The organism is Xanthomonas sp. NCPPB 2933 (assembly GCF_056725225.1).
Window position 1 is genome coordinate 173,015 of record NZ_CM161518.1, and the last position, 57,671, is coordinate 230,685.

Here is a 57,671-nt window from a genome sequence, read left to right on the forward strand (position 1 = left end):
CACGCGCATCTCGCGTTCGATCAGGGTCAGCAGATTCTCCACACCGGCCTGGCCACCGGCTGCCAGCGCGTAGACGAACGCACGCCCCAATAGCACCGCATCGGCGCCCAGCGCCAGCATGCGCACCACATCCAGCCCGCTGCGGATGCCCGAGTCGGCGAGGATCTTCAGCTCACCTTTCACCGCATCGGCAATCGCCGGCAACGCCCGCGCGCTGGACAGCACCCCGTCGAGCTGGCGCCCACCATGGTTGGACACCACGATGCCGTCGGCCCCGAAGCGCACCGCATCGCGCGCATCGTCCGGGTCCAGGATGCCCTTGATCACCATCGGCCCGGTCCAGAACTCGCGGATCCATTCCAGGTCCTTCCACGAGATCGACGGGTCGAAATTGGCGCCCAGCCAGCCGATGTAATCCTGCAGGCCGGTCGGGCTGCCGCGATACGCCGAGATATTGCCCAGATCGTGCGGCTTGCCGAGCAAGCCCACATCCCAGGCCCAGCGCGGATGCGTCACCGCCTGCAGCATGCGCCGCAGCGCTGCGTTGGGCCCGCTCATGCCCGAGTGCGCATCGCGGTAACGCGCGCCCGGCGTGGGCATGTCCACGGTGAACACCAGCGTGGTGACGCCAGCTGCCTTGGCGCGCTCCAGCGCATTGCGCATGAAGCCACGGTCCTTGAGCACGTAGAGCTGGAACCACATCGGCCGCTCGATCGCCGGCGCCACCTCTTCGATCGGGCACACCGACACCGTGGACAACGTAAACGGGATCCCGCGCGCCGCCGCCGCACGTGCCGCCTGTACTTCACCACGCCGCGCGTACATGCCGGTCAGCCCCACCGGCGCCAACGCCACCGGCATCGCCAGGGTCTCGCCGAACAGCTCGGTGCTCAGGCTCAGGTCGGACATATTGCGCAGCACCCGTTGGCGCAGCGCGACATCGGCCAGATCGGCGACATTGCGCCGCAAGGTGTGCTCGGCATACGCGCCGCCATCGATGTAGTGAAACAGGAACGGCGGCAAGCGCGCCTGCGCGGCGGCGCGGTAATCGGAAGCGGCAGAAATGATCATCGAAGACGCACGGCAGCTGCGGGGTAGCCGCTGAGTGTAAGACCATCGGTGTGGTGGGTGGACCGCGCTACAGCGTGCCTGGCGCAGCGGCAGGCCGATGCCGGGTGACTGGCGAGATGGACGAATGCGGCAAGTCGGCGTACTGCGCCAGCAGTGCACGCATTGCGGCTGCGGGCAAAGCGATAACAGGCGCCAGCTCAGTTCGCCGCATCACGGAAAACGGCGCACCGACTCACCCGGTAGCGGCAAAGTGCCCGTGAAATCCCAGCGGCACCGCATACGGCAACCAGGCCTGTGCGATCGGCCCGGCATCCACGTGGCCTGCATCCAGCACCATCAGGCCGGTGCGCGCACGGGTGGTGTCCAGCACGGTGCCGACCAGCCAACCGTCGTCGGGACGCTCGCTGCCGGGGCGCGGCACGAACACGTGTTCTTCGGCCAGCATGTCCGGCCCGTAACGGTGCACCTGGCGGCGGTCGCGGTCCAGATCGTAACTGGCCACCGCGTTGAGAAACGGCGATGCGTTCGGCCCGTCGATGCACGGCGCATACAGCCGCGCGCCGCGCGTACCCGGCGTGCGCGCATCGAAGGTCGGCAGCTCCAGGTTGTCCACCGCATGCGCCTGCCAGTGCGCGCGGCCGTTGCGTAGATCCAGGTGCAGGCTGCGCAGCTGCACCGGTGAGGGCGTGGCCGCCGGGTCGCCGTGCATTGCCGCCCGCAATGGCGAGCGCGCCTCCTCCGGGTCGGTGTGGACCAGCGCGCGCGCCACGATACGGTTGCGGTGTTCGTAGGCATCGGCGAAGTGATAGGCCACCGCGAAGTCGGCTTCGAACCAGCGCGGTTGGTCCAGCGCATCCTTGGGCACCACCGCAATCCGGCACGCGGCGTCAGGGGTGAAGCGCATCTGCTCGAAGAACGGGCCCTCGCCATCCAGCCGGCGGTAGGGCGCCAGCACGAAGATCAGATGCCGCTGCGTCATCGCAAAGCTGTGCAGGTAGCCAGGCGTGTCGGTCTGCAGCAGTTGCGCGCTGCGCAGCACCGCATCGGCGCCGATGTGCCAGATCAGCACGCCGGTGGCGCCGATCACGCCGATCGAGCCGAAGTTCCAGGCGCTGCCATCGCGGTCGACCAGCGGATGCGCCGAGAACGGCATCGCGGCCAGGTCGTCGCGCCAGGTCACCGGGCCGAGCGTGCCCAGCGCATCCGGATCCAGCTCGATCGCCGAGCCTGCCTCCCACAACGCGAACAGGCGGCCGTTGAGCATCGCCACCGAGGTGTTGGCGGTGTTGACGTCGTCGTTGTTGCGCGCCGGCTGCTGGTCCGGCACCGCGGTGCCGGCCGCACGGTAGAGGAAGCGGCCGGCCTGCTGTTCCTGGGTGAATTTGTGGGTGCCCACCATGCGCGCGTGGTGCTGCACCTGGCGGCCATCCAGTCGCCAGCGGTGCACCATGCCGTCGCCGTCGAACCAGTGGTCGTAACGGAAGCCGGCGCGCTCGGTCCAGGCCGGGCCGTTGCGATACAAGCTGCCGGCCAGACCCTCGGGCAGCGTTCCCTGCAACGCCACGCGGGTGGGGCCCAGGCGCGCCTGGGTGACGCTGCGCCAGCCCAGCAACCACGGCGTGCGTTGCAGTTGCTCATGAAACAGCGCCGCTTCGGCGGCCTGCGCCGGCAAGCTGCGCAGCGCCCAACCGCCAAGCGCAGCACTGCCGGTGGCTGTCAGCAAGGACTGCAGAAAACGACGGCGATGCATGCACGGCTCCTTGAGGAAACGTGGAAAGGTCAGCGCATCTGCACGCTGATACGTTTGCCGGCAGCGGGCAGATCGAACACGATCTCGTCAAAGCTGGGCTTGCGCATGCCGGTAGGGTTGTTGCTGAAGCCGTAGCCTTCCACCGGCATGCCGATCAAATTGGTGTCCAGCTTGCCATTGCTATTTTCGTCGTGATTGATCATCACCGCGTAGCGGCCGGGGGCCAGGTTCTTGAACTGAATGTGCGGCGTAGCGCTGGTGATCGGCACCGTTTGCGCCTGCACCGGCGGCTGTGCGCTCTCCAGCTGCGCGGGTGAGGCGATCACCGCAATGCGCAACTTGCCTTGTTGCGAACGCAGGCCGCTCACGCCCACGTCCAGATCGGCGGCCTGGATGCCGGCGCTGCCGAGCAGGCCGGCGAGTGCGACAACGACGTAGGTGCGGGCAAGCATGCAAGTCTCCTGACACGGGTGGGGATGCGACGCGTTGGGGGCGATGGTACGCAGCGCCTCGACCCGGCGGCGGTGGCCGTCGCAGATCGCCCCACGCGTGGCTGACCACAGTGCGGCAACACGTCTGCATGCATGCCACGTGGGCCGAACCCGTGTGCAAGCAGGCGAAGCGCTCCTCATCGCAGGCGCCAGACTGCTGCCTTCTCAACCCTCACCACACCAGCGGCAGCAGGCGCCGGCTCTGCGCCGCATACGCCGGGTACGCAACCGGAAACGCGCGCCGCAAGGCGGCTTCTTCGATCCGGATGCGGTGCAGGAAGACCCAGGTCACCGGCACCACGATCGCCGCCACCGACAACGCATTGCCCATGCCCAGCGCCAGCCCGTAAAAGGCCAGCAGCGCGCCGGTGTAGGAGGGATGGCGTAGCCAGCGATACGGGCCGCTGCGTACCAGCTGATGATCGGGCTGGATGGTCACATCCACCGTGAACCAGCGTGCCAGCACCTGGATGGCCCACACGCGCAACGCCAGCCCGCTGCCGATCAAGGCGCAGCCGGCCCACTGCAGCGGCGCGGCCCAGCCCTGCGGCCAATGGGCCAGGCCGCTGTAGGCCAGCACCACCGCCACCGCCACCGCTGCAGACAGCACGCGCCACAGGTGTTGCAGCGTGCCTTGATCGTGCGCGCCCCCATCGCTGGCGCGGCGGCGACGGCTGAGCAGCAGTTCGTAGCCGCCCCAGATCAGATTGAGCGCAAGAAACAGACTGGAAGCAGACATGGCGTGACTCCGTGGCGATGGGGTGGGTGGTTGGTCATGCCAGTGTGCGCACGCACCGCCACGACGACAGGGGCCGCAGGTCATCGATCCCACCTGCCGGAAGTCACTTTCTGCATGCGCACCATTGCCGAGTGGCCGCGCGGCCGTCAGCATCGCCGCATGAACTCATCCCTGCCGCATCTTTTGCATCCCCTGCGCCTGGCCGGCGCGTTCACCATTGCGGCGGTGGCGTTGTCGTTTATGCCCGATGCGTCAGCGCACGGCGCCTGGCGCTGGGGCGTGCTGGCCGGCTTCACCGCGTTATTTCTGCTGCACACCGTGTTGCCGTCGCTGCATGCGTTGCGCACTGCCGCAACGCTGCTGCAAGCGGTCATGGCGTTGCTGCTGGTCTGGATGGAGCCGCGCGCCGGCACTGCCCCGGTGCTGCTGGTCATGTTGGTGGCGCAGGCGGGGATGACCTGGCCGCCGTTGCGCGTGCTGCTGTTGGCGCTGGCGTTGAACGCCGGCATGTATGCGCTGCTAGTGCAGGCCGGGTTCGATCGCGCCTTGTTGATCGTCAGCATCTACGCCGGCTTCCAGGCCTTCGCCGCGCTCACCGCGCATTACGCGCGCAGTGCCGAGCGTGCCCGCGATGCGCTGGCCTACGTCAATGCCGATCTGCTGGCAACGCGCGCGCTGCTGGCCGACAGCGCGCGCGATGCCGAGCGCCTGCGCCTGGCGCGCGAGTTGCACGACGTGGCCGGGCACAAACTCACCGCGATGAGCATCCATCTGCGCTTGCTGCGTGCCGACCCCATGCTGGCGCCGCGCCAGGAGCTGGCGATGCTGGAAGGCCTTGCGCGTGAGTTGCTGGGCGACATCCGCAGCGTGGTGCAGTCGTTGCGCGACGATGCCGGGCTGGATCTGCACACCGCGCTGCATGCCCTGGCCGCGCCATTTCCCAAACCGGTGCTGCAGGTGCAGATCGACCCGGCCGTACGCGTGAGCGACCCGCAAATCGCCGAAGCCCTGCTGCGGCTGGTACAGGAAGCGCTGACCAATGCCGCGCGCCATGGCGAGGCCGACACCGTGCAGGTGTCGCTGCACACCCATGACGGCCAGCTGCACATCGACATCCAGGACGATGGCCACTGCGCCGAGCAGATCCGCGAGGGCAACGGCATCGCCGGCATGCGCGAGCGGCTGGCGGCCTTGCATGGTCAACTGCAGCTCGGCCGCGCCGCGCACGGCGGTATGCAGTTGACCGCGAGGTTGCCGGCATGAGCACGCGCCGTATCGCATTGGCCGACGACCAGGTGCTGGTCCGCGCCGGATTGCGCGCGCTGTTGCAGCAACAGGGCGTGGAGGTGGTCTGCGAGGCCGACGACGGCCAGGGCCTGCTGGACGCGCTCGTCATCAACACGGTGGACGTGGTGCTCAGCGACATCCGCATGCCCGGCCTGGATGGTATCCAGGCGCTGCAGCAATTGCGCGACCGTGGCGACCGCACGCCGGTGCTGCTGCTCACCACCTTCGACGACAGCGACCTGCTGCTACGCGCGACCGAGGCCGGCGCGCAGGGCTTCCTGCTCAAGGACGCCGCCCCGGAAGACCTGCGCGAGGCGATCGAACGGGTGGCCAACGGCGAGACCCTGCTGCAGCCGGTCAGCACCGACCCGGTGCGCGCGCGCTACCAGTTCCGCGACCAGCAGCCCCCGCGCGAGACCTTCAGCGAGCGCGAGGTGGCGATACTGCGCCTGCTCGCCGGTGGTTACTCCAACAAGGAGATCGCCCGCACCCTGTTCCTGGCCGAGGGCACGGTGAAGAACTACGTCTCCACCATCCTGGAAAAGCTCGGTACCCGCGACCGCACACGCGCGGTGTTGAAGGCGATCACGTTGCGGGTGATTTGAGGATTGGAGAATCGGGATTGGAAATCGGGAATGGGGATTAGGGATTAGGGATTAGGGATTAGGGAGTCGTAAGAGCGGGGCTGGAGCGGGCGCTGGTAAGGTTGAGACCGGCGTCGAAGTCGAGCTGCAAATCGGAAGCCGGAGGCCGGAAGCCCCTCTCCCTCCGGGAGAGGGGTTGGGGTGAGGGTACGGGGCGAAGCCACACGTGGAATGAGATGACACGAGGCTTCGCCCGTACCCTCATCCGCCCCTACGGGGCACCTTCTCCCGGTGGGAGAAGGAACTGCACGTGGTCAGCCGGCTGTGACCAGCCGGGATGGCTTGGCATCTGCCTCCTCGCCTCTAGTCCCCAAGATTCGCCTTCGTCGATGGTGGCGCTAGCCCATTCGCCTCGGCCAAAAGGCGGAGCTCTACGAGACTGTCACCGTCGCACGCAATGGTCAGGTCAATGCTCAGACACACCGCCACCACTTTGCATCACGCTATCCCACCAGATTGCATAACGTTGTTTCATAAAGGATTTCCCAACTTCGGCAGAGTCGGCCAACAACCGTAAGGTTGCCGTCAGGTCGCACCAGCGGCCAGGCGCGAAGGTCGTCTGGCGGCCACCAACGCCGCTCGGGGACGCGCCGCGCTCCGGTCTGCCGCGGAGTCCGTCATGCGCCTGGTCCGATACCTGTTCGTGTTGATCGTCGTGCTGTCCACCAGTGCCTGGACGGCACCTACCCAGCCCGAATTGCCGGGTAGCTGGACCCGTGCTGCGCTGTTGACCCAACCCGCCACGGCCGAGCGTGACCTGCGGGTGGCCGTGGGTCGCTGTGATCTGGCAGTGCAGGGACCCGCGGCCGGAGCATGCGATAGCGCGGCCGCCTACTCCGATCAGCGGGGTTGCGCACAGGGCCTGGCGTGTCTGCAAGGGGCAGGGCGCGGAGCTGGCCGTAACGACCGCGACCGCGACCGCATGCCCAGCGGGCTGGCAATACGCAGCCAGATCAACGTGGCTTTCAGCAATCTTTCTGATCGGGGATGACGGCGCGCAGCTGCCGAAGTCGAATGCGACAGTCGGAATGCGGCACCGCACTGACAGACGCACCGGCAAGCACCCAACCACGGCGGCGTGACTGTCTGGGCTGAGCGCCTGCCGTTATCCAGTCCGCTTGCGACCTGGCGGCCGGCGTCGTCGTGGGGCAAGGCCCAACTGCCTGGTCCAGCACGCTGACTGCCTGGCGGCGAACCGCCAGGCAGATGCCGGCGTGGGATTATTGCGGTGAGATTTGCGGATCGTTGCCGACCTGCGGGTCGCAGCTGAACAAGAGTTTGCGCTTCTCGTCTTCGATGATCACGGTCAAGAAAATCAGCGTCGCCTTGTTATTGCGATTGACGACCGACACGCTGCGCCCATCGTCGGCGATCTTCGGCTCCTCGAGCTGGTCGTGCGCGTCCGAACTCAGCAGACTGCGAATGCGAAACTGATAGGGCACGTCTACATCGAAACGGTAGACCAAGGTCACATCTTGTTGCCCCTTGCCTACCAGCAGCAGGTCCGGCGAGAAGCTGTAGAAATACTCGCCTTTCCCGGTGTTGCCGCCAAAATCCACACGCGCCACGGTGAGAGTGATGATGATGCTCGCGTTCTCATTCGATTCCGTCATGACTTGTCCTGTTCCTTGAATAGCGGGGCATAGAGGGAGACGAATCCCGGGTGGCGGTAGCCCGCGTGATACAGCCATCCGAGCTGTTGCGTAACGGCGCTGCGTTGGCCCAGGTGCACCTGCGCGCGAATCCAGGGGTCGAGCAGGTTCTTGTCGCGGCTGTTGGCGATGTCCCTGCCCAGCACCGCCACCGCGCGTTGCCACGCCGCGCGTGCACCGGCGCTGTCGCCGGCAGCGGCCTGCTGTTCGCCGTGCCAGACCAGCGCCTGGGCCAGGGCCGACAGGCCGAGCAGATCGTCGGGCCTGGCGCGATGCAACGCATCCAGCTGCGCAACGATCGGTGCAAGGTTGTCGGCATTCGTGTCCGAGCGGGCGGTGTGCACCCGCTGCAAGCGCAGCGCGATGATGGCGTCCAGCCATTGCCATTCCGGCAACGGTTGCGCCTGTTTCAGCACATCGGCCATGGTCTGGCGGGCCCGGTCGAGGTGGCGCTCGGCCAGATCGGGATGCCCGTCCAGAGCGGCCATCCAGCCGACCTGTGCGTCGGCGTGGGCCAGATCGCGGCGCCAGGCGACATTGTCCGGTTGCAACGCCACCAGTGCCTGCAGCATGCGCACGCTGTCCTGCGCATCGGCCTGCGCCTGCACCAGATGGCCGCGCGCCAGTGCCAGGTTGGAGGTGCGGATCAGCGATCCGGCCAGACGCCGCCGCCAGGCATGCGCGTCGGGATCTTGTTCGACCAATACGCCCAGCATGGCGATCTGCTCGCGATAGCCCTGCTCGGCAGGTGCCAGCAAACCCTGCATTTCCTGGGTCAGACTGAGCCAGGACAAGCTGTCGACCAGTTCGTAGCGCAGCGATGCGTTGTCCGGCGTGCGTGCCAGCAACTGGCGTTTGAGTGCGATCGAGCGCGCGAAGAAACCGATCGCGGCGTTGGTCTGGCCTTGCTCCTTGGCCAGCGTGCCAAGGTTGTTGAGTGCGTAGGACAGCTCCAGTTGCCAGCGCGGATCCTGCGGCGCGGTGCGCACCAGCCATTCGCAGGCCGCCAGATACTGCGACCAATACCGGTGCGCCAGCGCCAACTGCTTGCCTTTGTAGGCAAGATCCCCCAGCCAATACGCGGTTTGTCCGGTTTCGGCGTGCGCCTCCAACGACGCGGGCGCACGCACACGTGCCTGCTCGGCCGTGGCAGCGGCACGCGTGAATGCCGCATGCGCCTCGTCCAATTTGCCCTGATTCATCAGCACTTCGCCGGTGGTGCGCAGGGCGCGTGCGTGGTTGATCAGATCGCCGGGCTGCATGCTGGCGTTGGGCAGGTCTTCCAGATAGCGCAGCGCGCGGCTGCCCACGCTATCGAGCAGTTTGAGGTTGCCCACGGTGCGCAATTGCTCGGCCAGATCGCCCAGCATGTAGCCCACCAGTTGCTGCGCCTGATCGCGGCGTTGCTCGGCCACTTGTTGCGCCTGCCGCGCTTGCCAGCCCAGCAGCATCGAGGCGCTTGCCAGCACCACCAGCAACGTCGCCGCCGCCGCATACATCCCGCGGCGTTGCCGCTGCGAGCGCTCGCAGGCATGCAGGAACGCGTGATCCACCGCGCCCAACTCCTGCGGCATGCGCCGCGCCGCCTCGCGTGCTTCGCTCAACGGGCGCCCGCTGTTGAGCAGATGATCGGTGCGCCGGCCTTCGGCGGCCCAGCGCTGTGCGGCCAGTTGCAGGCGTTTGTGGGCCTGCAGCAGGCGGCGGTTTTCATGGATCCACTCGGCCGCGCGCGGCCATTGCCGCAGCAAGGCTTCATGCGCAACCGCAAACCCCGGCTCGCCTGCGACCAGTTCGCTGACGAACAACCGCGCATGCACGAAGGCATCCACCAGCACGCGTGCGGCGCTGTTCTGGGGCAATGCCGACCACAACGCACGCCGCGCGGTCACTGCATCGCTGTCGGGATGGATCACGCTCAGCAACGTCAGCACCTCGCCCAGCGCGGCCTGCGCGGTGGGCGGCAAGGCACGAAAGGTCTGTTCGGCATGGTGTGCCAACGCGCCTTCCAGCCCACCCAGTGCGCGGTAGGCCGCAAAGGTCAGCAGCCCATCGTCGCTGCGTTGCGCGTGCAGTGCATGCAACAAGTGCTGCAGCAACGGCAAGGCATCGGGCTGGCGCGCGGTGGCGTCGCGCAGTACATCGTCCAGGCGGCTGACGCTGTCGCGGTCTTCTTCGAAGCGCAGCCCGGCCATCGCCGCGGGCACGCGAATGATCTGGCCGATTTCGCCATCGCGCGGCGGCAGCAGATCCACATGCCCGTCGCCACGTTTGAGCTCCACGATCTGCGGCAAGGCATCGATCAGGCGCGGATAAAAGTCGCTACGGGTGAGCATCAACACCGCCACCTGCGCGCTGCTGCACAGCGACTGCAAGGCGGCAGCCAATGCGGCGCGGTCGGCATCGGTGATACCGGGGGTGGCCACCATCGCTTCGGCATGGTCGATCACCAACAGCAGATGGCGTTGGGTCTGCAGGCTGTCGCGCGCCGGGGCGCTCTGGCGCATCGCCTCGCCGATGGCCGCATGCAGTGGTGCAGGGCGTTGCAACCAATCGGGCAGCAGCGCCATCTGCGCTGGCGAAAACACCGCGCGCCCGCCCGGTGCCCAGTCGCCAAGTGCACGTGCCAGCGTGTCGAGGACATCGCCGCCGCGGCATTGCGCCAGGTTGCAATACGCCACCGCCACCGCTTCCAGACCATCCAGGCCGCCGGGCTGCGACAGCAATGGCACCACGCCCGCCCGCAACAACGAGGTCTTGCCGCAGCCGCTGGCACCGCTCACCAGCACCAGCCCGCGTTGGCTGTGCAATTGCGCGCGCAGCGCGCCCAGCACCTGCGCAATCGCATGGCTACGGCCGAAAAACACCGCGGCGTGCGCGGGGTCGAACGCCTGCAGCCCCACATACGGGTTGCCGTGTCCCCATACTTGCGTGCCGATCACCGCACCGCGGTAATCCTCGGGAAAGATCACCTTCGGCAGCAGCCGGTAACCGCGCTTGCGGATGGTTTCGATGTAGCGCGGCTGGCGGCTGTCGTCGCCGAGCTTGCGGCGCAGTTGGGCGATGGTCTTGTGCACCGGGTTGTCGCCGTAAAAGCTGCCGTGCCACACCTCGATCAGCAACTGCTCGGCGCTGATGACCTCGCCTGCGCGCTCGGCCAACGCGATCAGCACTTCCATCATGCGCGGTTCCAGCGTGATGGTCTGGCCGTCGTCGATCAGCGCAAGCCGTTCCGGCTCCACCAGCAACGGCCCAAGCCGAAACCGTGGGACGGAGCTCAGCTGCGTGACGCGCTCGCTTCGAAGAGACATCGCTCGGATACCGGTCGCACAGCTGGAAGGGACCTCGACGATCGCCAACAGGCGCAGCCAGGCACGGCACGGCAGGCGCAAAAAATAGCACAGGCGGCCCGGCAGGAAATCGATGGTGATCGCTGTTCGTTCGCGCCCGTGCGCTGAAGATGCAGGCGTTGCACGCCACACCGTGTGGCGATACCGGCCTCTTCACGCGCATCCATACAGCAGCGTGTGTTGCGTATCAGTCTGTTTCGCGCGCAGCCCACCGATTAAGATGCCGCCAGCATCTTGCTGACGAGGAGTACACGTTGATCATCCATCCCAAAGTGCGCGGCTTCATCTGCACCACCACGCATCCGCTTGGCTGCGAGCGCAATGTGCTCGAGCAGATCGTCGCCACGCGCGCGCACGGCGTGCGTAGCGACGGCCCGAAGAAGGTGCTGGTGATCGGCGCGTCCAGCGGCTATGGCCTGGCTTCGCGCATCACCGCTGCCTTCGGATTCGGCGCCGACACGCTGGGCGTGTTCTTCGAAAAGCCCGGCACAGCCACCAAGGCCGGTACCGCCGGCTGGTACAACTCGGCCGCCTTCGACAAGCATGCCAAGGCTGCGGGTCTGTACAGCAAGTCGATCAATGGCGATGCGTTCTCCGATGCCGCGCGTGCGCAGGTGATCGAGCTGATCAAAAGCGAGATGGGCGGGCAGGTCGACCTGGTGGTGTATTCGCTGGCCTCGCCGGTGCGCAAGCTGCCTGGCAGCGGCGAAGTGAAGCGCTCGGCGCTCAAGCCGATTGGCCAGACCTACACCGCCACCGCCATCGACACCAACAAGGACGCCATCATCCAGGCCTCGATCGAGCCGGCGACAGAGCAGGAGATCGAAGACACCATCACCGTGATGGGTGGGCAGGATTGGGAACTGTGGATCGACGCGCTGGAAGGTGCCGGCGTGCTCGCCGATGGCGCGCGCAGCGTGGCCTTCAGCTATATCGGCACCGAGATCACCTGGCCGATCTACTGGCACGGCGCGCTGGGCAAGGCCAAGGTGGATCTGGACCACACCGCGCAGCGTTTGAATGCGCGCCTGGGCAAGCACGGCGGCACTGCCAACGTGGCGGTGCTCAAGTCGGTGGTCACCCAGGCCAGCGCGGCGATTCCGGTGATGCCGCTGTACATCTCCATGGTCTACAAGATCATGAAGGAAAAGGGCCTGCACGAAGGCACCATCGACCAGCTGGACCGCCTGTTCCGCGAGCGCCTGTATCGCGAAGACGGCCAGCCTGCCGAGGTGGACGACGAAAATCGCTTGCGCCTGGACGACTGGGAACTGCGCGACGACGTGCAGGACGCCTGCAAAGCGCTGTGGCCGCAGGTCACCACCGAGAATCTGTTCGCCCTCACCGATTACGCCGGCTACAAGCACGAGTTCCTCAAGCTGTTCGGTTTCGAGCGCAGCGATGTGGATTACGACGCCGAGGTGGAGACGGACGTGAGGTTCGATTGCATCGAGTTGGGCTGAGAATCGGGAATCGGGAGTGGGGAATCGGAAAAGCCGTGGCGGCTTGGCACGCTGGTTGTGCAGTACGCAGTGCTTTGACTGTTTCCGACTCCCGACTCCATCCCAATGCCAAATCCCGGCGCTAAAGGTCAAGACGTCGCTATGAATCGCAGGCTTTCATGGCGATCACTGGATCGGCAGGGACGTGGCTTGATTGGTGAACCACATCCACACTGCATGGAGCGCACGACGTCATGGACAAACTGATCGCTATCCTGGTGTTGGCCGTCCTGGTCAGCGTGACCTGTGCCGTGCTGCTGCGCTTCGTCAAGCTGCACGGCGCGCTGAAAGCAATCGTCAATGTGGTGATCACCACCGCCGTCGTCTGCGCCGTGGTCATGCAGCACGGCTCGGCGCCAGACTTGCAGTTCGCATTGATGCTCACGCTGTTTTTCAGCGTACCGGCCTCGCTGTGCGTGGTGCTGCTGAGCGCAGCGCTGAAATGGATCATCAACAAACGCCGCGCACCTGCGCCCGCCTGAAACGCGTGAGTGCAACGAGCAACACCTAGCAAGCATCCGCCTGCCGCCTGCCGCCTGCCGCCTGCCGCCTGCCGCCCGCGGCCGCGCAATCGCGCGTTACGCCTGAGCACATCGCGCGCTGCGAGCAACAAGCCTGCACAGAGCGCCGAAAAGCCAGCGCTCTTACCAATCCCCAATCCCCAATCCCCAATCCCGACTCCCCAATCCCAGCTTTTCACCGCCTCACATCAAACCGCGCATCGCCCACACAGGCCTGCACATCGGCCACCGAGAGTGGATTGAAATCGCCGGGAATCGAGTGCTTCAAACAACCGGCAGCCAGGCCGAAGCGCACCGTGTCCTCCAGCGACCAGCCTGCGATCAGGCCGTGCAGCACGCCGGCCGCAAACGCATCGCCACCGCCGATGCGGTCGATGATCGGGGTCAGTTCTTCGCTGGGCGCACGTGCCACCTCGCCACTGCGCGGCACCAGCATCGCGCCCAGGCTGTGGTGGTCCACGTTGTGCGCCACGCGCTGCGTGCAGGCCATCAACTGCAGTTGCGGGAATGCGGCGAAGGCCTGCTGCGCAGCGGCTTCCACGCGCGCTTCCAGCGTGTCCTGCGGGAACTCGCCACCGAGCACCACACCGATATCGCGGTAGTCGGCAAACACCACATCCGCACAGTCGAACAGCTGGTGCAGGATGCCGCGCGCATCGCCCTGCCAGCGCTGCCATAACTTGGGCCGGTAGTTACCGTCGAACGAGACCTTGACCCCGGCCGCACGTGCGGCGCGTGCGGCCGCCAAGGTGGCCTGCGCCACATCGGCGCCCAGCGCTGGGCTGACCCCGGACAAGTGCAGCCATTGCGCGCCCTCAAGCAGGCGCGGCCAGTCGTAGGCATCGGCCGGCGCCAGCGCAAATGCCGAGTCGGCGCGGTCGTAGACCACTTCGCTGGGGCGATGGATCGCGCCGGTGGTCAAAAAGTACAGACCCATGCGGCCGTCCACGCGTCGCACGTTTCGGGTGTCCACATCGTGCCGGCGCAATTCGCCCAGCACGGCCGCACCCAACGGGTTGTCGGCCACGGTGCTGACCATGGCCACCTCGTGGCCGAAATGTGCCAGCGACACGCCAACGTTGGCCTCCGCCCCACCGCAATGCACATCCAGCCGAGGCTGCTGCAGCAGCAGCTCGTGACCAGGCGCCCCCAGGCGCAACAACAACTCTCCAAAGCACAGGATGCGGGCACGACTCATGCGGCAATTACCTCGTCTGTGTGGTGCGTCACGGGGTGGGGAGACCGGGACGCGTCAGGATGACCATCGGTGTCATTCTAGCCATCGTGATAGACGGCCAATCACAAGAATAATGCGACGTGTAGGGGCTGGTTGCACCCCTTTTGTGCAAATTAGGTGAGGTTTTCTGCTGCGCTGCAAGATGTTGAACGGCGATTCAGCTGGTAACGTCGTTTTGACCAGCGGTGTCATTACCGCCCACACCCCCGCTATTTCACGTTGTTCATGGACCCTTGGGAGGGGAGGACATGCAATTTCGGACCACCAACCGGAAGACACCGGTTACCTTGCTTGCACTGTCGATCGGCCTTGCGCTGAGCGGCCATGCGGCTGCACAGGACGCCGCCCAGGCACCCACCGAGCCAACGGTCGACCTCGACGCTGTCACCGTCACCGGCTATCGCGCCTCGGTGGAAAAGGCCCTGGACATCAAGCGCGGCGAAGCCGGCGTGGTCGATGCCATTGTCGCTGAGGACATTGGCAAGTTCCCCGACCTCAACCTGGCCGAATCGCTGCAGCGCATCCCCGGCGTGGTGATCACCCGCGATGCCGGCGAAGGCCGCAACATCTCCGTGCGCGGCTTAGGCCCTGACTTCACCCGCGTGCGCGTCAACGGCATGGAAGCGCTCACCACGGTGGGCGGTTCGGACCAGTCGGGCGGCTCCAACCGTGGTCGCGGCTTCGACTTCAACGTGTTCGCCTCGGACCTGTTCACCCAGTTGATCGTGCGCAAGACCGCGCAGGCCGATGTGGAAGAAGGCTCGCTGGGCGCCACGGTCGACCTGCGTACCGCGCGCCCGTTCGATTACGAAGGCCTCACCATCGCCGCCAGCGGCCAGGCCGCCTACAACGCGATGTCCGAGAAGGCCAACCCGCGCGTGGCCGGCTTGATCTCCAACACCTGGGCCGACAACACCTTCGGCGCACTGGTGTCGGTGGCCTACACCGAGCGCGAGCTGCTGGAAGAAGGCAGCAACAGCGGTCGCTGGGCCAATGGCCCGAGCAACGGCAACTTTGCCGCCAGCCCGGCGTTCCCGCAGGCGCGCGATGCCAACGTGTTCCATCCGCGCTTCCCGCGCTACACCTTGATGGAGCACAAGCAGGAGCGCATCGGCGTGACCAGCTCGCTGCAATGGGCGCCGAGCGATTCCACCGAGTTCTCGCTGGACGGTCTGTATTCCAAGATCGACGCCAAGCGCAGCGAAAACTATATCGAAGCGATCTCCTTCAGCCGTGGCGCCGCGCAGGGCGGCAAGCCGCAGACCATCGTCAATGATGGCTTCATCGACCCGGCCACCGGTGCGATGCTGTACGGCAACTTCGACAACGTCGACGTGCGCTCGGAAAACCGTTACGACGAATGGAACACCGTCTTCAAGCAGCTCTCGTTGACCGGCGAGCATCGCTTCAGCGACGTGTTCAAGATCAGCGGCATGGTCGGTACCTCGAGCTCCAAGCACGAGAACCCGATCCAGACCACGGTGATCATGGACAAGCTCAACGTCGATGGGTACTCCTACGACTATCGCGGCAACAGCCGCAAGCCGGTGTTCAATTACGGCATCAACCCCACCGACCCCAATGGCTGGACCCTGGCCGAACTGCGCCTGCGTCCGCAACAGGTGCAAAACGACTTCGACACCGGCAGTCTGGATTTCGACTGGAGCGTGAGCCCCGGGTTCCGTCTGAAGGGTGGCGTGCTGGCCAAGAACTACACCTTCTCCACCAAGGAATTCCGCCGCGCTTCCGAAGTGGCGGTGCCCACCTTCGCCGATGGCACCCGCATCGTGCCGGCCGACCTGACCGAGCAAACCGGATTGAGCGCCATCAAGGGCTCGCCCAACACCTGGGTGGTGCCGAATCTGGATGCGGTGGCCGATGCGCTGGGCATCTATAGCGGCACCGGCACCTTTGCGCTGGCCGAGCGTGCGGTGAACACCCGCAGCGTCACGGAGCAGGATCGCGGTGCGTATCTGCAGGGCGATTTCTCCTTCGATATCGGTGCGATCCCGTTCTCCGGCAACCTGGGCGTGCGCTATGTGCGCACCAAGCAGGAGTCCACCGGCTTTGCCACTGTCGGCTCCGCACTCGTGCAGACCACCGCAGAGCGCGAGTACAACAACACGCTGCCCTCGATGAATCTGGTGGCCGAAGTCAGCCCGGATTTTCTGGTGCGCTTCGGTGCGGCCAAGGTGATGTCGCGTCCGGGTTTGGGTAGCCTGACGCCGGGTGTCACGGTCAACGTCAGCGGCGGTGCGCGCACCGTGAGTGGCGGCAATCCGAATCTGGACCCGATTCTGGCCGACACCTACGACCTGGGCTTCGAGTGGTATTTCCAGGAAGGCGCACTGCTGGGCCTTGGGCTGTTCTACAAGGACATCGAAAGCTTCGTGCAGACCGCACGCGAGGTGCGTCCGTACTCCTCCAGCGGCCTGCCGGTGAGCCTGCTCGACGGTACCGGCGCCGGCGTCAACGACGACTTCGTCTTCAGCGTGCCGCTCAATACGCCCGGTGGCGATCTCAAGGGTCTGGAAGCCAATTACACCCAGCCCTTCAGCTGGTTGCCGGGCGTCTGGAGCAATCTGGGTATCCAGCTCAACTACACCTACGTCGATTCGCAGATCCAGTATCTGACCACCAGCGGCGCGGCATCGCTGGAAACCGATCTCACCGGTCTGTCGAAGAATGCGTACAACGCCACGCTGTTCTACGAAGGCGAAAAGTTCGCCGGGCGCGTGTCGGCCACGCATCGCGACGATTATCTGACCCAGGTGCCGGCAACCGAAACCGGCTTCGACGTGCACGGCATGAAGGCCACCACGATGATCGACGCCTCGCTGCGCTACAAGTTCGACGACAAGATCGAGCTGAGCCTGGAAGGCATCAACCTGACCAACGAAGTGGCCGACGAGTGGGTCGGTGCGGCCGCGCAGTTGCCGCTGCAGTACAGCGAAACCGGCCGGCAGTTCCTGTTGGGCGTGCGCTACAAGTTCTAACCGCTGATCGCCCGCTGCGCACGCGCGCAGCGGGCCTTTATTCCAACGCTTGATCGCCTTGTATGCGGTGCACTGGTGCACGCATGCAACGCGGTGGGCGTGATGTTTGAAAGCCTCCAGCAACTCTGTAGTGCGCGGTTGCGCAGCAGATGTGTTGGTCGCTCATTGCGACGCCAGGGCCTTGGGGGGCTGAGCGCGTCATTGCAGCCAGTGCCAGGGAGAGAGCCGCCTCATGCAAGCCCGTTCGTGTCGTCCTGCCCATGCGGCAGGCGCCTGCCTGTCCGCCGCGCGTCTGTCGGTGGCCATCGTCCTGGCATTGCACGGTGCCGGCGCCGCCGCGCAAACCGTCGGCCCGCCGGCCACGCCCACCGATGCGGTGGATCTGGACCGCGTGCAGGTCAAGGCCACCTACCGCGAAAGCCTGCAGCAATCGCTCGATGCCAAGCGCTACAGCGTGGAGCAGGTGGATGCGATCTATGCCGAAGACATCGGCAAGTTTCCCGATCTGAACCTGGCCGAATCGATGCAGCGCATCGCCGGCGTCTCCATCGACCGCGAGGGCGGCGAGGGCAAGCAGATCTCCGTGCGCGGCCTGGGCTCGGACTTCACCCGCGTACGCATCAACGGGCTGGAAGCATTGGCCACCGCCGGCAGCGGCAGCGATGGCGTCAACCGCAGCCGCGGCTTCGACTTCAACACCTTTGCCTCGGAACTCTTCAGCCGCGTCACCATCAGCAAGACCCAGTCGGCGCAGATGGACGAAGGCTCATTGGGTGCAACGGTCGATCTGCGAGGCTCGCGCCCGTTCGACTTCGACGGCTTCGAAGCAGCCGCCTCCACGCAATACGGCTACAACGACCTCTCGCGCGAAAAAGACCCGCGTTTTTCCGGCCTGATCAGCAACATCTGGGCCGATGGCCGCCTTGGCGCACTGATGTCGGTGTCCTACAGCGAGCGCCACTTGCGCGAAGAAGGCTACAACCCGGTGCGCTGGGAGCACGGCAACTACCGCAACTCCAACCAGAGCACCGCCGCCAACAACGGCACCTACGGCTTCTGTTCGCCGGTGGGCTACAACCCGCAGACACCGCGCAACCCGCTCGCCAACGAAACCCCGGCCGGGGTCGGCTCGCAGGCCAACCAGGACCGCAACAACGGCTGGGGCAGCTATGGCATCAGCGCCGCCAATTGCGGCACCGGCATCGCGCGCCCTGCCAACACGCCGGAGAACATCCAGGCCTACGAGACCGCCACCGACGCGTGGATTCCGCGCTACCCGCGCTATATCCGCACCGATCACGAGATCAAACGGCTGGGCGTTACCGGCGCGCTGCAATTCAAGGTCAGCGACGACACCCTGCTGAACTTCGACATGCTGTATTCCAAGCTGGACAAGGACCAGCGCGAAGACTCGGTCGGCGCCAACCTGCACCGCACCGCCAACTTCGGCGGCAAGACCCAGATCGCCGTGCGCGAGGCGCAGGTGGACGACCAGAATCGCCTCACCTACGGCGTGTTCGACAACGTCGACTTCCGCACCGAATCCAGCAACATCGAAGAATCCACCGAGTTCAAGCAATTCAGTCTGGATCTGCAGCACCGTTTCAACGACCAGGTGCGCGTCAATGCATTGGTCGGCCACTCGACCTCGGACTACGAGCGCCCCGAGTTCTCGATGGTGAGTTTCGACAACACCAATCTCGATGGTTTTGTGCTCGACCGGCGCAATGGTGGCGACTACCCCAGCATGAGTTTCCCGTTCGATGCGGGTAACCCCAACAACTGGCAGTGGTTGGGCTATGGCGCAGTGCCGGTCAACAGCAACGGCACCGCGCGCGGTACCAACATCAGCGAGGTGCGGCTCAACCCGCAGTCGGTGAACAACACCTTCGACACCGCCAAGGTGGATCTGGAATTCAACATCAGCCCCACCTTCACCTTTCGCACCGGGCTGGCCTACAAGAACTACGACATGGACACGTCGGAGTCGCGCAACATCTCCTACGGGCGATTGGCGCAGGCATTGCCGGCCGGTGTGGGCGTCAATGAGCTCAGCACCAACCTGGATGGCTTCGGCCGCAGCTTGAACGGCAGCTTCCCCACCACCTGGGTGATTCCGGATTTCCAGAAAGTCGCCGACCTGCTCAACATCAATTGCAACTGCGATACCGGCGTGCCCGGTGGCGACTACCGGTTGGCCGATGTCGGCCATTTCGGCTCGTCCAACAACAATTTCGCCGTCAACGAAAAGAGCCTGGGCACCTACCTGCAGCTCGATTTCAATACCGACCTGTGGGGCCGCGCGTTGCGCGGCAACCTGGGCGTGCGCTATGTGCAGACGCAGATCGCCGCCAGCGGTTATGCGCCGTGCACGGCCACCGCGGCCGGTGCGATTTCGCCTGCGTGCGAATCGTTCTTCGGCGTGGCCAGCGCCACCGCTGCGGCCGGCGAGCGCTTGCTGGTGCCCACCACGGTCAACCACAATTACCGCGACATCCTGCCCTCGTTGAACCTGTCCTGGGATGTCAGCGAGGAGGTGGTGCTGCGCTTCGGTGCGGCCAAGACCATGGCGCGCCCCACGCTGGCGTATCTGTCGCCCAGCGTCAGCGGCGGGCCCACGCAGTTCTTCGACGACGGGCGGTTTTTCTCGATCAATCTGGGCAACCCCAAGCTCGACCCGTTCCGCTCCACCAACTACGACCTCAGCGCCGAGTGGTATTTCCGCGAAGGCTCGCTGTTGTCGGCGGCGGTGTTCTACAAGGACATCGACAGCTACGTGCAACGCACCCGCGTGCTCAGCACCTGGGAGGCGATGGGTTACTCGCTGGATCTGCTGCCCGCCGGCTTTACCCCGGACACCATCTTCAATGTGCAGAGCTACTTCAACACGCCCGGCGGCCCGCTCAAGGGCTTCGAGCTGACCTACCAGCAGGCCTTCGATTTTTTGCCAGGCTTCTGGCGCAACTTTGGTATCCAGCTCAACTACACCCAGGTCGATTCCAAGATCAATTACCTGTTCAGTACCGCAGGCAGCAGCAACACCAGCATCACCACCACCGCCACCGAGCGCGATCTGCTCAACCTCTCGCCGCAGTCCTACAACGCCACCGTCTATTACGACGACGGCCGCTTCAGTGCGCGCGTGTCCACCAGTTATCGCGATGGCTACATCAACAACATCCTCGCCCAGGAGGATGTCTACGACCTCGATGGCAGGCGTCTGGTCACGGCCGATGTGACCGGCAAATACAGCGTGGAAAACGTGGATTTCAACATGTCCTACAAGCTCAACGACCACCTGTCGCTGACGTTTGAGGCCATCAATCTGCTCGACACCCCCGACCGCCGCTACGTCGATTCCACGCTGGAACTGCCCGACAAATACACCGTCACCGGGCGCCAGTACTACATCGGCGCGCGCTACAAGTTCTGACAGGAGCAACGCATGCAACCGCATCGCAGGATCGTGTTACGTACTCTCGCTGCCACAGCATTGCTGGCCGGGCTGTCGCTCGGCAGCACCGCCGCCATCGCCGCCGACCCGGTCTACACCGTGGCCAAGCAGGGCAGTGCCGGCTACCGCACCGTACAGGCCGCCATCGACGCCGCAGTACAAGGCGGCAAACGCGCACAGATCAACATCGGCGCCGGCACCTATCAGGAGCTGATCGTGGTGCCGTCCAACGCACCGGCGCTCAAGCTCACCGGCGCCGGCCCCACCCAGACCATCATCACTTACGACAACTACGCCTCACGCATCAATCCGGCCACCGGCACCGAGTACGGCACCTCCGGCTCGTCCAGCGTCATCATCGCCGGCAACGACTTCACTGCGGAAAAACTCGCCCTCGGCAATCACGCAGGCCCGGTCGGGCAGGCGGTGGCGGTGCGTGTGGATGGCGACCGCGCCGCGTTCCGCAACGTGCGCTTCCTCGGTTATCAAGACACGCTGTACCTGCGCGGCGCAAAGCTGTCGTATTTCCTCGACTGCTACGTCGAAGGCACGGTGGATTTCGTGTTCGGCGCCGGCACCGCGCTGTTCGAAAACGTGCAACTGCACTCCTTGGGCGATGGCTATCTCACCGCCGCCTCCACCCCGCAGGAAAGCGCGCGCGGCTTCGTGTTCCGCAATGCCCGCGTCACCGCCGCCAGCGGTGTCTCGCGCGTGCACCTGGGGCGCCCGTGGCGGCCGTATGCCAGCGTCAGCTTCATCAGCAGCCAACTGGGCGCACACATCCTGCCCGAGGGCTGGAACAACTGGGGCAACACCGCCAACGAGGCCACTGCCCGCTACAGCGAATACCAGAGCAGCGGCAACGGCGCCAACCCGTCGCGCCGCGTGAAGTGGTCGCGCCAGCTCACCGCTGCGCAGGCCGCCGCGCTGGACCGCAACACCATTCTAGGCAGCTGGAGGCCGTTCTGATGACCCGTTCGCACCTGCTCCGTTTCCACACGCTCGCCTTCGCTGGTGCCTTGCTGCTGGCACCGCTGTCGGCCATGGCCGACAAGATCGCCGACAACATGTTGCTGCTGCAGACCGCCTCCGGCGGTTGGTCCAAACAGTACAAGGGCGTGGCGGTGGATTACACGCGCACCTTTACCGCTGCCGAAATCGCCGAGCTGCAACAGCCGGGGCGCAAGGACGACGCCACCATCGACAACAAGGCGACCACGTACGAAATCACGTACCTGTCCACCGCCTTCAAGAACGAAAAGAACGCCAAGTACATCGCCGCCGCACGCCGTGGCGTGGACTACCTGCTCAAGGCGCAGTACGCCAATGGCGGCTGGCCGCAGTTCTATCCGGACCTGTCGTCCTACCACCATCAGATCACCTACAACGACGATGCGATGGTGCGCGTGCTCAACCTGCTGCAGGACATCGGCGAGGGCAAGGGCGACACCGGCGCGCAACTGCGCAGCAGCCACGGCGCACGCGCCGTGCAGGCGGTGGCCAAGGGTCTGGAATGCGTGCTCGCCACCCAGGTCAAGATCGGCGGCACGCTCACCATCTGGGGCGCGCAATACGACGAGGTCACGCTCAAGCCGGCCAAGGCGCGCGCGTATGAACTGGCCTCGTTGTCGTCCAGCGAGTCGGTGAGCATCGTGCGGTTTCTGATGCGCCAGCCCAACCCCTCGGCCAAGATCAAGACCGCGGTGCAAGCGGCCGGTGTCTGGTTCGATACCCATCGCATGCGCGATCTTGCTACCAAGAAAATCGACGACCCCACCCAGGAAACAGGCAAGGACGTGATCCTGGTTGCGCAACCCGGTGCATCGCTATGGGCACGCTTCTACGACCTGCAGAATCAACGCCCCTTGTATGCCAACCGCGACGGCAAGGCCTTGACCGACTATATGCAGGTGCCCAACGAACGCCGCGTGGGCTACGCCTGGCATGGCACCTGGCCGGACAAGTTGTTGAAGGATGAGATTCCCAAGTGGAAGGCCGCAAACGGGCTGTAGTGGACGCAGCCATCGCATCACCGCACGCGGCGCATAGTGGCGCGCGCAGCACGCAGGCACGGCATGTACTCTCGTACGTGCCGGCCCGTTTGCTCGCTGCCCACCGTGCACCGCGTGCCGCGTTGCGGTGGCACGTTGCAGTGTCTGTCGCCCATGCGGTGCGGCAGTGGTTTTGAAACAGACGAGGTGCGTGTGCTGAAGATTTGGATGGGTTTGTTGTGTCTGATCGCGCTGCCGGTGAGTGCGGCCACCCCCACGGCCCCGGAGTTGTTGTTCCGGGTCTCGGCCGATCGCAGCCTGGAGGCCGATGTGGCCCGCGGCGATCGCGTCCCCAACTTCCGCGACAAGATCGCGCTGGTGCCCACCGGCAAGCGCGGCAACGCCATCGAATGGGCCGACGACGGCGTGCTGTCGTGGAATGCGCCCGGCAATCTCTATACCCAACGCGGCACGCTCAGCTTCTTCTGGCGCGCGCGTTATCCCGTGGGCGAAGCGCCGTTCGTGATCTTCCGCGTCGGCTACGCCGACCACACCAGTTGGGACATGGCCTGGCTGCGCATCGACTGGAACGGCCACGGCTTCGATGCCTTCGTCACCGACGCCAACCTGGCGCGCACCCGCGTCTCCTTCAAGCTCGACAAGGCCCCGGCCGCCAGCGATTGGACCCATATCGCCTTCGCCTGGGACGAAACCCGCGGCGTGCGCCTGTATGTCGATGGCAAGGAAGCCGCCCGCGTGGACTGCGGTGCGCCCTGCACCAACGGCGGCGCGCTCGACTTCGACGCCGCGCTGGACCAGTTCGGCCTGGCCGGCCGCGTGATGTCGCCGCACCAGGTGCAGAGCCGCTACAACTTCCTGCGTGGCAGCGACTTCGACGAGATCCGCATCTACGACCGCATGCTCGACGCCAGCGGCGCCGCCGCGCTCGCACGCCTGCAGGAGCCCGCCACCGCCGAGCCGACCACACCGGCATCGCAACACGCCGCCTTCCTGCACCGTTACGGCTGGGACAACGGCCACGCACCACCGCTGCTGGACGCACCCATCACCCGCATCCGCAAGGTGGAGTTCACCGACGCGCGCGACCTCAAGCAATGGATGTGGAAGGCCACCGACGGCATCGCCGAAACCACCTGGCCCGGCGTCTATAACCGCTCGCGCCTGCCCGGGCGCGACGACTACTTCCAGCTACCCGACTGGAACACCTATGTCGAAGGCGGCAAGGCGCTGGACCTCACCCTGCCGGACGAGCCGGTCAACCGCATCGAACTGCGCGGCGCCGCCTACGGCCAGGCCACTTATGCCGCGCCCAACGCACAGGCGCAGCCACTGTTCGCACGCAGCCAGGGCGTCGTACGCAGCGTGGACCAGTTCCCCGAGCGCCGCGGCGGCACGCTGCGCTTTGCCAACACCGCGCAGGAAACCCCCATCCAGGAAATCTGGGCCTACAACGTGCAGCCGGGCGAGGTGCCCAAAGGCAGCGCGCAACTCAGCTACACCGTGCGCAGCGACATCCAGCCCGACTACGACAACCTCGCCCCGCTGCGCGATGTCATCGCCGGCCGCTACCCGCCAGGCGAGCGCCAGACTGTCATCGCGCTGCCTACCAAGGCACCGGCGCGCAAGCGCCCCAGCGACAAGGCCGCAGCAAGCGTGCAGCAACCCATCGTGCACATCCTGGTGCCGTCCAGCCTGGGCAACCCGCCGCCGGACCAGGCGCTGATGCGCAGCTGGTCCTACGGCTGGGAGAACATGCACGACGGCCTGGACGGCATCGCCATCACCCTGCCGGCGCTCAACCTGCCGGCCACCCACAACGGCAGCATCCCGCTCAATATCCGCATCAAGGACCCCATCTGGCCCGCGCGCGACATGATCGATGTCTCGGTCGCGGTCGCCCCCGGCCAGGCCCGCACCCTGTGGCTGGACCTGCGCGACAGAATCCTGAGCAACGACAGCCTGATGCTCAGCATCGCCGCCGCCGCGCCCGGCTTTAACGCCAACGCACTCGACGGCACCCAGCTGCAGCTGGTGTTCAAGCCGCGCGCCGAGGCCCTCAAAGAGCACGTGGCCGACCGCTTCAACCAGGTCAAGGACAACTGGGGCTTTCTGGTGGAAGAGCACACCACCTCCAAGCGCCAGCTGCTCTATAAGCGCCTGGACGCCGACATCACCGACCTGCTGCGCGTAGACCCGGACCACGCCCTCGGCCGCCAGTACTGGAACGACATCAGCTACGCCAACCAGGGCACGCTCCCCGTAGACATGCCGGCCGTGGCCAAGGACGTGCCGGCCTGGGCGTTCTGGCAGCTGCAAGACCTCAGCGCCACCCGCCGCTACATCCGCTGGTGGATCGAGCAGCGCCAGGTGGCCTACGGCGATTTCGGCGGCGGCATCTCCGACGACTCGGACCTGGTGCAGCAATGGCCCGGCGTCGCCCTGATGGGTGTGGACCCGGACATGCTCAACGCCTCCATGCTGGCGCTGTCGGAGGCCAACTACCGCAACGGCATGTTCACCAACGGCCTGTCCACCATCGAAACCGACGAGCTGCATTCGTATGAGGAGGGCATCAACCTCAACAGCGCCCTGCTGTACCTCAACTGGGGCGACCCGCGCACCGTCGAGCGCCTGATGCAAACCGTCAAAGCCTTCGACACCATCATCCAGGTCAACCCGCAAGGGCACCTGCTGTTTGCCAGCAACTGGTTCGGCGGCCGCAAGGTCTACCGCGAGCCCAACTGGCAATGGCAAAAACCGTACTCCTTCCCCATCGTGCACCCGGCCATCCTGCTGGGCGGCTATAACGCCGACCCCAACAGCCGCCGCATCGTCACCGGGTTAGCAGACGGCTATCTCGCCCATGCCTACACCAACGCCAAGGGCAACTGGGCGTTGCCCAACGAGATCAACTGGCAAACCGGCAAAACCCGCGGCGGCGAGCTGTTCGAAGGCAGCGGCGGCGCCGACACCTTGCACACCTTCTGGGCCGCCTACCGCTTCACTGGCGAGCAGCGCTATCTCAAGCCGATCGACTACCGCGTGGCCAACAGCGGGCCCAACGGCCTGTCGCTGCTCAACGAAAACTTTCTCGACGTCATGGGCAAGCGCAGCGACTGGAGCGGCAAGCTCCTCGATGCCGCAAATAAAGACGATGGCAGTGCCCCGGACTTCCCGCACCACGTGGCCTGGGAGCAGACCGGCAACCTCGAGTATCTCGCCGCCATTTACCGCAGCGAGGCAAGAGAGAAACTGCAGAACTTCTACATGAACACCGAAGGCCACTGGTGGAGCGACCGCGTGGAATCCCCCACGGTCAACCTGCAGCGCGCACGCCTAGGCGGCGTGGCCCTCAAGCGCAACCAGACCTACCCCGGCCACACCGTCAGCTGGCGCTTCGCCGACCCGGAGGCCGCAACGCAGGTGGCCATCGCCATCCCCGCACCCCAGCAAGACCGCTTCACCGTCATCGCCTACAACACATCGAACAAGGCCCAGCGCGCCAGCATGACCGGCTGGAACGTCGCCCCGGGCCAATGGCGCATCACCCAAGGCGTGAGCAAAGGCAATGACGGCAAGCTCGACAGCAACGCCAAGACGCAAGAGCGCGCTTTCGAAAAAAGCGCGGCCATCGACATCGATTTCCCCGCAGGCCGCACCACCGTCCTGCAGCTCGAACGCATTGCAGCCACCACCCCGGTCGAACTACGTCCGGATCTGGGGATTGGCCATGGTGATGTGCGAGTGACTGCCGATGCCATCGAAGTGACCGTGCATAGCCTCGGGCATGCCGATGCACCGGCTGGGTTTGTGGTGTTGGAGGATGCGCGTGGCAAGGAGCTGGCAAGAGCCGCGTTCCCGGCACTCGCGGCACCACGCGATCTGCAGCCAATCACCACGCAAATGCGCCTGCCGCTAACCAACGCAGCAAATATAAAAACCGCGCATTTGCGTGTGGTTGCCGAAGGCAAGGTGCCGGAGATTACCGAACTCAACAATAATCTCGCTCTACCCGCGCCGACCAAGCCGGCAACCGCAAAAAAACAGCCAATAACTCGATAAACCAAGCCCTTCTCCCGCGCGCGGGAGAAGGTGCCCGAAGGGCGGATGAGGGCAAAGCCGATAAAGCCAAAGATCAATCGCGCAAGCGCATTGACGCAATCCAAAAACTCGGCGAGGATCAAGGCACGCAGTATCTAATGCAGCCGCAAAGCCACACATTTCTTCAGGGGGAAGAAACAATGTTGAGCAAGGCATGGAGCATCGTGGCACTTAGCGTGGCCGCACTCGGTTTGTTTACCGCATCCGCGCAGGCACGCGTCAGGGCCGCCGGCACGCACCACACCACCAGTCACGGCGGTCACTACAGCGCAGGCCACGGCGCCTCGCACAAGGGTGGCAGCTACCGCAGCACAAGCACCAACAACCACTATCGGCGTCACAAGTCCTAGCAGGCCTCAAGCCAACGCCACTCGGAGGTGCAGCGTAATGCAAGAACTAGGACGCGAAGAATGCGCTATCAAAAACTCCTGAAGCTGCTGGCCGGCCTTGCCGGTGTCATGCTCGCGGCGACAGGCGCACTGCTAGTGGCGCTGGTTGCAGCGGGCCAGGTACGTGAAGGGCAGACGGGCGCATTGATCAGCGGAATTGGATTTCTAGTGATGGCCGCTCCCGCGCTGGCAATGCCGTTTTCCTTACGCGTCGCCAAGCGATTGCTGATGCTGACACTGTGCTGCCTCGCGGCACTCGCGATTTGGCTTTCTTTCTGGCCGAAAGAGGGTGTCACGCCGACGCTCCAGCTGCGAGTCGCTGTCCTCGCATTCCCGGCGCTTTTGATATTACGTCAGCTTCTGGTCGATCACCTGTGCCGGCACGCCGGTGGCCGCTTCGACCTTGCTCAGTTCGGCGCGATGCTCGGCCAGGAACTTGCGGCCGCCATCGATGCGCGCCTGGGTGATGAACATCGGGCGGTATTCGTTCCACGGCTTGACCCGCTCGGCCGGGCGCGACATCGCAGTAACGATGGCGTCCTTGAATTGCGTAGTTGGCAAGCTACCTAATCGATCCATGAAGATGTTCGACCAAACGGAGGTAGCGATTGAGGTTGAGATACCCTTGGTAGATAAGAATTTGTGGGGGCTTTGGTACTTTGCCAGCCAAGTCATTTCACTTCTGGAATCGGCTGAACAGGATCTCTTCATCTCGGCCTCGCTTGCGTCGGCTGACTTTCCCTGCAATGACGCGTGTAACGCTACACTTGATGCCCGAACCATATTCTATCGACCACTTGTTCGAGCCGGTCTAATCAATAATAGGGGGTGGCACTTCTACAAAGGCGCGGTGGCGCCTGCATTGATAGGTCGTGTGCTGTACCGCCAACCCAACGGGTCGTACGCGCCATAATATTTAATTCAAGCTAAGAGAAAGGGCGAGGTCAGGTCAACTTAAAATAAAAACTGACGCGGTTTTTCGAACTTTAAATGTGAGCCTAATTACCGTAGTTGCGAAGCGCGGCATGATTCTATAGTCAGCCAGCGAGAATCTAGAAGGATTGAGGCACATGAGCCGATCAATTATTGCTTTTTTAGCATTTGTTCTCACACTTGCCACAGGGCCATTGTGCGGACAGAACGCCAAAGAAAAAACTGAGCTCACAGAGCTCTCCACCGCGGCGTTACCGCCCGAACTTGATCGAGTACTCCGCGACTATGAGCGCGCATGGCGTAAGGGCGACGCAAGCGCGCTTGCTGCGTTATTTGCGGAAGATGGCTTTTTGCTGCAGAGCGATCATCCTCCAATCCGGGGCAAGACAGCTATCCAAGCGGCCTATGAAGGTAGCAGCGGAGGCCCGCTACGTTTGCGCTCACTCGGTTTTTCCGCTGAAGGTAATATCGCCTACATCATAGGTGCGTACGGCTACGGAGATGTGCCCGGCGACATAGGAAAGTTCACTCTCACGCTGCATCGAGCGCCCGGCAAGCCGTGGTTGATCTTCTCGGATATGGACAATCTCAATTCTTCGGCCAAACGGTAGTCCGCTGCATGGTGCGAAGCGAGCAAGAACAGGAGCGATCTGCATGTTCTTCGTCGTGGCCGCACTCAAAAATCACCGTTACTTCGTAGCTCGAAGCAGTTGACATCCCAACAAACCCGCAGCAATCTCTACCACAAGGAGCGTAGAAACTCCTAAGACAGCGGTACCCACCTCCGAAATCCCGGTGGGTTTTTTGTGCCTGCAGCTTCCTGCTGGCGCAGCCGACGCGTTGCCTGCGTCGGGAGGGCGGCTAATACAACACCCTTCGGGGAAATACGCCCGCCGTCTGTCTTCGGTTTCTAACCTCCCGACATCCCGTCGCCACCCGGCGGCGTGGCCTGTTCGTCAAGGAGGGCTTTGCCATGCGTCGACCCACATCCCGTCCCACATCCGCACGCAAGCGCGCTACGGAGCTGCCACCCCGCGAGATCGGCTGGCACTCGCTCGACCCCTCGATCAAGCCACGGCCCTACGTCGAGCGCACCCCCATCCCCCAACCCCGCACCGAAGCCCGCCCCCCACGCCCCGGCCACCCGCGTGCCCCGCACCACTGCACTGTCGGCTACGGCTATTACCCCGCCAGCAACCAACGCATCCCCACGCTACGCCTACGCGGCCGCTGGCTGGAACAACTGGGCTTCACCATCGGCAGCAAACTCCACATCCGCCTGCGCGATGGCGAGCTGGTCGTCAGCGTCGCACCTACGGACTAACCAGGTGCGCCGCGCACGCGCAGCACGCACCCGCACGCCCCGCGCCGAGCGCAACGCGCCAATCGCCACACCGTGCGCGCTCCCCGCTCACCGCGCAGAGGAGGACACAGATGGAGCACCCCGCCGTCGTCTTGCATCTCACGCTGGACCAACGCGACCAGCTCGACCGCCTGCTACGCACCCTCATCGCTCATGGCGACGTCATCGCCATGAGCAAACCGGAGTGCCTGGAGGCGCAGACGCTGCCAACGTTGGGACAAGCCGTCTTCGATGCGGCCAATGCTGTGCGTGAGATGCTTGAGTAGCGGGTGGAGCAAGGTGTGGCGCTTCTTAGCGAAACCCCTGAGACCGCGCTCAATCACGTTTTATGGTGACTTTGAATAGCGATGACACGACACGGATTGCATTCTGGTGGAGTGCGCCACTGGTGAACTGGAGGTGCAACCTCACACAATGCGATGACACGGAGCGATCGACGTGTTCTTGCTGCTGAGCTGGTCTCGCCAAGCGCCTGCAACCGGCTCAGTGACTGCTCGACCTGTTGTGCGATCGTATCTCACCCGTCTTCATGTGCATGGTGCACACCGCGAAGATAAAGCTGTGCCTATAAAACGGCCTGGCGTCATGGCTCCGTAATGCACGCGTTAAAATAGCCTATGCTGTGATCGAAGCAATCTCTTCAGGCACAATGCATGTCAAGACCGCACAAAGTTGTACGCGTATTGCTGTTGTTAGTAGCAGCGTGTATGGCAGCGGGCTGTCATCGGCAGCCACAACAGACCAGTGCGCCACAGCCGGACCGGAACAGTGACAGCCGGACGGCTGTACCGTTGTCACGCTCGTTGGAAGCCATCCACGATGGCGAAATCCGACTTGATTTTGACGTGCCGGCCACAAATGGTGAGTCACCTTGCTCTGTCTTCATTGGGGTTCGTCTCGAGGGACGCGATTCAACATCCGTGGCTGAGGCTGCCGATGCGCTTAGAAAAGCAAAGATTTCTGCAAAGGTTCAGCTCTATCAAATCGAGCAAGGCCGTACCGCGGAGGTTGAACTTAAGCGCAGCCACTGGGTGAGTCGTAATGAGGTGGAGTGGCTCACTATCCCTGCGGACGGTGCCGTCCCCGGCCTGGAAGCCGCCGATGCAGACCGAGAGTCCTTGTTGGAAGCAGGCTTGATCGCTCAAGGGGTTGCTTACACTGAACTATCTTTTGCAAGCGCAGATGCGTTGCCGTCAGGCCACTATATCCTTGGCCTTACGCTGGGCAATGAGCGTCAGTTGTTGATCGACGCCAAGGCGAAGCTCTTGATTGCGTATCGCGCAAAGAAGAAGTGAGAGGAGCATGGCAACGAATTCATCAGAAACGCACTACACCGTCACGGTCTATGTCGCCGCACCCGGCACGCCATTAGCAGGTGGCGGTACATCTGCAGCGGGACACGTCTACTACTCCATCTCTGATGGGCAAAATAACAATAGCTACGGGTTCGCTCCGTTAGCGCATGGCGAGTCAAGTGGGCTTGGCGGCGTATCAACGACCGATGTCGCAGATTACAAGGATCCCTACTACTCCAGGACGCTGGAGATCAGCAAGGACCAGTATGAAAAGCTTCAGGCCTTCGGCAGAGATGCTGCCGGCCACGGCTTTAACATGCAGTATGAGTGGAAGGAAAATAGTTGCATTGATTTTACCTGGAGTGCATTGAACCAGGCCGGCTTGCATCGGCGGAACGTATTTGTCATGACGGACAAGGATTTCGAAGGGCAGCTGAAGCCGCTCTCTAACGTCGAAGACATCAAGAGCATCAAGGCCCCATTCCCTGATAGCAAGTTGAATAGTGAGTCGCAGCATGCAATGCCGAAACAGACCTTCGAGCAGCGTCTTATTTCTGAGCAGCGGTATCCGGACGATCATAGTCTACCGGGTCTAGCTACGCAATTTGAAAGACATCAAATGCCAGCAAGTGACGCAAGCAAAATGGACCCTCTCTTGTCCGAAGCGGAAGCTGCGGTTCGCGATCTAGAGAAAGGGCTTGGTCGCGACTACGACGAAAATAGCGCTCGCCTCGCCGCGAGTAGCGCCTATCTCGCAAAGGAGAATGGGTTATCAAGGATAGATCACATAGCATTGAGTCAGCAGACCGACTCTGTACGCCAAGGTGAGAACGTCTTTGTTGTTGAGGGGGCATTGAATGATCCTGCACACAAGATGGCGCATATGAAGACCATGGATGCCATTGCGCAGCCAATGGAGCAATCATTGGCTCAGCTGCAAACACTGAGCGAGGCGCAGCGGCAGCAACAACCGCAACCACAGCAGCAGCAAGAGCAGCAACGTGATCAAGCACCAGTGCAGCCGCATCGAACGGTATGAAATTGATCAGATCGTGCAACAAAGGTGTCAGCGCGATTTGCGATGCTTTTGTCCCAGTGGGCTGGTATCGCATCAGATCGCTAGCAAGCTTTATTTCAAGATCATAGAAAATCTTCTAAGAGCTGTATCCACCGGCGTCAACCCAGTGTGTTTTTGTGTCCGTAGTTTCTGGTGGTTGTAATCGACGCGATGCCTGCGCCCGGAGCCCGGCTGACAACACCCGTCGGGAAATACGACCACTCATTCTGTGCGGTTTCTAACCTCGTGCATCCCGTCGCTACCTCCACATCCGCCTGCGCAACGGCGAGCTGGCCCGCCTTGCATCGACGCAGCGACCCAGGCAATACCTCCGCCTAACGTATGGCGTGCGACACGCCACCGCGCATCACACTCGTGCGCGACTACACGCACGTACGCCCCACCACGCGCTGGCGCGTGCGGGAGGAACCGGCATCGGGCAGGGCGCGCTTCGACCAGGCCATCGGCCTGTTGCATGCCGACTTGCTCGCCTACATGCGCCGGCGCCTTCGTCACCCGGACACCGCCGCCGACCTCTCCGAGGAAACGCTGCTCCGCCTGCTGGCCTACCGCGACGCGCCTAACATCGGCGACTGCGCACTGCTGATGTACCGCATCGCTCACAACATGGTGCTGGAGCATTGGCGCACGTGCCACCGCCGCCAAGCCAACACCCACGTCGCACTGGACCTGATCACGCCGCTGGCCGCAGACGGCGCACACGTCGACCAGATCGCCGACACCCGCCGCATCCTGCAGCACCTGCAGACCCACACCCTCGCCACCCTCCAGTCCAGGTGCCGCCAGGCCTTCACCCTCCAACGCATCGACGATCTCACCTACCCGCAAGTGGCCGCAGCCATGGGCATCTCGATCAAGATGGTGGAAAAGCACATCAGCCGTGCGCTGGCTGCTTGCCGGGCTGCTGTGCAGTGATGTACTAATTACATGCAGCCAGGGCAGCGCTACGCTGCTAAATCAATGGATAAAACCGATATGGAACTTGCAGGTTTATTGCAGTCTCTTAAGCCGGATGAGCTTCTCTTCATCGCGCAGCGAGACTACGGCGAGGATACTCAAGCACACTTGGATGCTCTTGTCGCTGTTATGGCAAATGGTGGGCTGCTTGAGGAGGGGCAGCATTGGCATCCTTACGAGGTTATCGAGCTAACCGCGCATCGTCTCGTACCTGGGCATGAACGTGCATTTGTCGCTTGTACTTTGCTGGTCATCGCCGCAGTTCGCTCGGGCTTCGACACTTCGACAGATCTAGGCAGCAAGCTGGTCGACCGTGCTGCTGACTATGAAAGGCTCGAACCAGAACTCCGCGATTCCGTGTTATCAGCCTATGGAGAAGCCAGGTTGTAGAGAATCAGAAAACGCCCGCTTCTCCAGTCCGTATGTCATACGCCACTAATACCTCTTGAAAAGCGTCAGCGCTGTAAACGAGTTCACCGGCACTGTTCCAGATGGCGGACAGACCTGCTCCTATAAAATTATCGGCGACACCGACACAGTTCGCCATCATTACGGTCATGGAATGGGTCTTTGCCATCATCGGATAATGACTATAGGCCGATGCGACGCCTCTCTCAGACTTGGCCACGCTTGCCAGATACACATGAGCGCCTAACTTTGCGGCGTGTTCTGCATGGCTTGCCTGCAGCGACTCGTAGCAGATGGCGGGTGCCAGGACATTATCTGCGTGTCTAAGCACGAGCTGTTCAGTGCCGGGGATGAAAAAAGGGTATTCGTCGACGTGTAGATGCTGCTTGGAATAGGTACTGCGCGCCAGCCCCGGTTGGAAGCAAATCATGCTGATTTTGGTGCCTTTCGCTCCCTTCGTCGGCGCGCCAACGGTGATGAGCATGCTATGTCGGTCGCTTAATGCCTGAAACTCATTAAAGCGCCAATCAGTCGGGTGCATCGCCAGAGCCTCCGCCAGACCTGGTTCATAACCAGTGAGGGACAGCTCGGGAAAGACCAGCACATCGGCACCCTTGCTTGCAGCCAGGCGGATGACATCGAGGTGCTTACTGATGTTTTTTCCGATCTCGCCAGGTATAGAAGGGATTTGAGCAGCGATTAACTTCATTGCCTGTCTCGTGTGAACGTGTTGAGGCCGTGCATCTTGGCTGGGTGCTTACCTAAGCAACGGCCTCAGGAAGACAGATTGCCTGGATGCTTACCGAACCTCTCCAGCCTGAATCCTGTAAAAAACTAGGTGCGCCGGTTTGAGGCCGCTGTTCATTTGTTGAGCACCGTGGTTCCCCAGATCTGGTCATAATCGGCATTGTGCGCCTTGGTAAATCCATGGGCATCGCTGAACCCCTCATCGACTTTCTGGCCATCCTTGTAGATCACATAATGGCGCCCGCCGGCAGACTGGTTGCCCGGGTAATGCAGCTGCATCCGGTAGACCAGCCTGCTCTCTTCCGCTGCAGGCGTTGCCTGTTGCTGTCCGCCGCCGCTGGCCATGTACTTTATCTGCAACAGCGGCGTCGCCTGCTGCGGATGGGCAACAATCCAGCGCATGAAATTGGCTTGGTCCTGGGCTGACGCTTGCCCGGACGCTGGCCAGATATACAGAAAAGTTGCCGGCGTACCGGGCGCTGTACTGGCAGCTGGCATGTGCCACTCATAGACCTGTTGCTTGCCGTCGGCTGTCGTCATCTCAAGCAGGCTGGCACTGCCGTGCAATGGGGTGCTGGCGGCGACCGGAAGTTCACTGATCGGCGCTAGGTGGGAGTCCGGTATGGCACCCGCCAGCGCCAGCAGCAGGTCGCGCTGGTTTGTCACTTCCTGTTCGTTCAACGACAGCGAGCGCAGGTAGCGCGAACGCAGACTGAAACGGTAGCGCGTTTCCTGCAGGGTGAATTCTCCCTCGACCCTGGATGCTTCATGCCAGTCGTGTCCGGGCGCTAAATTGACGGTGCCGTGCATGACGCAGAACCCCTGCTGCGACTGCGCCGCTGGCGGGAAGGGCGATGCGCTGCTGGTGATCGAGGCCAGGATTTCCTTGGTGCGCCGCTCGGTGATGTCCTGCAGGCGGCTGATGGCGCTCTTCTGGAAGCGAAAAGTCGTGCCATCGCGATGGACGAAGCCGGTGACCTGTACCACATTTGGATCGAGCGGCAATGCTTCTTCCTCGTGCGCGACGATCAACCTGCCATCATCCTGCAGCGTTTCCATGGGCTTGATCAGTTGGCGTACCCGGCCATCACTGGCCGATGCTTGCGCGGTCAGCAGGCGCTGCGCATAGCGGGCCGCGTCTTCGCGGTAGGTGTCGATGTCGCCCCAATAAAACTGCGCGGAACTTCCCAGGAAATGCAGGGGCATGTTGGACGTCACGGCAAGCCGCCCGATGCAGTAACTTGTGTTGCCAGTAGTGTCTGCCGATGGCGGCAGCGGCTTGTGAGTGGTGTTGGTGGTGCTGCAAGCGGCAAGCAACGCCACGGAAAACCACAGTAGTGCGCGCATCGGGCGTGGGGCGGAACGTCTCAACGCAATTCCTTCAAAACAGCAATCGGCCATGATAAATGACGCCGGTCCACGTGGTGCGTCACCCATGGCGAGGTGATCTGGCGCGTCCTGCTGCTACCGTCCATTGGGCCGATTGCGGGATCGAGAGAGCCGAATCCGTTCTGGTCGGTGCAGGCCACCGGAAACCGCACTGCGCCGCTTCGCATCTGCTTTCATGCCGCGCGGTGGCTGATGGCGTGCCTGCTTCCGTTGGGCGGGGGCGTGGGGGCTGCGTTGGGATAGGCCAGTGATTGGAGGTCGCGCAACCAAGTGTGCGCCTTCCTCTGCAGGAGTGCTTCGCACAGGGTGCCTGCGCTTGCTATTGCTTCTTTCGATACACACCACCGAAGGAAACGTTCATTCCGCCGCATTCCAGGTTGTCGTCGACCAGCAGCATGTCGCCCAGCAATTGCAGGCGCACCTTGCACGTGTTCTCGTTGACCTCGACGCGGTTGCCTTCTGGATAGCCGCGCGCGGTGACCGAGCCGGTGTGCGGACCACCCGGCGTCTGTTCCGGGTCGGGATAGGCGCTGGGCCAGTACGCATCGCCGTTGACGGTGATGCTGCCGTCTGGGTTGGTGGTCAATTGCAGCGTGTTGTCGCCATAGTGCCAGTGGCCGTTCCACGCCTGCGGTGTGGGTGTGGCCGCGCTTGGCTGCATCTGCAGGCTCGACTGTGCGACCCAACCAGCATTGCCGCCTCCCTTGTTGGGATAGAGCACGCAGACATACGCATTGCGGCGCTGCGCCGTCAGGACGATATCGTTCTTGACCACGTAGGCGCGTCCCTGGCATGCGGCCCCGCCCGTGTCGGGACAGCCATCGGTGTCCTTGAGCAGATGCAGGCGCGGCGGGATGACCTTGCCTAGGGAGAACGCCACCGGCGCGCTGGTGAACAACCCATTGCGGCAGGTGGCATCGTCGGTGGCAGGCGCGGCGTGGACCAACGGCGAAACGCCCAACAGGGCAAGCATCCAGGCCTTATGCATGGCAATCACTCCAAATGTGGCGCGGTAGTGTGCGGTAAACCGGGCCGTCTTTCAGCAGGAAAGTGTCACCACACGCCATGCGTACCACAGCCGCGCTGACCCACGTCCAGTTCCACGCCCGCACGCAAGCGCGCGCCGCCGCGTGCGGTGCGTGCATGGTGCGGCGTTGTGTCTTCGCCCCGCAACCCATGCTTGTGTCTGATTAACTCAGTGGACGTGTATGAGCCCTCTTCACCTGGGGAGGGCGATGCTGCTGTCTCCAATCGAGAGGGAGTGGAGCATGAAACAATCACTGTTGGTCCTGTCCATCGTCGCGGCGCTGGCGCTCGCTGGCTGCAAGCCGGATGCCGACAAGGAGGCCGCAGCGCCTGCCGCGTCTACCGAGCCGACGCCGACCGGTGGCGCGGCGACCCCGACCACACCGCCTGTCGGCGAAGCCAGCCCGGCGCCGGAAGGCGCGGCGCGCGCGAGTTCCGGAGATGACATCGCGCTGGGCTTGCTCGGGGCGGTGGATAACCACGAGATCGCCGCAGCGAAGCAGGCGCAGGACAAGAAGGTCATCGGCGCGGTGCTGGAGTACGCGAAGATGATGGAGAAAGAGCACACCGAGAACCTGGAAAAGACCAAGGTGCTGGGGACGCTGGCCGAAACCCCGGACGTCAAGAAGCTGGAGAGCAAGGGCGAGCAGGACCTGTCCACGCTGGGGCAGAAGTCCGGCAACGACTACGCGGCGGCCTACATCGATGCAATGATCGTCGGGCACAAGGACGCGCTGCAGCTGATCGAGACGCAGATGATGACAGTGGCGTCGACCGAGCCGGTCAAGCAGCACCTGACCGAGACCAAGGCGCACGTCGAGCAGCACCTGGCGAAGGCGGAAGAGATCAAGAAGACGATGTAAGCGTGGGTGTGGCAGATCGCCGGTCTGCCACGCTTGGTCTGCAAACGGCGAGTGAGCGCGACGTCGTCGTTTTCGAGCTTAGGGACCTGGAAGGGGGATCAGGGAAAAGGCGGTTCCTCCCACAACTGCCAATAGCGCCAACACGCTAAGAATTATCGAATACAGACGCTTGGAAAAACTGGGGCGACGCTGAATGGCCCGGAGAATGGCGATCGGAATTAATGCATAGACCGCACAAAGGGCAATGAAGTACCAGTTGATCTGATAGGAGGAGCCCTTGCCCAGCGCATTTCCGGCTTGAAACAAGACCACTCCACCAACAAGCGATAGGAAAGAGCGGATTACGAATGCATTATTGGTTCTTGTTTGAATGCTCATACCTTGACATCGCTACGATCTGGAATGTTGCCGCAGCTGGGGTGCTTTATCAATGTGATCTCCTCTTACGCATCCATCGAACGTGATTGCTTCATTACCAAGTGTCATCGCAACGTTGCAATGACTGGGCGAAAGTCTCCAGGAGTTTTTCTGCAAGGAGATACACTCCATGCGCTATGTGCCCAGGTCGCCGACGCGCTAGCCGGTGGTCCCGATGCTTCTGATGAGCTACAAGATGTACACAGCAAGCTGCTCGGTGTGCTGGCCCATTACACCGCAGTACTTAGCTAACATCAGCTGGACATTCCTTTCTCCCTGTCCACGGGTGCCTGACAATTCGTCCAGGTAGCTTGTGCTTGGCAGGTGGGCTTAACTCAAGCGTCGCATCCTGCTCTCCGGCACGGCTCGGGCTCAGCCTCTGATCCTTTGCCGTGCAACTGTGGCGATGGTCAGCAGTGTCGCCATGACGTAGCTCCGCATCCTTGCTTTCCCTGCAGGTTGAGGCCCTAACCTACAACGCTTGGGGAGTTGGCCAATGCTGCCTGAGCCCGCACCACGGCCGCGCTTGTTTGATTTTCGTCAATTCGACCGACACATGAAATTCGCAGTGAGGGTGCTTGACTGCATGGGTCAAGAATCGTTGCGGAGTTGCGCATGAGTGCAGTCACAGGTGGAAAGGTCGGCCAGGCGGCGGGTAGGCAAGGGGCGATCTGGACGGGAGTTGGACTGGTGCGTCGTGAGCGAGCGCCTGTGGATCTGCTGGGTGGTTCGCGCCGCGTTGCTCCCATTGTCGTCACGGCGCGTGTTTGCGCCGCGGTCTGCTGAGGAGGCGCCATGCGGATTTGTGTACTCAACGAAACAACCAATGAGCAAGCCGGGCTGGAGCAGCGCTGCGTCGCGGCCCGCGAGGCGGGCTGTGACTACGTGGTGGCGCCGCCGCCGTTCGAGCGCGATGCAGAGGGCCGGCTCAGCGAAGTCGCCAATGGCAGCGAGGCCGACGCAGCGCGCCTGGGTGAGCTTGTGCAGGCGGCGCAGCGCGCTGGCGTGAAGCTGCTGCTCGATGTGCGCCTGGACGAAGTAGGCGGCGCCAGTGCGGTGGTGCGCGAGAACCCGCAGTGGTTCCGTGCACGCAGCACGGCGGTGCCGGACCCGCGTCAGCCGCGGGCGACGCCGGAAGTGGCCGAGGCGCGTTTTGCCTATGCGCAGGAAGGTGCGGCGCTGGTGGAGTGGTGGAGCGCGCGCTTGCTGGACTGGGCGGCGCAAGGTGTGGCCGGCTTTCGCCTGCTGCAGCCGCAACAGGTGCCGGCGCAGCGCTGGCACGAGTTGATCGCACGCGTCCATGCGCAGGCGCCGGAAGTGGTGTTTGCAGCGTGGACGCCAGGCTTGGGCACTGAAGCCTTGCAGCAGTTGGCCGGTGCCGGGTTCGATGCGGCGTTCTCCTCGCTCGCGTGGTGGGATGGGCGCAGCAGTTGGTTCTTCGATGAAGACACCGCATTGCGCGCACTTGCCGCCCAGGTGGTTGCGGTGCTGGATGCGCCCGATGGCAAGCGTGCGGCGACGCCTGCGCAGCACTGGCAGCTGGCGCAGGCACTGGGTGGGGCGTGGTTGTTGAACGCTGCGCAGCTTGATGCAGTGCCATCTTCCATCCGTGCTACTGACAGCGTGCCGGCAAGCAATGCCGGCCTGCGGCTGCGCCCGCTATTGCGCGAAGCCACCGGGTTGACGGCCGTGGCGGTGGAGCCGCTGGGTGGCTTGCCGTCCTTGTTGTTGATCAATGGCGATGCCAACCATGTAGTGCCGGTGCCGGCACCGGATCTGCTGCGTCTGCTCGGCGATGCCGAAGCGCTGGTGGGCGAAGACGGCAGCACCTTGTCTGGTGCGACGCTGGAAGCGCTGGAGCCGGGCGAGGTGCGCGTGTATCGCAGTGTGCCGGCGCGGCATGTGCTGGCAGTGCCTCGCATGCGCCCACGTGCGCAGACCGCGGCCGCGTGGCCACGTGTGTGCATCGAATCGGTGACGCCCTCGGTCGATAACGGTCGCTTCCCGGTCAAGCGGACGGTGGGCGATCGTATCTGTGTAGAGGCCGATGCGTTCTGCGATGGGCACGACCGCATTGCAGTCGCCGTGCTGTGGCGCCCGGCCGATGCCAAGACCTGGGCCAGCGCGCCGATGCGCGCCTTGGGCAACGACCGTTGGCGTGCGGAGTTTCCGCTGGAGCGCATCGGTACCTATGAGTTCCGTGTGGAAGGCTGGCGCGATGTGTTCGCCACCTTGCATGCGGATCTGGAAAAGAAGCGCGCAGCCAACACGGTGCTGCCGGTGGATGTGCAGGAGGCCGTGGCGGTGGTGCAGGCCGCGCATGCACGCAGCAAAGGTGCATTGGGCGAGCGTTTGCAGGCCGTCCTCACCCGCATCGGTGCGCAGAGCGAGCCGTTGCAGCAGCTGGCCATCGTGCTGGAGCCGGACACCGCACAGGCGATGGCGTTGGCTGACGACAAGCCGTTCCGCTCCGAGACGCCAGTGACCTTCCGGGTGGAGTCGGAGCGCCGCGCGGCGCACTTTGCCAGTTGGTACGAATTGTTCCCGCGCTCGCAGAGCGGCGACCCGCAGCGCCACGGCACCTTCGACGATGTGATCGAACGGTTGGCGCATATCCGTGCGATGAACTTCGACGTGTTGTACATGCCGCCGATCCATCCAATCGGCGCGAAGAACCGCAAGGGCCGCAACAACACGGTCACTGCGGTGGAAGGCGAGCCGGGCAGCCCATATGCGATCGGCGCCAGCGATGGCGGGCATACCGAAGTGCACGCCGAACTCGGCGGGCTCGATGGCTTCCGCCGCCTGATCCAGGCCGCACGTGCGCATGGGCTGGAAGTGGCACTGGACTTCGCCATCCAGTGCGCGCCGGATCACCCATGGTTGAAGGACCACAAGGACTGGTTCACCTGGCGTGCGGATGGCTCGATTCCGTACGCGGAGAACCCGCCGAAGAAGTACCAGGACATCGTCAACGTCGATTTCTACGCCAGCGGTGCGGTGCCCGATCTGTGGAACACGCTGCGCGATGCGGTGCTGTTCTGGGTCAACGAGGGCGTCACGCTGTTCCGCGTGGACAACCCGCATACCAAGCCGTTCCCGTTCTGGGAGTGGTTGATTGCCGATGTGCGTGGGCGCCGCCCGGACGTGGTGTTCCTGTCCGAGGCCTTCACCCGGCCGAAGATGATGTATCGCCTGGCCAAGTGCGGCTTCTCGCAGTCCTACACCTACTTCACCTGGCGCAACCACAAGCACGAGCTGCAGGAGTACGTGGAAGAGCTGAACCAGGGCGTGCCGCGCGAATGCTTCCGCCCGCATTTCTTCGTCAATACGCCGGACATCAATCCGCAGTTCCTGCAGACCAGCGGGCGCACCGGGCATTTGATCCGCACCGCGTTGGCCACGACCTTGTCGGGGCTGTGGGGCATGTATCAGGGCTTCGAGCTGTGCGAAGCCACGCCGCTGGCGCCGGGCAAGGAAGAGTATCTGGACTCGGAGAAATTCCAGCTGCGCGCCTGGCCCGAACGTGCGCCCGGCGACATCGTCGATGAGATCACCCGTTTCAACCAGCTGCGTCGCATGCATCCCGAGCTGCAGTCGCACCTGGGCACGCGTTTCTATCAGGCGCACAACGAGCAGGTGCTGTACTTCGGCAAGTTCCTGGATGCCGGTTACCTCTCGCGCAGCCGCAGCATGGTGTTGGTGGCAATCAATCTGGACCCCAATGCCGCGCAGGACGCCGATATCGAAATTCCATTGTGGGAGTTGGGCCTGCCCGATCACGCCAGCGTGGCAGTGGACGATCTGTGGGACGGCCATCGCTTCACATGGCAAGGCAAGCAACAACACATCCGTTTAGAGGCGACGCGGCCGTTCGCGTTATGGCGCATCCGCGCAGGAGAGGTCGCATGAATGCAGTCCCATCGTTACAAGCCGACGCAGAACAGTCTGCGGTGGTTGCAGATCAGCTTTGGTACAAAGACGCGATCATTTATCAGGTGCACGTCAAGTCGTTTTTCGATTCCAACGACGATGGCATCGGCGATTTTCCCGGCCTGATTTCCAAACTGGATTACATCGCCGAACTCGGCGTGGACACCATCTGGTTGCTGCCGTTCTACCCCAGCCCGCGCCGCGACGACGGCTACGACATTGCCGAATACATGGCGGTGCATCCGGACTACGGCAGCATTGAAGACTTCGAGCAGTTGGTGGCGCAGGCGCATGCACGCGGCATCCGCGTCGTGACCGAGCTGGTGATCAACCACACCTCCGATCAGCATTCCTGGTTTCAGCGTGCGCGCAATGCGCCGGCCGGCTCGCCGGAACGCGACTTCTATGTGTGGTCGGACACCGACCAGGAATACGAAGGCACGCGGATCATCTTCTGCGATACCGAAAAATCCAACTGGACCTGGGATCCGGTGGCCGGGCAGTACTTCTGGCACCGCTTCTATTCGCACCAGCCGGACCTCAACTTCGACAACCCCGCCGTGCTGGAAGCGGTGCTGGAAGTGATGCGCTTCTGGCTGGATCGCGGCGTGGACGGCTTGCGTCTGGATGCGGTGCCGTACCTGATCGAGCGCTCCGGCACCTCCAACGAAAATCTGCCGGAAACCCACGCGATCCTGCGCAAGATCCGCGCCACCCTGGATGCCGAATACCCGGACCGCATGCTGCTGGCGGAGGCCAACATGTGGCCGGAAGACACCCAGCAATACTTCGGCCAGAACGCCGACGAATGCCATATGGCGTTCCACTTCCCGCTGATGCCGCGCATGTACATGGCGATCGCGCGCGAAGACCGCTTCCCCATCACCGACATCATGCGCCAGACCCCGGAGATTCCGGAGAGCTGCCAGTGGGCGATCTTCCTGCGTAACCACGATGAGCTGACGCTGGAAATGGTCACCGATTCGGAACGCGATTATCTGTGGCAGACCTACGCCTCCGATCGCCGCGCGCGTATCAACTTAGGCATCCGTCGCCGTCTCGCGCCGCTGCTGGAGCGCGACCGCCGCCGTATCGAATTGATGACCTCCTTGTTGCTGACCATGCCCGGCACGCCGGTGCTGTATTACGGCGATGAGATCGGCATGGGCGACAACATCCATCTGGGCGACCGCGATGGTGTGCGTACGCCGATGCAGTGGTCGATCGACCGCAATGGCGGTTTCTCGCGCGCCGACCCGGCGCAACTGGTGTTGCCGCCGGTGATGGACCCGCTGTACGGCTTCCAGGCGGTGAATGTGGAAGCGCAGATCCGCGACCAGCATTCGCTGCTGACCTGGACCCGCCGCGTGCTCAGCGTGCGCAAGCGCTACCAGGCCTTCGGCCGCGGCACCTTGCGCTTTTTGTATCCGGGCAATCGCCGCATGCTGGCCTACCTGCGTTGCTATCAGGACGAGACGGTGCTGTGCGTGGCCAATCTGTCGCATACGCTGCAGGCGGTGGAACTGGATCTGTCCGAGTTCGAAGGCCGCGTGCCGGTGGACATCATCGGTGGCGGCAGCTTCCCGCCGGTCGGCCGCTTGACCTATCTGCTCACTGTGCCGCCGTTCGGCTTCTACGCCTTCCAGCTGGTCAGCGAAGGGACCTTGCCGGATTGGCATGTGCCCACCCCGGTGCCGCTGCCGGATTACCGCACGCTGGTGTTGCGTAGCGATACCGACGAAGGCAACGCGCTGCTGCCGCATCTGTCCACACTGGAAAGCGAAATCCTGCCGGCCTGGCTGTCGGCGCGGCGCTGGTTCTCGGCCAAGGATCAGGTGCTGAAACACGTGCGTATCTCGCGTCGCACGCCGTTGCCCGGCGATGAGCCGATGAGCCTGCTGGAGCTGGAAGTGGAGCTGGAAGATGGCCGCCACGAGAGCTACATGCTGCCGATCGGCATCGTGTGGGAGCGCGACCACCCCAGCACCCTGGCCGAGCAGTTGGCACTGGCGCGTGTGCGTCAGGGCCGCGAGGTGGGTTATCTCACCGACGCGTTCGCCCTCAAGCCGATGGTGCGCGGAGTGATCGATGCGCTGCGCGAGAATTCCACGCTGGAGTTCCGCGATGGTGACGATGCCTCGCAGCAGGGACAGGTGCGTTTCGAAGCGACGCCGGCGTTGGCCACGCTGGATATTCCGCAGGATCCGGACATCCGTTGGTTGTCGGCCGAACAGAGCAACAGCTCGCTGGTGGTCGCCGACAAGGCGGTGTTCAAGCTGCTGCGGCATGTGGCCAATGGCGCCAATCCGGAGATCGAGATCGGCCGTCGTCTGACCGAAATGGGCTATGCCAACGCCGCGCCCCTGCTGGGCAGCGTCAGCCGCATCGACGCGCAGGGCACCATCACCACCATTGCGTTGTTGCAGGGCTTTATCCGCAATCAGGGCGATGCCTGGCGTTGGACGCTGGACCATCTGGCACGCAGCTTCGACGAGTACGCCACCGCGCAGACCGACGAATCGCGTGCCGAGGCCATCGCCGGTTACGACGCCTTCGCCGCGGTGGTCGGCAAGCGCCTGGCCGAGCTGCACGAGGCCTTGTCGCGCGACACCGACGACGCCGACTTCGCCCCGCAGCGCATCGACCTGCCCACCGCCAACGATGTGGTGGCCGGCGTCGCACGCCAGGTCGAAGAGATGTGGGACACCGTCAATGCACGCCTGGCCGGCAGCGACGATGCGACCGAACGCGAAGCGCTGCAGGCGGTGCTGGCCGAGCGTCCGCAGCTGGATGCCTTGCTCGCCCAGGCACCGAGCGTGCTGGCCGACTCCTTGCTGACCCGCGTGCACGGCGACTTCCACCTGGGCCAGATCCTGGTGGCCTTCGACGATGTGGTGCTGATCGACTTCGAAGGCGAGCCGGCCAAGCCGCTGTCCGAGCGGCGTGCCAAGGCCAGCCCGCTGCGCGATGTGGCCGGCTTCCTGCGCTCGCTCGATTACGCCAGCGAAGTGTCGGCACGTGGCGAGGAAGGCACCGCCGCGCGTGCGGGCGTGGGCGTGGACACGCATCTGGACGAGTTCCTGGTGCAGTTCCGCCGTCGCTCCACACAGGCGTTTCTGGACGCGTACCATGCCGTGCTCGACGCCAGTACGCACCCGTGGATCGCACCGGCAGCGTTCAACGCGGCCACCTTGCTGTTCCTGGTGGAGAAGGCCTGTTACGAGGTGCGTTACGAGGCTGCCAACCGCCCCGGCTGGCTGATGGTGCCGATCGAGGGCTTGCGACGCATCCTGCACCGCGCGCGCGCTGGTGCGGGAGACACATGATGAGTGGAGTGATGACAGCAGTGACCAATCGATGGGATCCCGGCGCAACCCGCGCCCTGGCCGAGGCACGCCATGGCGACGCATTCGCCATCCTGGGCGCGCACCCGACTGACAGCGGTCGGCTGCTGCGCACCTATCAACCGGGTGCCAACTACGTCAATGCCGTGCTCGACGATGGCCAGGTCATCGCGCTGGAGGCAGGCCCGGAGCCGGGCCTGTTCGCCGGCGCGTTGCCGGCGCAGGGCGGTTACCGCCTGCGCATTGGCTGGCCCGGCGGCGAGCAGGACACCGCCGACCCGTATGCGTTCGGCCCGCAGCTCAGCGACTTCGACCTGCACCTGATCAGCGAAGGCCATCATCTGCAGTTGGCCGACGCGCTCGGCGCCAACGCGATCGAAGTCGATGGCGTGCGCGGCACGCGCTTTGCGGTGTGGGCACCCAATGCCACGCGCGTGGCGGTGGTGGGCGATTTCAACAGTTGGGACGCGCGCCGGCATCCGATGCGGTTGCGGCACCAGTCCGGCGTGTGGGAGCTGTTCGTGCCCGACGTCGGCCCGGGGGCGCATTACAAGTACCAGCTACGCGGCCCGCATGGGAACGAGTTGCCGGCCAAGGCCGACCCGGTGGCGCGGCGTGCCGAGCTGGCGCCGGGCACCGCCTCCATCGTGGCCGACCCCACCCCGCATCAGTGGAGCGATGACGGCTGGATGGCCACGCGCGCGCGTCGGCAGGCGCACGACGCACCGATGAGCATCTACGAGATCCATGCCGGTTCCTGGTTGCGCGAGGAAGGCGTGGACCTGGACTGGGATGGCCTGGCCGACCGCTTGATTCCGTACGTGGCCGATATGGGCTTCACCCATGTCGAGCTGATGCCGGTGACCGAGCATCCGTTCGGCGGCTCGTGGGGCTATCAGCCGCTGGGCCTGTTCGCGCCGACCGCGCGCTTCGGCTCGCCGGATGGCTTTGCCCGCTTCGTCGATCGCTGCCATCGCGAAGGCATCGGCGTGATCGTCGACTGGGTGCCGGCGCATTTCCCCACCGACGCACACGGCCTGGCGCATTTCGACGGCACGGCGCTGTACGAGCATGCCGACCCGCGCGAAGGCTTCCATCGCGACTGGAATACGCTGATCTACAACCACGGGCGCCGCGAGGTCTCCGGGTTCTTGATCGCCAGCGCATTGGAATTCCTGCAGCGCTTCCACGTCGACGGCCTGCGCGTGGATGCGGTGGCCTCGATGCTGTACCGCGATTACAGCCGCAATGCCGGCGAGTGGGTGCCCAACATCCACGGCGGGCGCGAGAACTACGAAACCATCGCGTTCCTGCGCCGGCTCAACGAGGTGGTGCGCGAGCATGCGCCCGGTGCGGTAATGATTGCCGAGGAATCCACCGCGTTTCCTGGCGTCACCGCCGATGTGGCGCATGGCGGCCTGGGCTTCCACTACAAGTGGAACATGGGCTGGATGCACGACACCTTGCACTACGCCGCGCTGGATCCGATCTACCGCCGTTATCACCACGGCGAGCTGACCTTCAGCATGGTCTATGCGTATTCGGAGCGCTTCGTGCTGCCGATTTCGCATGATGAAGTGGTGCACGGCAAGGGCTCGCTGCTGGGCCGTATGCCTGGCGACGATTGGCAGCGCTTCGCCAATCTGCGTGCGTACCTGGGTTTCATGTTCACTCACCCCGGGCGCAAGTTGCTGTTCATGGGCTGCGAGTTCGGCCAGCCGACCGAATGGAATCACGACGGCGGCATCCCGTGGCAGTTGCTCGACGACCCGCGCCATCGCGGTGTGCAGACGCTGGTGCGCGATCTGAATCGACTGTATGTCGAATACCCCGCGCTGCACGCCTACGACGACGATCCGTCCGGGTTTGCGTGGGTGGTGGGCGATGATGCGGCCAATAGCGTGGTTGCGTTCCTGCGCAAGGGCAAACGCGGCGATGCACCGGTGCTGGTGGTGATCAACTTCACCCCGATCGTGCAGCATGGGTATCGCATCGGTGTGCCGCAGAGCGGTCAGTGGCGCGAAGTGTTCAATAGCGACGCCGGCATCTACGGCGGTGCCAATCTGGGCAATGGCGGTGTGGTCACTGCAGAGCAGCAGTCCATGCATGGCCAGGCACAATCGCTGCCGCTGCTATTGCCGCCGCTGGGCGTCATCGTGCTGACCCCGCACGGCTGATGCATCGCATACACCGCCGGACTGCTGGTCCGGCGGTGTGGCACCTGTTAGATTGCGCGCCGTAGAGTGGTAAACGAAACACCGCGAACGCCTTTACTGGCGCGCGGCAGTTTTGTCAGCCGCTTCTTAGGCAGCCCGGGGAGGGCTGCCGGGCACAGCCGCCGCCATGCCTTCCGTCGACCGTCTTTGCGGGAGCGTTGTGCGTGGGCGTTTTGATTGCTGTGAGTGTTGGTTCGCTTGTTGAGGTGGCTTTCTGCGCTGCGCGCAACAGTGGCTGCGCGCATGCAGCGGTGTGCACGGCACAGCCACTGCGTGCGACCGCGCGACGTGGCTACCGATGTCTTGCCCGGTTGGGTGCGCTGCATGAGCCCACCTCGACGCAGGCTTGCGCATGAGCAGTCTGATGACGCTTTTGTATCTGCTCGCCGCTGCCGCCTCGGCTTTTGCGTTTTATCTGGCAACCACGCATCAACGTCTTGTGCTGCGGCCCCGATTGTCTGCGCGCCTGTTGCGCAGCGGTGGCAGCGTGTTGCTGGTGTTGTCGCTGGTCTGCGCCATCCGTGCGCTGGGTGTGTGGGCGGGCGTCTTCGCCGCAGTGACTGCGCTGATGCTGGTGGCGGTGGCGCTGCCGTATCTGGATGTCTGGCAACAGGCGCGTGCGCAACGCAGGCAGGTGCGCCATGTGGGCTAGATGGTTGGCTGCCGTGGTGCTGGGCCTGCCGCTTGCGGTTGGCGTGGTCGGCTTGTGCGCGGTGTTGCTGCCGGGGCCGCAGCAAAGCTACACGCTGGCGTGGCTGCTGCTGATGTTTCCGGTGTGGATCGGTGCCATGGCACTGCCATTCGTGTTTCGTAGCGCAGTACGCGCCTGGGTAGTTCTCGGCGGGCTGACCGTGCTGTGCTATGCCGCGCTTGCGGGCATCAAGGTATTGGGCTGGACGGAGTTGAGCGCATGAAAGCATCGACCTTGCGCGCGTTTCTCTCCGTGCATAGCTGGATGGGTTTGCTGGCCGGCATGGCGTTGTTTATCGCCTTCTATGCCGGTGCCATCACCGTGTTTACGCATGCGTTGAGCGATTGGCAGGCCACGCCACAGGTCACGCAAAAGACGCCAGCCGATCCGGTCGCCGCAGCGCAGGCCTTGCTGGACGCGGTGATCGCCAAGCATCCGCAGGTGGCCAAATCGTTTCTGGTGCTGCTGCCCGGCGAACACGGGCCGATTCCACGGCTGTATTGGTATGGCGCGCAGGCCGATGCCAGTGGCGGCATGCGCCAATACCAACACGCCGCCGATGGCACGCTGCAGGAGTTGCCGCCGCGCGTGGGCTTTGCCGATTTCCTCTACGACCTGCATTTCACCGCCGGACTGCCGCGCGTGTTCGGCACGTATCTGTTCGGCGTGGTCAGCGTGCTGTACGGGCTGGCCCTGGTCAGCGGGGTAGTGCTGTACGCGCCGGTGTTCTTCAAGGATCTGTTCGCGCTGCGGCTGGGCCACAACCTCAAGCGCCTGTGGCAGGACGCGCACAACGTGGTCGGCATGTTGTCGCTGCCGTTCCATGTGATCTTCGCCTGGTCCGGTGCGGTGTTGTGCCTGGGCGTGCTGTTGCTGGCGCCGTTTCAGTTTCTGGTGTTCGACGGCAAGTTGATGCAGATCCTGGAGCCGGAGTTCGAGCTCACACCGCATGTGGCACCGGCCAAGCGTGCCGCTCCGTTACTGCCGGTCGCGGTGCTGCTGGACAAGGCGCGCGCAGCCAGCCCGGGGTTTGTGCCGGAAAGCATCGGGTTTCACGATGCCGGCGATGCCAATGCGCGTGCGGAAGTCTATGGCCACCACGATCAGCGCCAGCTCAACACGCTCGGCGGCGTGGCACTGGAAGCGGCAACCGGCAATGTCTTGCGGGTGCTCGAGCCCAGGACGATGTCGGCCGGCACCGCTGCACTGCGTGGACTGCAGGCGCTGCATTTCGGCAATTTTGGGCATGCGCCGGTGCAGTGGTTGTACTTCCTGCTGGGGCTGGGCGGTGCGTTCCTGTTCTACAGCGGAAACTTGTTGTGGATCGAGGCACGCCGCAAGCGTCGCCTGGTCGAGCAACCGCGCCGCACGCACGCCATGGCGCGGCTCACCGTCGGCATCTGCCTGGGCAGCGTTGCCGGCATCTCGGCGTTGTTCATCGCCGCACGGTTTCTGCCACAGGGACAGGAGCGTTATGTCTACTACGCGGTCTTCGCGCTCATGCTGATGTGGGCCTTGCTGCGTCCCACTGCACGCGGCGCCTACGAGGTGTTGCTGGCGTGCGCCGTACTGACGGCGTTGATTCCGGTTGCCAGCTGTTTTTCCGCGCGCGGTGTGGTGCCGCCGTGGCAGGACGCAACGGTGCTCGGCGTTGACCTGATTGCGCTGGCTTTGGCATGGACGTACTGGCAGCTGGCACGCGCGAGCAAACGGCGCGGAGTGCAGGGCGATCCGAACAGCGTCTGGGCGTGGGGAGATCGCGCCGCTCCGTGAGCGGTTGCTGTTCCTGCGCGCTGTAGTGCATTGCAGCGTCGCCTGCACAACGCGTGCGTTGCGGACCGAGGATCTGGGCCCGGTTGAGCTCAACTCACGTGTGACGACATGCATGTCACGTACGATTCTTTGCCTCTTGTCGCTGCTGACGTTTGTTTGGGTGCGTTGAAATGTCCACACCACTGCGCATTGGCCTGATCTCAGACACGCACGGCTTGCTGCGGCCGGAGGCGGTCGCCGCGTTGCAGGGCTGCGCGGCCATCATCCACGCCGGCGATGTGGGCAAGCCGGAGATTCTCACCGCGCTGCAGGCGCTGGCACCCTTGCACGTGATTGCCGGAAACATCGACAACACGCCATGGGCAGCCGGGCTACCCGAGACGCTGGATCTGCTGATCGCAGGCGTACGTCTCCATGTGTTGCACGATCTGAAAACGCTTAGGCCCGAGGTCGCTGCAGATGTGATCGTCAGCGGTCATTCGCACAAGCCAGCGGTGCACATGCGCGACGGCGTGCTGTACGTCAATCCGGGCAGCGCCGGCCCACGTCGCTTCAGCTTGCCGATCAGTGTGGGCACGTTGTGGTTGGGCGATGGCCCGCCGCGTGCGGAACTGCAAGTGCTACAGCTGCGTTGATCCAGGGCAGATGCCTGCAATACGCGGTGAGCCACGATCCAGGTGACGCGGTGCGACGACGTGCATCTGACTTCAATACGCTCGATCCAGCATGCACTGACAGTACGAACGCAAGCTGTTGGCAACGCATGAGTTCGCCGACCTCACGCGGTATATGGGCACGCACCCGGGCTATCTGTTGAATGCTTGTGCACGTTGAAACCCATGCGCTGACTTTATCTGCACGCATGCGGGGCCACCCTAGTGCCTCAAGTCGTCGCAAGGAGTCCTCATGAATACACGTCGCCAATTCCTCTCCGCCGCCGCTGCCGGCACCGCTGCGTTGGCCGCTGCGCCGTTGTTGGCCCAGTCGTCCGCGCCTGGCAGCGTGATGCCGACGCGCGGCAAAACCACCGTATCGAAGCTGCCTGCCAACGCAGCGACCAAGGGTGCGCGGTATCGCCCTGCGAGCCGTCTAGGCTTTGGTGGCGTGGCGATCGGCAATGGCTTCGCAGCCACCAGCGACGCGCAGAGCGAAGCGACCCTGGCGGCGGTGTGGGAGTCGGGCGTGCGTTATTTCGATACCTCGCCGTGGTACGGGTTGGGGTTGTCGGAGCGTCGCACCGGTCATCATCTGCACAACCACGCCGCAGACGAATACGTGCTGTCGACCAAGGTCGGGCGCCTGCTCACCGCGACCGACAAACCGCCCAAGACGATGTGGCAGCAGCCCTCGCCCTTCGACTATCGCTACGACTACAGCGCCTCCGGCGTACGCCGCTCGATCGAAGACAGTCTGCAGCGCCTGGGTGTGTCGCAGATCGATATCGCTTACATCCACGATCTGTCGCCGGAGAACGAAAAAGACCTCGGTATGCCGTGGGAACAGCGCTTTGCCGAAGCGGTGAAAGGCGCCATGCCCGAGCTGACCAAGATGCGCAAGGAGGGCCTGATCAAGGCCTGGGGTTTTGGCGTCAATCGCCCGGAACCGGCCTTGCGTGCGATCGAAGAAGCCGACCCCGACATCTTCCTGCTGGCCTGCCAGTACTCGCTGCTCGATCACGCGCGCGCACTGCACGACACCTTCCCGAAGATTGCCAAACATGGCGCTTCGGTCGTCGTTGGCGCGCCGCTGTTGGCGGGTTATCTGGCCGGGCGCGAGCGTTATCTCTACGACGGCAGCGTGCCGGAATGGGCGCCGGCCATGCGACAGAAAGCGCTGGCCATCTGCGACCGCCACGGCGTGGATCTGCGCACCGTCGCGCTGCAGTTTGCCGCCGCACCGCAAGTGGTGTCGGCGGTGATTCCGGGCGCGCGTACGGCCGAGCAGGCGCACGCGAATGCGGCGTCGATGCGCGTGGCGATTCCGGCAGCTGTGTGGGATGAGCTCAAGCGCGAGCAGGTGATCGAAGCGGATGCGCCGGTGCCTGTTGTGAGCTGATGCAGCTAAGAGCGGCTGACAAAACCTAGCGAGCGAGGCCTGTCAGTGAGTGCATTGGTTTTGTCGGCCGCATCTTGGTGGATGCAGTCAGAGGTCCAGATCAGACACTGAGGGGGTTGAATGCGCGGTGCCCTCACCGCTCGCGGGACACGCCGCAAGTACGTCCATGTAGGCTCGGTGGCGGCATCCATGCCGCCACACGGTCCCGCAATCGGCGAGGACACCGCACCAGAAAGTTTGTCGGTTGCTTTCTTAAAGCTTGTCCATCGCTCGGCTTGCATTGAGAAGATGAATCAGGCGTGCCGTTATCTAAGCAACCCACGTAAGACATTGCTTGCACCATGCACACCGACCATCTCGACTGGTCCTTGCCCGCCCACCGTCGCGGGACCTTACGCGGCATGGATGCCGCGTAAGAGCCTACACGGACGTACTTGCGGCGTGTCCCGCGATGGTGGGCGGGCAAGGGCCCTGCAGCCAAGCCGCAGATCAGCCGGCCTGCAGTAGCTGACGTGAAGTAGTTTTGTTAGCCGCTCTAGTTGATCAAATAGAGTGACGCATCAAGGAATCAACAGCGGCCGCAACGCAGGCACCTGCTTTGCCAACTCGTCGGCGACAATCGCCGCGAACAGATCCGCGCCGTCCGCACCAAGATGCGTGTAGTCGAATGCGAGTTTGGCCTGGCCCATCGGCTCGGCGCTGGCATTGTCCTGTGCAGCGGCGGGGACGCTGCCCGCTGCCGCGATCTTTGACGACGCCGACACCGGCGCATGCAATGCCTGCCCCGGTGTCTTGCCAATCGTGGTGCCCGATTGCGCGGCAATCACTTGTTCCGGATCGGCAGGGCGCTGCGCCAGCCGCATCGCCAATACCGGGCCCATGCCCTGCACCAGCGCACGGCTGCGCGCATGCAGGTCGATCAACGGCACCTGTAACTCGCGTGCAACTGCGCGTGTTGTATCCGCCCACGGCGCCAAGTCGTCGATTAATCTGCCGCGTTCGAATTGCCGCCGCGTCAATGGCGTGACCAACACGGGGATCGCACCGGCGGCACGTGCGTCGGCGACATAACGGCGAAGATTCGCCGGGAATTCGGTCGCCAACTCGGTGGAGCGCCCCGGTTTGCCGGGTTGATCGTTGTGCCCGAACTGGATCAACACATACACCTGTCGATAGCCGCCGCTGCGCAGCTCCTTCAGTGCGATCTCCCACGAGCCTTCGGCGCGATAGTTGGAGGTGCTGCGGCCACCGCGCGCCAGATTGAGGCAGCTCAGGAACGAGGTCACATGCTGCGCGCAGAAGCTGGGCCCCCAGCCACCTTGCACGGCGGTGGTGGAGTCGCCGACCAGCACGATCTTGCTGGCGGCAAAGTGCTTGCCGCCAGCGGCCACGTTAGACGCTGGCACGCCTGCAGTTGATGCATCAACCGGTGACGCATCTGCAGCGTACGCAGCAGGTGCAGCAATTGCTGCCAGCAAAACCAACGGTACAAGAGACGAAAAACGCATGAATCACCAATGAGGAAAGCGATCAGAAGACGAAAGGTAGTCAGAAGGCGAAAGGTGATCAGAAGACCGCAGGCAGGCAGAAGAGCTAAAGCACGATGACCCGAGCCGCGCGCTGATGGGCGCCTACACGCACGCCAGACCGTGCCACCGCGCAGTGCAATCAGACCACGCTCGACCTCGACCTTGACCACGAAAGTCAGTCAAAACGTACCGCGTTGAATGAAAGGCGCTTGCTGATACAGCTTGCGCTCGCCACCGCGCGGATCGTGGTCGAGCCGGCTGGGTGTATCGAACAGCAGCGTCTCGCGCTGCTGCAACGAATACTGTCGCCAACGCGGCAGACCACGATGATTCGGGTCGCCGCTGCGCGCGAATGCAATCAACGCCTCGCTCATCTGCTCGGCCATGCGCTGCGCATCGGCGCCATCGCCGGTGCGCGAACCCGGTTGCGCAATGGTGTCGAAGACCAGCGGAATATCCAGCGTGTGGAAGGCGCCGAACTTGCCGCCATCCAGTGGCGAGCCCCAATCCAGTTGATAGACCCAGGTGGGTGCGCCTTGACGTGCGCGTGCCTCGGCTTCTTCGACCGCGCCGCGCCACGAGCGCCCTGCGGTGGTGGCCGCGAAGAACACGTCCGATGGCGAATACTGCGGATACAGCCGGCGGTATTCGGCAATCACCACCTGCGGCAGCAGATCCACGTATTGCTGGGTTTCCAGCCTGGCCGGCAGCTCGTCCCAGCTCAGCGCGAAGTTCTTCGCATCGTTGCCGAGAAACGCGCGCGTTTCATCGCGGGTATTGCCGATCACCAGCGGAATCTTCGCCGATTGCAGCGGGGCGGTCGGCCAGAACGGATGCACCGGCACATTGCGCGCATCCAGCACCGGGCCGAAATACAAGGCGCTGTTTTCCACCCGCGAGGGATCGCGCACTTGCGCGGCAGCCAGCAGTTGCTCAATTGGCAGCGTGCGAATACGCGCAAGCGCGCCAGGCGCAAGTTTCAATGCATCCAGGAGCATTTGCGCGCGCTGAGTGGCCGCGCGCGGGCCGGCCACAGTGACCTGCTGCCCGCTCATGGTCCACGCGCGATGGAACAGGCCGCGTGCGGCGGGCATCGCCATCAAGGTGGCGATCTTGGCGCCGCCACCGGACTGGCCGAACACGGTGACATTGCCGGCATCGCCGCCGAATTCGGACGCGTGCTGGCGCACCCACTGCAGTGCCTGGATCAGATCCAGCTGCCCGGCATTGCCGGAGTCGGCAAAGCTCGTATCGCCCAGCTGCGCCAGCGACAGATAGCCGAACAGGTTGAGCCGGTGGTTGACGGTGATCACCACCACATCGCCGCGCTTGCACAGGCGCACGCCGTCGTAGAGCGGGTCGCTGCCGGAGCCGGTGGTGTAGCCGCCGCCGTGGATATAGAACAGGATCGGCCGCTTGCCGCCATCGCGCAGGCCCGGCGTCCACACGTTGAGGAACAGGCACTCCTCGCTGGTGGGTTCGCTGGCCTTGGGTTGCGGTGCAGCGGCACCGAAGGCGCTGGCGTCGCGCACGCCCTGCCAGGGCGTTTCCGGCACGGGCGCCTGAAAGCGCCGTGCTGCGGTGTCGCCGCCGTAGGGAATGCCCTTGAACACGCAGATACCTTGATCGCCATAACCGCGCAGTGCGCCGCCACGCACGTGTGCCAGCGGCGTACTGTCGTCGCGCGCAGGCGCTGTTGCGGCCGCGCCGACGAAACCCGGCAGCGCGGCTGCAGCCGTGGCTAACAAGCCACCACGCAGCAGCGTTCGCCGCCGCGCGTCGGGCGTGGATGGTGACGTCATTGCGCGGCGTCCTGAGCCGGTGCGGGTGCAGCGACAGATGCATTCGCAGTCGCAGTCGAGGGCGTTTGCGCCTTACTCACATGCGCAATCCAGGCCTGCGCCAGCTGCGGCCACGCGGCCACGGTCAGCCCGGTGCCGCTGGCGGTACCGAAGCCATGACCGCCCTGCGGAAACACATGCAGCTCGCTGGGCACGCCGGCACGCAGCAACGCGTCATGCATCAGCAGGCTGTTGCGCACCGACACCACCGTGTCGTCCTGCGCATGCAGCAGAAAGGTCGGCGGCGTGCGTGCATCCACATGCAGGTGCGGCGAGTACGCGCGCACCTGCGCATCGCTCGGACTGCTGCCGAGCAGGCGCTCGCGCGAGCCCGCGTGTGCGTTGGCGCTGTCCATGTCGATCACCGGGTAGATCAGCAGCTCGAAATCCGGCCGCGCGCTCAGCGCATCGGCCGCATCCAGCTTCGGGTACACCTGCGCGGCATAGCGGGTGCCCAGGCTGGCGGCGACATGACCGCCTGCCGAGAACCCCATCACCCCGACCCGCTGCGCGTCGATGCCGTAGCGGGCGGCGTTGGCGCGGATCAGCCGCAGCGCGCGCTGTGCGTCGGCCAGCGGCACGTCGGCCCCGTGCGGATGGCCTTCGCCGGGCAGGCGGTAGCGCAGCACGAACAGCGTGATCCCGGCCTGGTCGACGAAGCTGGGCACCAGCGCCCTGCCTTCGTTGTCCAGCACGATGCGCTGGTAGCCGCCGCCGGGAGTGACCAGCAGGGCAGTGCCGTTTGGCTGCTTGGGCCGGTAGACCACCAGGTAAGGCGTGCTGATCTGCTGGATGTAGCGATCGGGCAGGGCAGGGTCGCTGCTGCGCTCGATGATGCGCTGCGGCTGCTTCAGCGCGTTGTCTCCCGGTGCCATCCCGCTGGGCCACAGCGCGATCCGGCTGGCGTGCTCGGCCGTGGTATCGGCACTGGGCACCTCGGCCGCAACCACCGGCCCGATCAATAGCGAGGTCGCCAGCAACACCAGCGGCAGGCACCGCCGCATAGCAACTGAAAACGCCGCAAAACCACGCGTTTGGCTTGTCTGTTCCATCCACCCCTCCCAGGGTTACTTCGCTTTGAAGGCTAACTTTGCCGCACTGCACATTGCCAATGACACCGGTTTACCATATACAGCACACCGTGCCACTGTCGATTGGCAGTGCAACAAAAACACTAGCAGGGAGACACCCTTGAGCAACGACGCCGCCACCCCGCCATCGTCCACATCCATGCTGTCGCAGATCGCCCAGCAGTTTGTGGAGGCACGCCGTGCAGGGGCATCGCTGCCCGACTTTCCCGGGCAAATCCCTGAGGATCTGGTCACTGCCTATCAGGTGCAGGACATCGCCATCAGCCAGTGGGACGACCAGGTGGTCGGCTGGAAGGTGGGTTATATCGCCGCCGAGCGCCGCGACGCCTCCGGCGACGACCGCCTGCTGGGCCCGATCTTCTCGCGCAAGCTCTGGAATGCTACCGGTGGAACAACCCAGTTCCCGATCTACCAGGGCGGCTTCGGTGCGGTAGAGGCCGAATACGTGCTGCGCCTGGAAGCGGATGCTCCCGCCGAGCAGACCCACTTCACCCCGGAGCATGCGGCGCAGCTGCCGGCCACGTTGTTCATCGGCGTGGAGATCGCCAGCAGCCCGTTGGCGACCATCAACAAGCTGGGCCCGCGCGTGGTGATTTCCGACTTCGGCAACAATAACGGCCTGATTTTAGGCCCGGAAGTGACCGATTGGCTGGCACGCGACGAGTCCGCGCTGACTGCCGAAACGCTGATCGATGACCAGGTGGTCGGTACCGGTGGAGCCACCACGTTGCCGGGTGGATTGCGCGCCGCCTACGCGTTTGCGCTCAGTCGTTCGGCCCAGCGCGGGCGTCCGCTCAAGCGCGGTGATCTCATTGCCACGGGCAATGCCACCGGTATCCATGACATCGAAGTGGGACAGCGTGCCCTGATTCGCTTCGCCGGCATCGGCGACATTTCCTGCACGGCTGTGTCCGCTACCTGATTCGGACTCAGTGACCAGACGCTTGGGAGGGCGCCAATGATCACACGCAGACATTTCCTCGGTGCCGGGCTCGGTGCCGCCGCGGCCGGCCCCTGGCTGGGCGCCGGTGCCACCACGCCGATCCCCGGCGGGCAGTTGTTGACCGCCACCGATGTGCATATCGGCGACTACCCCACCGTGGAAGCGGTGCGGTGGTTCGGCAAGCAGCTCGAAACACGTACCAACGGCCGGCTCAAGTTGCGCCAATACCACTCCGGCCAATTGGGCCGCGAGTCGGAGGCGATCGATATGGCGCGCTTCGGTGCCATCGACATCACCCGGGTGTACTCGGGCGCGTTGAACAACACCTTTCCGCTCACACAAGCGCTGTGCCTGCCGTACGTGTTCGACTCGGTGCCGCATCTGCGCCGCGCCATCGACGGGCATGTCGGCGACAGCGTGCTGCGCAGCTTCGAGCAGCGCGATCTGGTGGGCCTGGCGATCTACGATTCGGGCGCGCGTTGCTTCTACAACACCAAGCATCCGCTGCACCGCCCGGAAGATCTCAAGGGCCTGAAATTGCGTGTGGCCTCGTCGGACATCTTCCTCAAGCTGATGCGCATGCTGG

44 protein-coding genes and 2 pseudogenes (2 of these 46 running past the window's edge) are annotated in these 57,671 nt (G+C 63.9%); 31 read left to right on the plus strand and 15 right to left on the minus strand.

Translation table 11 applies throughout. From position 1 onward, the window contains the following. From lldD to AC1PLU_RS00710, 4 genes are all read right to left on the minus strand, one after another. On the minus strand, window positions 1-1,071 hold the 5' portion of the coding sequence (gene lldD, locus AC1PLU_RS00695) for an FMN-dependent L-lactate dehydrogenase LldD (RefSeq protein WP_481107399.1). Its footprint begins 90 nt before the window's first position; 1,071 of the gene's 1,161 nt are visible here — the first part of the coding sequence; its start codon is at window positions 1,069-1,071; the stop codon falls past the left edge of the window. A 232-nt stretch (window positions 1,072-1,303) separates the two neighbouring features. Beyond that, window positions 1,304-2,821, minus strand: coding sequence for a carotenoid oxygenase family protein (locus AC1PLU_RS00700; RefSeq protein WP_481107400.1), 1,518 nt, complete (start codon window positions 2,819-2,821; stop codon window positions 1,304-1,306). Between the two features lie 29 nt (window positions 2,822-2,850). Then, on the minus strand, window positions 2,851-3,273 hold the full coding sequence (locus tag AC1PLU_RS00705) for a DUF2141 domain-containing protein (RefSeq protein WP_481107401.1): 423 nt from the start codon (window positions 3,271-3,273) through the stop codon (window positions 2,851-2,853). Between the two features lie 211 nt (window positions 3,274-3,484). Next, window positions 3,485-4,051 carry a methyltransferase family protein gene (locus AC1PLU_RS00710; protein ID WP_481107402.1) on the minus strand — a complete coding sequence of 189 codons (567 nt, stop codon included), beginning with the start codon at window positions 4,049-4,051 and terminating at the stop codon, window positions 3,485-3,487. Window positions 4,052-4,087: 36 nt separating this feature from the next. Here AC1PLU_RS00710 and AC1PLU_RS00715 point away from each other — a divergent pair, with 36 nt between their 5' ends. The 3 genes from AC1PLU_RS00715 (at window position 4,088) to AC1PLU_RS00725 (ending at window position 6,973) form a co-directional block, all read left to right on the plus strand. Beyond that, entirely contained in the window at window positions 4,088-5,314 is a 1,227-nt protein-coding gene (locus AC1PLU_RS00715; RefSeq protein ID WP_481107403.1) for a sensor histidine kinase, read from the plus strand. Then, entirely contained in the window at window positions 5,311-5,943 is a 633-nt protein-coding gene (locus AC1PLU_RS00720; RefSeq protein ID WP_481107404.1) for a response regulator transcription factor, read from the plus strand. Before AC1PLU_RS00715 ends, AC1PLU_RS00720 begins: the two co-directional genes overlap by 4 nt. Before the next feature lie 658 nt (window positions 5,944-6,601). After that, the gene (locus tag AC1PLU_RS00725) at window positions 6,602-6,973 is read left to right on the plus strand and encodes a hypothetical protein (RefSeq protein ID WP_481107405.1); all 372 of its coding nucleotides are present in this window, start codon (window positions 6,602-6,604) and stop codon (window positions 6,971-6,973) included. 229 nt (window positions 6,974-7,202) lie between these two features. On the opposite strand, the gene AC1PLU_RS00730 is transcribed toward AC1PLU_RS00725, so the two are convergent. Then, a complete protein-coding gene (locus AC1PLU_RS00730) occupies window positions 7,203-7,595 on the minus strand; it encodes a hypothetical protein (RefSeq protein WP_104551557.1) in 393 nt (130 codons plus the stop codon). After that, window positions 7,592-10,942, minus strand: a complete 3,351-nt coding sequence (locus tag AC1PLU_RS00735) for an nSTAND1 domain-containing NTPase (protein ID WP_481107406.1) — start codon at window positions 10,940-10,942, stop codon at window positions 7,592-7,594. Before AC1PLU_RS00735 ends, AC1PLU_RS00730 begins: the two co-directional genes overlap by 4 nt. Window positions 10,943-11,235: 293 nt before the next feature. On the opposite strand from AC1PLU_RS00735, the gene fabV reads away from it, so the two are divergent. Continuing rightward, complete coding sequence (fabV, locus tag AC1PLU_RS00740; protein WP_481107407.1) at window positions 11,236-12,444, plus strand: enoyl-ACP reductase FabV; 1,209 nt, start codon at window positions 11,236-11,238, stop codon at window positions 12,442-12,444. Window positions 12,445-12,677: 233 nt separating this feature from the next. After that, complete coding sequence (locus tag AC1PLU_RS00745) at window positions 12,678-12,965, plus strand: hypothetical protein (RefSeq protein WP_481107408.1); 288 nt, start codon at window positions 12,678-12,680, stop codon at window positions 12,963-12,965. A 214-nt stretch (window positions 12,966-13,179) separates the two neighbouring features. Here AC1PLU_RS00745 and AC1PLU_RS00750 read toward each other — a convergent pair whose 3' ends face one another. Beyond that, window positions 13,180-14,202 (minus strand): PfkB family carbohydrate kinase, encoded by a 1,023-nt coding sequence (locus AC1PLU_RS00750; RefSeq protein ID WP_481107409.1) that lies wholly within the window; start codon window positions 14,200-14,202, stop codon window positions 13,180-13,182. 287 nt (window positions 14,203-14,489) lie between these two features. Between AC1PLU_RS00750 and AC1PLU_RS00755 the strand changes: the two genes are divergently transcribed. The 7 genes and pseudogenes from AC1PLU_RS00755 to AC1PLU_RS00785 all read left to right on the plus strand — a co-directional run. Continuing rightward, a complete protein-coding gene (locus tag AC1PLU_RS00755; RefSeq protein ID WP_006453330.1) occupies window positions 14,490-17,237 on the plus strand; it encodes a TonB-dependent receptor in 2,748 nt (915 codons plus the stop codon). Between the two features lie 232 nt (window positions 17,238-17,469). After that, the gene (locus AC1PLU_RS00760) at window positions 17,470-20,670 is read left to right on the plus strand and encodes a TonB-dependent receptor (protein WP_481107410.1); all 3,201 of its coding nucleotides are present in this window, start codon (window positions 17,470-17,472) and stop codon (window positions 20,668-20,670) included. 12 nt (window positions 20,671-20,682) lie between these two features. Beyond that, entirely contained in the window at window positions 20,683-21,660 is a 978-nt protein-coding gene (locus tag AC1PLU_RS00765; RefSeq protein WP_115036932.1) for a pectinesterase family protein, read from the plus strand. Beyond that, window positions 21,660-22,703, plus strand: a complete 1,044-nt coding sequence (gene pelA, locus AC1PLU_RS00770) for a pectate lyase (RefSeq protein ID WP_481107411.1) — start codon at window positions 21,660-21,662, stop codon at window positions 22,701-22,703. The genes AC1PLU_RS00765 and pelA overlap by 1 nt, the downstream gene beginning before the upstream one ends. Window positions 22,704-22,910: 207 nt before the next feature. After that, window positions 22,911-26,765: a LamG-like jellyroll fold domain-containing protein gene (locus AC1PLU_RS00775; protein WP_481108440.1), complete on the plus strand. Its 3,855-nt coding sequence runs from the start codon at window positions 22,911-22,913 to the stop codon at window positions 26,763-26,765. 179 nt (window positions 26,766-26,944) lie between these two features. Beyond that, window positions 26,945-27,154, plus strand: a complete 210-nt coding sequence (locus tag AC1PLU_RS00780; protein WP_426801945.1) for a hypothetical protein — start codon at window positions 26,945-26,947, stop codon at window positions 27,152-27,154. A 60-nt stretch (window positions 27,155-27,214) separates the two neighbouring features. Continuing rightward, window positions 27,215-27,405 (plus strand): annotated as a pseudogene (locus AC1PLU_RS00785) (hypothetical protein); the annotation flags it as partial. Between the two features lie 154 nt (window positions 27,406-27,559). Here AC1PLU_RS00785 and AC1PLU_RS00790 read toward each other — a convergent pair. Beyond that, window positions 27,560-27,754, minus strand: a pseudogene (locus tag AC1PLU_RS00790) (lytic murein transglycosylase); the annotation flags it as partial. Window positions 27,755-28,263: 509 nt separating this feature from the next. Between AC1PLU_RS00790 and AC1PLU_RS00795 the strand changes: the two are divergent. The 7 genes from AC1PLU_RS00795 to AC1PLU_RS00825 all read left to right on the plus strand — a co-directional run bounded on the left by AC1PLU_RS00795 (window position 28,264) and on the right by AC1PLU_RS00825 (window position 33,209). Then, complete coding sequence (locus tag AC1PLU_RS00795) at window positions 28,264-28,737, plus strand: YybH family protein (RefSeq protein WP_481107412.1); 474 nt, start codon at window positions 28,264-28,266, stop codon at window positions 28,735-28,737. Between the two features lie 362 nt (window positions 28,738-29,099). Beyond that, window positions 29,100-29,450, plus strand: a complete 351-nt coding sequence (locus tag AC1PLU_RS00800; RefSeq protein WP_481107413.1) for a SymE family type I addiction module toxin — start codon at window positions 29,100-29,102, stop codon at window positions 29,448-29,450. Window positions 29,451-29,560: 110 nt separating this feature from the next. Continuing rightward, window positions 29,561-29,755, plus strand: coding sequence for a hypothetical protein (locus tag AC1PLU_RS00805; protein WP_481107414.1), 195 nt, complete (start codon window positions 29,561-29,563; stop codon window positions 29,753-29,755). 525 nt (window positions 29,756-30,280) lie between these two features. Then, the gene (locus AC1PLU_RS00810; protein WP_481107415.1) at window positions 30,281-30,784 is read left to right on the plus strand and encodes a hypothetical protein; all 504 of its coding nucleotides are present in this window, start codon (window positions 30,281-30,283) and stop codon (window positions 30,782-30,784) included. Window positions 30,785-30,791: 7 nt separating this feature from the next. Then, a complete protein-coding gene (locus AC1PLU_RS00815) occupies window positions 30,792-31,823 on the plus strand; it encodes an XVIPCD domain-containing protein (RefSeq protein WP_481107416.1) in 1,032 nt (343 codons plus the stop codon). A gap of 393 nt (window positions 31,824-32,216) precedes the next feature. Further along, a complete protein-coding gene (locus AC1PLU_RS00820; protein ID WP_481107417.1) occupies window positions 32,217-32,777 on the plus strand; it encodes an RNA polymerase sigma factor in 561 nt (186 codons plus the stop codon). Window positions 32,778-32,822: 45 nt separating this feature from the next. Continuing rightward, complete coding sequence (locus AC1PLU_RS00825; protein ID WP_481107418.1) at window positions 32,823-33,209, plus strand: hypothetical protein; 387 nt, start codon at window positions 32,823-32,825, stop codon at window positions 33,207-33,209. A 4-nt stretch (window positions 33,210-33,213) separates the two neighbouring features. On the opposite strand, the gene AC1PLU_RS00830 is transcribed toward AC1PLU_RS00825, so the two are convergent. From AC1PLU_RS00830 to AC1PLU_RS00840, 3 genes are all read right to left on the minus strand, one after another. Continuing rightward, complete coding sequence (locus AC1PLU_RS00830) at window positions 33,214-33,936, minus strand: carbon-nitrogen hydrolase family protein (protein WP_481107419.1); 723 nt, start codon at window positions 33,934-33,936, stop codon at window positions 33,214-33,216. Window positions 33,937-34,088: 152 nt separating this feature from the next. Continuing rightward, window positions 34,089-35,321, minus strand: coding sequence for a hypothetical protein (locus AC1PLU_RS00835; protein ID WP_481107420.1), 1,233 nt, complete (start codon window positions 35,319-35,321; stop codon window positions 34,089-34,091). A 361-nt stretch (window positions 35,322-35,682) separates the two neighbouring features. Then, entirely contained in the window at window positions 35,683-36,351 is a 669-nt protein-coding gene (locus tag AC1PLU_RS00840) for a hypothetical protein (protein ID WP_481107421.1), read from the minus strand. A 247-nt stretch (window positions 36,352-36,598) separates the two neighbouring features. Here AC1PLU_RS00840 and AC1PLU_RS00845 point away from each other — a divergent pair, with 247 nt between their 5' ends. Continuing rightward, on the plus strand, window positions 36,599-37,252 hold the full coding sequence (locus AC1PLU_RS00845) for a DUF4142 domain-containing protein (RefSeq protein WP_481107422.1): 654 nt from the start codon (window positions 36,599-36,601) through the stop codon (window positions 37,250-37,252). A gap of 78 nt (window positions 37,253-37,330) precedes the next feature. On the opposite strand, the gene AC1PLU_RS00850 is transcribed toward AC1PLU_RS00845, so the two are convergent. Beyond that, entirely contained in the window at window positions 37,331-37,630 is a 300-nt protein-coding gene (locus AC1PLU_RS00850) for a hypothetical protein (protein WP_481107423.1), read from the minus strand. A 24-nt stretch (window positions 37,631-37,654) separates the two neighbouring features. On the opposite strand from AC1PLU_RS00850, the gene AC1PLU_RS00855 reads away from it, so the two are divergent. From AC1PLU_RS00855 to AC1PLU_RS00895, 9 genes are all read left to right on the plus strand, one after another. Beyond that, entirely contained in the window at window positions 37,655-37,921 is a 267-nt protein-coding gene (locus tag AC1PLU_RS00855) for a DUF6959 family protein (protein WP_481107424.1), read from the plus strand. A gap of 543 nt (window positions 37,922-38,464) precedes the next feature. Continuing rightward, on the plus strand, window positions 38,465-41,581 hold the full coding sequence (locus AC1PLU_RS00860) for a maltotransferase domain-containing protein (RefSeq protein WP_481107425.1): 3,117 nt from the start codon (window positions 38,465-38,467) through the stop codon (window positions 41,579-41,581). After that, on the plus strand, window positions 41,578-44,928 hold the full coding sequence (treS, locus tag AC1PLU_RS00865; protein ID WP_481107426.1) for a maltose alpha-D-glucosyltransferase: 3,351 nt from the start codon (window positions 41,578-41,580) through the stop codon (window positions 44,926-44,928). The genes AC1PLU_RS00860 and treS overlap by 4 nt, the downstream gene beginning before the upstream one ends. An 11-nt stretch (window positions 44,929-44,939) precedes the next feature. Further along, window positions 44,940-47,123 (plus strand): 1,4-alpha-glucan branching protein GlgB, encoded by a 2,184-nt coding sequence (glgB, locus tag AC1PLU_RS00870; RefSeq protein WP_481107427.1) that lies wholly within the window; start codon window positions 44,940-44,942, stop codon window positions 47,121-47,123. A gap of 391 nt (window positions 47,124-47,514) precedes the next feature. Then, window positions 47,515-47,814, plus strand: a complete 300-nt coding sequence (locus AC1PLU_RS00875; protein WP_481107428.1) for a hypothetical protein — start codon at window positions 47,515-47,517, stop codon at window positions 47,812-47,814. Continuing rightward, window positions 47,804-48,076 carry a hypothetical protein gene (locus tag AC1PLU_RS00880; protein WP_481107429.1) on the plus strand — a complete coding sequence of 91 codons (273 nt, stop codon included), beginning with the start codon at window positions 47,804-47,806 and terminating at the stop codon, window positions 48,074-48,076. The genes AC1PLU_RS00875 and AC1PLU_RS00880 overlap by 11 nt, the downstream gene beginning before the upstream one ends. Continuing rightward, window positions 48,073-49,626, plus strand: coding sequence for a PepSY-associated TM helix domain-containing protein (locus tag AC1PLU_RS00885; protein WP_481107430.1), 1,554 nt, complete (start codon window positions 48,073-48,075; stop codon window positions 49,624-49,626). Before AC1PLU_RS00880 ends, AC1PLU_RS00885 begins: the two co-directional genes overlap by 4 nt. Window positions 49,627-49,796: 170 nt before the next feature. Continuing rightward, window positions 49,797-50,261, plus strand: a complete 465-nt coding sequence (locus AC1PLU_RS00890; protein ID WP_481107431.1) for a metallophosphoesterase family protein — start codon at window positions 49,797-49,799, stop codon at window positions 50,259-50,261. Window positions 50,262-50,532: 271 nt separating this feature from the next. Then, window positions 50,533-51,681, plus strand: coding sequence for an aldo/keto reductase (locus AC1PLU_RS00895; RefSeq protein ID WP_481107432.1), 1,149 nt, complete (start codon window positions 50,533-50,535; stop codon window positions 51,679-51,681). A gap of 560 nt (window positions 51,682-52,241) precedes the next feature. On the opposite strand, the gene AC1PLU_RS00900 is transcribed toward AC1PLU_RS00895, so the two are convergent. From AC1PLU_RS00900 to AC1PLU_RS00910, 3 genes are all read right to left on the minus strand, one after another. After that, window positions 52,242-53,189 (minus strand): rhamnogalacturonan acetylesterase, encoded by a 948-nt coding sequence (locus tag AC1PLU_RS00900; RefSeq protein WP_481107433.1) that lies wholly within the window; start codon window positions 53,187-53,189, stop codon window positions 52,242-52,244. A gap of 200 nt (window positions 53,190-53,389) precedes the next feature. Beyond that, window positions 53,390-55,012 carry a carboxylesterase/lipase family protein gene (locus AC1PLU_RS00905; RefSeq protein ID WP_481107434.1) on the minus strand — a complete coding sequence of 541 codons (1,623 nt, stop codon included), beginning with the start codon at window positions 55,010-55,012 and terminating at the stop codon, window positions 53,390-53,392. After that, window positions 55,009-56,103, minus strand: coding sequence for an alpha/beta hydrolase (locus tag AC1PLU_RS00910; protein WP_481107435.1), 1,095 nt, complete (start codon window positions 56,101-56,103; stop codon window positions 55,009-55,011). The genes AC1PLU_RS00905 and AC1PLU_RS00910 overlap by 4 nt, the downstream gene beginning before the upstream one ends. A 139-nt stretch (window positions 56,104-56,242) precedes the next feature. Here AC1PLU_RS00910 and AC1PLU_RS00915 point away from each other — a divergent pair, with 139 nt between their 5' ends. Both AC1PLU_RS00915 and AC1PLU_RS00920 read left to right on the plus strand, forming a co-directional pair. Continuing rightward, on the plus strand, window positions 56,243-57,064 hold the full coding sequence (locus AC1PLU_RS00915) for a 2-keto-4-pentenoate hydratase (RefSeq protein WP_481107436.1): 822 nt from the start codon (window positions 56,243-56,245) through the stop codon (window positions 57,062-57,064). 36 nt (window positions 57,065-57,100) lie between these two features. Next, window positions 57,101-57,671, plus strand: the 5' portion of a protein-coding gene (locus tag AC1PLU_RS00920; RefSeq protein WP_481107437.1) for a TRAP transporter substrate-binding protein. It continues 428 nt past the right edge of the window; only the first 571 of its 999 coding nucleotides appear in the window; it begins with the start codon at window positions 57,101-57,103; its stop codon lies beyond the right edge, outside the window.

Coding starts and splice junctions, on each gene's coding strand:
- AC1PLU_RS00700 (WP_481107400.1), bottom strand. CDS start 2,821: ATGCATCGCCGTCGTTTTCTGCAGTCCTTGCTGACAGCCACCGGCAGT.
- AC1PLU_RS00705 (WP_481107401.1), bottom strand. CDS start 3,273: ATGCTTGCCCGCACCTACGTCGTTGTCGCACTCGCCGGCCTGCTCGGC.
- AC1PLU_RS00710 (WP_481107402.1), bottom strand. CDS start 4,051: ATGTCTGCTTCCAGTCTGTTTCTTGCGCTCAATCTGATCTGGGGCGGC.
- AC1PLU_RS00715 (WP_481107403.1), top strand. CDS start 4,088: ATGCCAGTGTGCGCACGCACCGCCACGACGACAGGGGCCGCAGGTCAT.
- AC1PLU_RS00720 (WP_481107404.1), top strand. CDS start 5,311: ATGAGCACGCGCCGTATCGCATTGGCCGACGACCAGGTGCTGGTCCGC.
- AC1PLU_RS00725 (WP_481107405.1), top strand. CDS start 6,602: ATGCGCCTGGTCCGATACCTGTTCGTGTTGATCGTCGTGCTGTCCACC.
- AC1PLU_RS00730 (WP_104551557.1), bottom strand. CDS start 7,595: ATGACGGAATCGAATGAGAACGCGAGCATCATCATCACTCTCACCGTG.
- AC1PLU_RS00735 (WP_481107406.1), bottom strand. CDS start 10,942: ATGTCTCTTCGAAGCGAGCGCGTCACGCAGCTGAGCTCCGTCCCACGG.
- AC1PLU_RS00745 (WP_481107408.1), top strand. CDS start 12,678: ATGGACAAACTGATCGCTATCCTGGTGTTGGCCGTCCTGGTCAGCGTG.
- AC1PLU_RS00750 (WP_481107409.1), bottom strand. CDS start 14,202: ATGAGTCGTGCCCGCATCCTGTGCTTTGGAGAGTTGTTGTTGCGCCTG.
- AC1PLU_RS00755 (WP_006453330.1), top strand. CDS start 14,490: ATGCAATTTCGGACCACCAACCGGAAGACACCGGTTACCTTGCTTGCA.
- AC1PLU_RS00760 (WP_481107410.1), top strand. CDS start 17,470: ATGCAAGCCCGTTCGTGTCGTCCTGCCCATGCGGCAGGCGCCTGCCTG.
- AC1PLU_RS00765 (WP_115036932.1), top strand. CDS start 20,683: ATGCAACCGCATCGCAGGATCGTGTTACGTACTCTCGCTGCCACAGCA.
- pelA (WP_481107411.1), top strand. CDS start 21,660: ATGACCCGTTCGCACCTGCTCCGTTTCCACACGCTCGCCTTCGCTGGT.
- AC1PLU_RS00775 (WP_481108440.1), top strand. CDS start 22,911: ATGGGTTTGTTGTGTCTGATCGCGCTGCCGGTGAGTGCGGCCACCCCC.
- AC1PLU_RS00780 (WP_426801945.1), top strand. CDS start 26,945: ATGTTGAGCAAGGCATGGAGCATCGTGGCACTTAGCGTGGCCGCACTC.
- AC1PLU_RS00795 (WP_481107412.1), top strand. CDS start 28,264: ATGAGCCGATCAATTATTGCTTTTTTAGCATTTGTTCTCACACTTGCC.
- AC1PLU_RS00800 (WP_481107413.1), top strand. CDS start 29,100: ATGCGTCGACCCACATCCCGTCCCACATCCGCACGCAAGCGCGCTACG.
- AC1PLU_RS00805 (WP_481107414.1), top strand. CDS start 29,561: ATGGAGCACCCCGCCGTCGTCTTGCATCTCACGCTGGACCAACGCGAC.
- AC1PLU_RS00815 (WP_481107416.1), top strand. CDS start 30,792: ATGGCAACGAATTCATCAGAAACGCACTACACCGTCACGGTCTATGTC.
- AC1PLU_RS00825 (WP_481107418.1), top strand. CDS start 32,823: ATGGATAAAACCGATATGGAACTTGCAGGTTTATTGCAGTCTCTTAAG.
- AC1PLU_RS00830 (WP_481107419.1), bottom strand. CDS start 33,936: ATGAAGTTAATCGCTGCTCAAATCCCTTCTATACCTGGCGAGATCGGA.
- AC1PLU_RS00835 (WP_481107420.1), bottom strand. CDS start 35,321: ATGCGCGCACTACTGTGGTTTTCCGTGGCGTTGCTTGCCGCTTGCAGC.
- AC1PLU_RS00840 (WP_481107421.1), bottom strand. CDS start 36,351: ATGCATAAGGCCTGGATGCTTGCCCTGTTGGGCGTTTCGCCGTTGGTC.
- AC1PLU_RS00845 (WP_481107422.1), top strand. CDS start 36,599: ATGCTGCTGTCTCCAATCGAGAGGGAGTGGAGCATGAAACAATCACTG.
- AC1PLU_RS00850 (WP_481107423.1), bottom strand. CDS start 37,630: ATGAGCATTCAAACAAGAACCAATAATGCATTCGTAATCCGCTCTTTC.
- AC1PLU_RS00855 (WP_481107424.1), top strand. CDS start 37,655: ATGTTGCCGCAGCTGGGGTGCTTTATCAATGTGATCTCCTCTTACGCA.
- AC1PLU_RS00860 (WP_481107425.1), top strand. CDS start 38,465: ATGCGGATTTGTGTACTCAACGAAACAACCAATGAGCAAGCCGGGCTG.
- treS (WP_481107426.1), top strand. CDS start 41,578: ATGAATGCAGTCCCATCGTTACAAGCCGACGCAGAACAGTCTGCGGTG.
- glgB (WP_481107427.1), top strand. CDS start 44,940: ATGACAGCAGTGACCAATCGATGGGATCCCGGCGCAACCCGCGCCCTG.
- AC1PLU_RS00875 (WP_481107428.1), top strand. CDS start 47,515: ATGAGCAGTCTGATGACGCTTTTGTATCTGCTCGCCGCTGCCGCCTCG.
- AC1PLU_RS00880 (WP_481107429.1), top strand. CDS start 47,804: ATGTGGGCTAGATGGTTGGCTGCCGTGGTGCTGGGCCTGCCGCTTGCG.
- AC1PLU_RS00885 (WP_481107430.1), top strand. CDS start 48,073: ATGAAAGCATCGACCTTGCGCGCGTTTCTCTCCGTGCATAGCTGGATG.
- AC1PLU_RS00890 (WP_481107431.1), top strand. CDS start 49,797: ATGTCCACACCACTGCGCATTGGCCTGATCTCAGACACGCACGGCTTG.
- AC1PLU_RS00895 (WP_481107432.1), top strand. CDS start 50,533: ATGAATACACGTCGCCAATTCCTCTCCGCCGCCGCTGCCGGCACCGCT.
- AC1PLU_RS00900 (WP_481107433.1), bottom strand. CDS start 53,189: ATGCGTTTTTCGTCTCTTGTACCGTTGGTTTTGCTGGCAGCAATTGCT.
- AC1PLU_RS00905 (WP_481107434.1), bottom strand. CDS start 55,012: ATGACGTCACCATCCACGCCCGACGCGCGGCGGCGAACGCTGCTGCGT.
- AC1PLU_RS00910 (WP_481107435.1), bottom strand. CDS start 56,103: ATGGAACAGACAAGCCAAACGCGTGGTTTTGCGGCGTTTTCAGTTGCT.